The organism is Georgenia muralis, from assembly GCF_003814705.1.
GTDB classification, from domain to species: Bacteria; Actinomycetota; Actinomycetes; order Actinomycetales; family Actinomycetaceae; genus Georgenia; species Georgenia muralis.
This window is the reverse complement of sequence record NZ_RKRA01000001.1, coordinates 748,175-805,089: the sequence shown is the minus strand read 5'-3', so window position 1 is coordinate 805,089 and position 56,915 is coordinate 748,175. Positions and strand designations below refer to the sequence as shown.

Genomic DNA, 56,915 nt, shown 5'->3' with positions numbered 1-56,915 from the left:
ACGGGTGCTCCGACTCCGGGCATGCCCGCCTACCTCTACGTCACGGGCCGGATGACGCACACCTACGCCCTCGCACACCTGCTCGGCGTGCCCGGCGCGGCCGAGCTCGTCGACCACGGCGTGAACTCGCTGCGCACGGTGTTCCACGACGACGCCCACGGCGGGTGGTTCACCGCGGTCGAGGCCGGCGGGGCGGCGGACGGCCTCGACGGCGGCGCTGACAGCACCGGTCACGTCGTCGTCGACGACCGGAAGTGGTCCTACCCGCACGCCTTCGTGATCCTGGCCGCGGCGAGTGCGCACCTGGCCGGGCGACCCGGCGCCGCCGAGCTCCTGGACGAGGCGCTCGCCGTCGTCGAGGAGCGGTTCTGGGACGAGGGGCTCGGCGTCGTCGTCGAGGAGTGGGACGCCTCCTTCACGCGGCTGAGCGACTACCGCGGCGCCAACGCGAACATGCACACGGTCGAGGCGTTCCTCGCCGCGTTCGACGCGACCGGCCGGGCCGTCTGGCTCGACCGCGCCCGGCAGATCAGCGAGCGGGTCGTGGGCGTGGCCGAGGCCCACCAGTGGCGGCTGCCCGAGCACTACGACGCCGGCTTTCACCCACTGCTCGAGCACAACCGCGAGCACCTCACCGACCCGTTCAAGCCCTACGGCGCCACGGTCGGGCACGGCTTCGAGTGGAGCCGGCTGCTGCTGCAGGTGGATGCGGGCCTGCACGCCGCGTGGGACGGGGACCACGGCGCCGCGGACCCGATGGGGAGCGAGCCCGGAACGGCCTCGACGCCCAGCGGTCGTGTTGACCTCGTCGGCGCCGCCCGGGCGCTGTTCGATCGCGCGGTCGCCGACGGCTGGTCGGTGGACGGTGCGCCGGGCTTCGTCTACACGACCGACTGGTCCGGGACGCCCGTCATCCGTCAGCGCCTGCACTGGGTGGTGTGCGAGGCGCTCGGCGCGGCCGCGGCGCTGTGGCACGTGACGGGGGAGGAGGCGTACGCCGGGCACTACCGGACCTGGTGGGAGTACGCGCGCACGACGTTCGTGGACACCCTCGGCGGCTCGTGGCACCACGAGCTCGACCCGGTCAACCGCCCCGCTGCGACCATCCGCCCGGGCAAGGCGGACATCTACCACGCGACGCAGGCGATGCTGCTGCCGGGCCTGCCGCTGCGGCCGTCGATGGCCGGGGCGCTGGTCGCTGGATGATCCCTCTGGCGACGAGAGAGCGTGGCGCATTGAGGTTGCTCGAATGGTCGTGATTCACGACTGTTGAGCGTCAGGACATCGGTGACACTTTATGTGTCAGGACATCGGTGACAGTGGCGCCGCCGTAATGCTGCCTGGATGGGCAGAGATGACGACCGCGAGGTCGATCCGGAACTGGCGGCGGCGGTGCTCGCCTATGTGGCCGGCGAGCCGGTCAACGTCAGCGTGATGAGCCGGCGGCTCGGCGTCTCACGCAAGACGTTCTACAAGTACGCCGCCCGGTACGCCGAGCAGGGCCTGGCCGGGTTCACGCACGACTCGCGTCGCCCGCGGACGAGCCCGAGCAGGACCACCCAGGCGGACGCCGAGGCGATCGTCACGGCCCGTGTGGAGCTCAAGGCGTCAGGGTTCGACTACGGGGCCTGGGCGATCCGGACCCACCTGGCCGAGCATCGAGGACCGACCCGCGAGGGGGCAGGGCCGCCGGTGCCGTCGGAGGCCACGATCAACCGGGTCCTGGCCGTGCGCGGGCTGCGTGAGCTGGTCCCGGCCCGGCGCCCGCGCAGCTCGTGGACGCGCTTCGAGCGCGAGAAGGTCAACAGCCTGTGGCAGATGGACGGCTTCGACGTCACCCTCGCCGACGGCCAGCAAGTGGTCGTCATCCACGTCAGCGACGACTGCTCCCGCAAGGACCTCGCCCTGCACGTCGCCCCCTCCGAGAGCGCAGCGGCGGCCTGGGAGGCGTTCGTCAAGGCCAGCGCCGAGCACGGACTGCCGATGGAGCTGTTGACCGACAACTCCCGGGGTTCTCCGTCGGTAAACACCACGCCCTCAAACCCACCGTCGTGGTCCAGGTCGGCACCGAGTTCACCTTCTACGTCGGCAACATCCTCGCCGCCGAGTTCACCCTCAACCCCAACCGCAGCTACCAGCTCAAGAGGCCCAAACTGTCACCGATGTCCTGACACACCACTGTTACCGATGTCCTGACACATAACAGTCGTGATTCACGACCATTCGAGCAACCTCGTCGGGAGGGCAGCCTGTCAGGGACGGTGGTAGCCGAGCGTGTCGCGGCCGTCGCCGTCGAAGTCGCCGACGAGCGTGGTGTCGGTGGCCAGGCCCAGGAAGAAGGTGGCGTCGGCGACGCCGCCGGTGAAGTCGTTCTTGATGAAGTACTGGTTGCCCCGCTGGACGGTGAGGGTGTCCGGGCCGTCGCCGTCCCAGTCACCGGCGTGGACGAGGTCGGTGGTGCGGCCGTACCGGGTGACGATGTCGGCCGGGCCGCCGGAGAAGTCGTTCTTGAGGTAGTAGGTGTTGCCGCGGCGCACCGACGGGGTGTCCGTGCCGTCGCCGTCCCAGTCGCCCACCACCACCTCGTCGCCCACGCGGCCGTAGCGCGTGACGACGTCGGCGGGCCCGCCCGCGAAGGTGTTGGACAGGTAGAAGGCGTTGCCCCGGCGCACCGCGAAGGTGTCGCTGCCGTTACCGTCCCAGTCCCCGACGTACACGGCGTCGCCGACCCGGCCGTAGGCGACGCTGAGGTCAGGCTCGCCCGCGGTGTTGGAGTTGCGCAGGTGGAACGTGTTGCCGCGACGGTACGCAGGGGTGTCGACGCCGTCGCCGTCCCAGTCGCCCATGTAGACGTCGGTGTCCGTGGCCGTGCCGAACTCGAAGGTGGTGTGGACGGTGCCGTCGAGGGTGTCGGAGAGGAAGAACCCCCTCGGGGCCGGCTCGGCCGGTGGGCTCACCGCGAACGTGGTGAGCAGCCGGTTCGGGGTGACCTGGCTGATGAGCGAGTCGCTGACCCGGACCGCCCCCGCCGTCGCCGAGGCCGTGAGCTGCGAGGCGAGCTCGGCGGACGTGACGTCACCGAAGCGGCCCTTGTACTGCGCGGCGACGCCGGCGACGTGCGGGGCCGCCATCGAGGTCCCGCTGGCGATCACCGCGTTGCCGTCGAGCGTGGCCGACGCGATGCCGGTGCCCGGGGCGTAGAGGTCGACGGCGCTGCCGTAGTTGCTGTACGAGGCTCGGCCGTCGTAGCGGTCGGTGGCCGCGACGGTGATCGCCGCCGGGGCGGACGCCGGGCTGACGCCGGCCACGTCGATGCTCGTGTTCCCGGCGGCGACGACGACGGCGACGCCGGAGTCCGACAGGTCGGTGACCGCCTGGTTGAGGGCGAGGCTGTACGGGCCGACCAGGGAGAGGTTGGCGACCGCCGGGCCGGCGGAGGCCTGCGCGACGACGTCGAGCGCGGCGATGACACCCGAGTAGGCGCCGTCGCCGTTCGCGTCGAGCACCCGCACGCCGGCGAGCGTGACCTCCTTGGCCACCCCGAAGAGCTCGCCGCCGATGATGCCGGCCACCTGGGTGCCGTGGCCGTTCTCGTCCTGGCCGGTGCCGCCGAACACGTCGTAGACGTTGGTGGCCCGGCCGCCGAAGTCCCAGTGGGCGGTGTCGATGCCGGTGTCGATGACGTAGACGGTCACGCCGTCCCCGGTCTCGTCGTATCCGTAGGTGTTGTCCAGCGGCAGGGCGGCCTGGTCGATGCGGTCCAGGCCCCACAGCTCGCCCGTGGCGGGCAGGGGCTGCGCGGCGGCTGTGGTGACGGCGGTGGTGGCGGTGGCGAGTGGCTCGGCCGGTGCTGTGGGCACCGGCTCCACGGCCCGGGCGACGTGGTCGAGCTCGACGGCGGCGACGTGAGGGTTGGCCCGCAGTGCGTGCACCTGTCCGGCGGTGAGGTCGGCGGCGAAGCCGTCGAGCACCTCGGTGAAGACGTGCCGGGGGACCACCTGGAGGGCGCGGGCGATCCCGCGGGCGTCGGTGTCGGTCTCGAGGGTGACGATGTACGCCGCCTTCGCCGGGGCCGGTGCTGCGCCGGCGCTGCCGGCCAGCGCGACGGCGATCGTGGTGAGGAGCGCGGCCGTGGCGGCCGCAACTCGGGTCCCGCGGACGGCGCGCAGGCTCATGGGCATCTCCAAAGGGCTCGCGGACATCCTCGCGGATCACGGGCCGGTTCGGTAGGTGCGGGGAGCCGGGACGACAGTGTGTCGGCACGCGAGCGCCCGGTACGCCGCGTGGGCGGCGCACCGGGCGCTCTCGTAGGACGGGCGGGTGATCTCAGGTCACCCGGTCGGGGTCGCTATCACCCCTTGAGGCCGGTCTGGGCGAGGCCCTGGATGAAGTGGCGCTGCGCGACGACGAAGACGACCAGGACCGGGATGACCGTGAGGGTCGTCGCGGCGAGCTGGACGTTCCAGATGGGCCCGCCGTAGGCGTCGACGTACTGGGTCAGCGCCTGGGGGAGGGTGAAGTTCTCCCGGCTGGAGAGGTACACGATCGGCTCGAGGTACATGTTCCAGGACTTGAGGAAGGTGAAGATCGCGACCGCGGCGATGGCCGGGCGGGCCAGCGGGAAGGCGATGCGCCAGAAGATCCCCCACCGGCTCAGGCCGTCCATCCGGCCGGCCTCCTCCAGCTCGTGCGGCAGGCCGAGGAAGAACTGGCGCATGATGAACGTGGCCAGCACGCTCGGCGCCCCGAGGATGGGGATGACGACGAGCGGCCAGTGGGTGTCGATGAGCCCGAGCGAGTTCACCATCCGGAACAGCGGGACGATCGTCACCTCGGTGGGGATGAGCAGCCCGACGAGCACGAGGATGAACAGGAGGTTCGCCCCCGGGAACTGGATCCGCGCGAAGGCGTACCCGGCGAGCGAGGCCACGAGGATCGTCCCGATCGTGACGACCGCGGCGATGTAGAGCGAGTTCCAGTACTGCTGGGCGAACGGCTGTAGCGCGAAGACCTGGACGTACGGCTCGAGCGAGGGCGCGGCCGGCCAGACGGTCGGCGGCACGCGGAGGATCTCGCTCGCCGTCTTCATGGACGACGTGGCCATCCACCACGTGGGGAAGAGGAACGGCACCGAGAGCACGGCCATGACGGCCACGAGGACCCACCGGCCGGGCCGGCGCGGGCGGCGCCGGGGGGCCTGCGCGGAGCTGACGGGCTCGGGCGCCGGGCCGGGCGGCGGCGGGGTGGCCGCGGGCCGCTCGGGGGCGACGGTCTGGTCAGACTTCATGGAACACCCACCGCTTTCGGGTCTGCCACTGCAGCAGCGTCAGGGCGAGGACGATCGCGAAGAGCAGCACCGCGATCGCGCTGGCGTAGCCGAACTCGTTGAACTCGAACGCCTGCCGGTAGAGGTAGTACACGAGCACCGTCGTGGAGTTGCCCGGGCCGCCCTGGGTGAGGACGTCGATGAGGGCGAAGGTCTCCAGCGAGCCGACGATGGTGAGGATCGAGACGAGCAGGATGGTCGGGCTGATCATCGGCATCGTGATCGAGACGAACCGCCGCCACGGGCCGGCGCCGTCGAGCGTGGCCGCCTCCTGAATCTCCTCCGGCACCGACTGCAGGGCCGAGAGGAACAGGATCATGTTGAGGCCGACGTTCTTGAACACCTGGACGACGACGACGGCGACCATCGCCGTGACGTTGCCGCGCAGCCAGTTCGGGCCGTCGATCCCGACCGCGCCGAGGGCGGAGTTGATGCCGCCGTCGACCTGCAGGAGGAACCCCCACACGATCGTCCACGCCACGAGCGAGACGACCACGGGGGAGAAGAACGCGACCCGGAAGAACGTGGTGCCGGGCAGGCGCTGGTTGAGCAGGACGGCGAGCCCGAGCGCCAGGGAGATGTTGAGCACCACCAGGCCGAGGGAGAACCAGCCGCTCGCGGCGAGCGAGGCGTGCAGGGCCTTGTCGGCGAGCATGCGCTCGTAGTTGGCCGCACCTTCGAAGGTGAAGGTCGCGGCGAGGACGTTCCACTCGTGGAGGCTGTACCAGACCACCGCCACGAGGGGCGCGATGACGAAGGCGAGCGAGCCGAGGACCGCCGGGCTGACGAAGAGCAGCCCGGTAGCGGCGTCGCGGCGCCGCCAGGCGGACCGGCGCTGACGCCGGTCCGCCCGGAGGCTGGTGGCCAGGACCGCCATGGATCAGTCCTGCAGCAGCGGCTCGGCCGCGGCGCAGACGTCGCCCAGGACTGCCTCGACGTCGGCGCCCTCGTTCCACAGGGCGTCGAGCTCGCCGCGCACGGTGGTCTGGAGCTCGGCGAAGTTCGCGTGCGCGGGCTTGGTGGTGGCGTCGGTGATGCCGCCGATGACCACGGCCTCGAGCTGCTCCTCGCTCAGCAGCGGGTTGGCTGCGACGAGGGTCTCGGCGGTCAGCAGCGACTCGCGCGGCGGCGGGAAGTACGTGGCGAGCTTCTCGGCGTTCTCCGGGCTGGTGAAGTGGGCGAGGAAGTCCGCCGCGACCTCGGGGTTGTCGCCGTTCTCGAAGACGCCGATGCCCGCCTGGCCGATGACGTTCTGCCGGCCCGCGGGGCCCTCGGGCAGCGGGACGACGTCCCACTCGAAGCTGCCGTCGAGGGAGGAGGCGCGCGAGATCTGGGTGATGGTCATGGTGACGTCGCCGGCGAAGAAGTCGGCGTTGGTGCCGGGACCGGGGATCGCGCCGTCGGCGAACGTGGCCTCGTGCAGCCAGGTCATCGCCTCGACCATCTCCGGCTCGGTGAAGGTGCACTGGGTGCCGTCCTCGGACCAGGGCGACGCGCCCCAGCCGCCCCACACCGTGGCGAGGTTCTCCCACAGGCTGTAGTTGAAGTCGCGCACGATGAGGCCGGCGCCGCCGAGCTGCTCGGTGGTGGCGGTGGAGATCTCGCGGGCGGCGTCGAAGGTCCAGCCGCCCGACTCGACGAGCTCGGCGGGGCTGTCCTGGCCGGCCTCGGCGATGCGGTCGGTGTTGACGAACATGACGAACGGGGAGTTGGAGAACGGGTAGGCGTAGAGCCCCTCGTCCGCGGACCACAGGTCCAGGGCGGTGGGGAGGATGTCGTCGAACTCGTAGCCCTCGGCGCCCTCGAGGGTGGGCTTGATGTCGGCCAGGGCGCCGGACTGGACGAACTCCGGGGCGTTGGACTCGAAGATCCAGGCGAGGTCGGGGGTGTTGCCGCCCGCGAGCTGGGTGGTCAGGGTGGTCGTGTAGTCCTCGAACGGCACCGCCTCGAAGGTGACCGAGGAGAAGGCGTCGGGGTTCTCCTCGACGTACTCGGCGGCGATCTCGTCGAAGAGGGCGAGGTGGTCCTCGCTCGCGGTCCACACGGTCATGCGCAGGTCCACCGGGCCGGCGGCCTCCGTGGCGGAATCGCCGCCGGAGCCAGCGTCGTCGCCGCCCGACGAGCAGGCGGCGAGGGTGCCGGCGCCGAGCATGAGCAGGGCGAGGGCGGGGACTGTTCGACGCTGAACCATGAGAACTCCTCTTCTGGCGTGACCGGGCGCCGGGCGGCGGCGGTCGGGTGTGCGGGGTGGGAGGGGACTAGTAGCCACGGACGTGCTCCGGCCAGCGCAGCTCGACGCCGTCGGCGACGAGGCGGGACTGCAGGCGCTCGACGAGCGCGGGGTCGGCGTGGACCTGGTGGGGGGTGGTGCCGTCCTGCAGGCAGGTGGCCGCGAGGACGCCGGCGACCTCCCCGACGTTCCACTCCACCGGGTGGAGGCGGTAGCAGCCGTTGGTGATGTGGGTGGTGCCGATGTTCTTGCAGCCGGCGAGCAGGTTGGTGGTGGTGCGGGGGATGAGCGTGCCGAGCGGGATCTCGAAGGGCTCGGCGCCGACGTCGATGTAGGTGTCGCCGCCGGTGGAGGGGTGCAGGTCGATGCGGTACATCCCCACCCCGACGCTGTCGGGGTAGCGGCGCGCCCCGCCCTCGCCGCGGATGGCGAGGGAGACGTCCTGCTCGCGCACGGTCTCCAGCGCCCGGAGGCGCCGGCCCTCACGGTGGTAGGGCGCCATGGCCAGACCGTCCGCCGTGCCCATGACCTCGGGGAGCAGACGCAGCCCCGGCCAGCCGGCGCCACCGTCGGGGCGCGGGGCCTCGGTCTGCATCCAGTACAGCATCGACAGGCTCAGCTGCCGGGCGTCGTGGAGGCGGGCGGCGGCCACATCGGTCGGGACGTCGATGAGGGGGCCGTCGAAGTAGTCGATGCTCGGCCAGTTCACCAGGGTGATGTCGCTGGGGTAGGTGCCGGGCTCGAAGAGGTCCTTCGCGGCGATGCGGCGGAAGGTCCACAGGTTGCCGTCGCCGGGGTTGAGGCTCTGGTCGGCGAAGACCGCGAGGGCGTCGTCGCCGGGGTTGGGCTCGAAGTGGCGCTCGACCACCTCGAGGGTGCGCGGGTGCGGGGCGGCCCAGCCGAGGAGGTTCCCGCCCCAGAAGTCCGGCGCGTAGCTGCGCCAGTAGTCGTACTGCTCGGGCCGGTCGATGGTGTGGTCGCCGTCGAGGTGCTCGATGGCGAAGCAGACGCTGACCGCCTGGATGTTCTCGGGCTGGGCCCCCGCCGGGCCGCTGGGCTCCCCCGTCTCCGCCGCGGACTCGAAGCCGGTGACGTAGTCGGTCCCGGTGAGCGGCAGCAGGTCGCCCGTCTCGGTGGCGTCGACGACGTAGTCGGCGGTGATGGTGGTGCGCTCGCCGGTGCGCACATCCTCGACGGTGACGGCACGCACGGCGTCGCCGTCGACCTCGGCGGACACCGGGCGGACCGGCTGCAGCACGCGGATCCGCCCGCCGGAGCGGTGCGGGGCGAGCATCTCGTCCAGGACCGCCACGCCCACGCGCGGCTCGACGCAGATCTTGCTCACCCAGCCCGCGCCGGGGTTGAGGTCGCGCTTGGCGTAGGCGGCGGGGGTGAGGGGGTAGTTGCGGCGGTAGTAGTCCCGCATGCCGTCACGGAGCTGGCGGTAGGACGCGGTGCAGCCGAAGTCCTCGATCCACGGGTGCTCGTCGAGCGGGACGCCCTGGGAGGTGAGCTGGCCGCCGAGCCAGTCGAACTCCTCGGTGAGGATCACCGACGCGCCGTGCCGCGCCGCCGCGAGGGCGGCCGCGACGCCGCCGAGACCTCCGCCGACGACGAGGACCTGGGTGTGTGCTTCGTGCACGCTCATGCCTTTCCGCTGGGAGCCGGCCGGCCGGCCGGGGAGTGGTGCCGCGCGACGGTCGTCCCGGGGACGACCGCGCACGGGATGAGGACCTGGAGGTCCTCGTCCCCCTCGATGGGGGTGAGCTGGCGCAGGACGACGCGCAGCGCCTCGGCGCCCATCTCCTGGCGGGGGATGAGGAAGCCGGACCAGTCGACGTCCTCGGTGTCGGGGTGCTCCGGGTCGCCCAGGCGGGCGATGGAGAGGTCGCCGGGGACGTCGAGGCCGCGGGCCAGGGCGGCGCGGCGCAGGGGCGCGGCGAGGTCGGACGAGGCCAGGGCGGCCGTGACGCCGGCGTGGCGCAGGGCGTCGAGGAGCTCGCCGGAGCCGAGGTCCGGCTCGTCGAAGGTGACGGGCTGCAGGCCGGCGCGGGCCATCGCCCGGCGGTAGCCGCGGGCGCGGTCCTCGATGGACTCGTGGTCGGTGTACTCGCTGATGAGGACGATCCGGCGGTGGCCCAGGACCAGGAGGTTCTCCACCACCTGCTGGGTGGCGAGGTCGTAGGCGGCGCCGGCGTAGGGCACCTTGCCGCCCGGGGCCTCGCGGCGCCCGACGAAGGAGAAGGGGAAGTCCTGCTTGAGCAGCTCGGCGAGGTCCTCGGTGTGGCTGTGCCGGCCGAGGAGGACGCACCCGTCGGCCACGTGCAGGCGGCCCAGGCCGCCGGAGGCCTGGAGGCGGCGGCCTTCGGCGCCGGAGAGGGAGGTGAACATGAGCAGGTCGACGCCGGCGCGCTCGGCCTCGTTCTCCACGCCCTCGAGGAAGGGGTGGTAGAAGTCGCCGGCCGAGTGGGGGAAGACCGACTCGTAGGTGTAGACCCCGATGATGCTCGTGCGGCCGCCGGCCAGACGCTGGGCGAAGGGGTTGGCCGCGTAGCCGGTGACCTCGATGGCGCGCAGGACCCGCTCGCGCACCTCGTCGCTGACGCGGCGCTGCGCCGTCCCGGTGCCGGTGAGCACCATGGAGACGGTTGTCTGGCTCACGCCCGCGAGGCGGGCGACGTCGGCCTGAGTGGCCCGCCGGGTCCTCGGACTCATCCTTGGGTCCTTCCGTGGTCGATGTGCGTGAGCGAATCAGGTTTTGCGTAAAACGACAAGGGCTCGGCACGAGGAGATTCGTCCGGATGTCACCCACGGTCGCTGGGCGCAACCGAGGTGACTGCTGGGACGGCGGGATCGCCGTCGGGAAGGGTCTTGCTGTTTTACGTATGACTCAGTTGAGTGGCGCAGGCCGGCGGGACCGCGCCAGCACCACCGGCTCAGGGCCTCCCGCATGGCCCGCCGGAGGGCCGCACGAGTCCCGCGAGGAAGCGGGACGGAACGGAGGTCGACCGATGAGGACACGACAACGCCGCAGGGTCTGGGCGCCGCTGGCGACGCTGTGCGCGGCGCTGCTGGCGGTCACCGGCATGGCCGGTGCCGCGGGCGCGGAGGAGGAACCCGGGCAGGACGACCTGCCGGTGTTCGAGTTCCAGGGCATCATCACCGCACGACGGTGAGCGAGCCGCTGACCGTGACCGTGCGACGGTAGGACCGGACGGTCCGGGTGGCTGGACCGGGCGGCGGGTGCCGCTCGGGCCGGCCACCCGGTGGATCCGCAGCGGCCGGGGGCGTAGCGCGTGGCGCCGTGCCCCCGGCCCGGCGGTGGCGGAGAAGGAGGAGCAGACGTGGAGCGAACGGTGGTCGGGATCGACCTCGGCGGCACGAAGACCGCCGGGGCGCTCGTCGCGGCCGACGGGACGCTGGGTGAGGTGCTCGAGGTGCGCACCCCTGCCGCGGGCGGGCCGGTTGCCGTGCTCGACGCCGTCGCCGGGCTCGTCCTCGAGCTGACCCGGGCGGGCGTCGGGACCACGGACCGGCTGGGCCGTGCGGACGCAGTGCCGACCGGCGGCCGCCTCGCGGTGGGCATTGGGACGGCCGGCGTCGTCGATGTCGGCCGTGGCCGGATCGTCTCCGCCACCGATGTCCTGCCCGGCTGGACCGGCACCGCCGTCGCCGACGGCGTGCGTGCGCGGCTCGCGCCCGAGATGGGTGAGGTCGGCGTCCACGTGCAGAACGACGTCGACGCCCACGCGAGCGGGGAGGCCTGGGTCGGCGCGGCCGCCGGGCTCGGCAGCGTCCTGGTCGTTGCGGTCGGGACCGGCGTCGGCGGCTCGGTGGTGCTCGGTGGGTCACCGCTGCGCGGCGCCCATCACGTGGCCGGCGAGATCGGGCACCTGCCGGTTCCCGGTGCGGAGGGTCTGCGGTGCACCTGCGGACGGCTCGGGCACCTCGAGGCCATCGGCGCCGGCCCGGGTCTGTACCGCCGGTACCTGGCCCTCGGGGGCGACGTGGCGAGTCCGGACGCCCGCGACGTCGTGGCCCGGGCCGCCGCGGGTGACGAGGTCGCGGTCCGCGCGGTGCGCGACTCCGCCACCGCCGTCGGCCGGGGCACCGCGGGGATCGTCACGGTGCTCGACCCGGACGCCGTGCTGGTGACCGGCGGGCTGGCCGGCTCGGGCGAGCTGTGGTGGGACACGATGGAGGCCGCGCTGCGGGCCGAGCTCATCGACCCGCTCGCCGGCATCCCGCTCCTGCGGGCCGCGCTCGGCAACGAGGCGGCCATCGTCGGCGCCGCCCGCGGCGCCTGGGACCTCCTGGCGGAACGCGGACGAGAACACGAAGGGGTGACGGCATGAACCGACGCGGTGGTGACGGCACAGCCACCGGACGAGCTCGCGGTGATCAAGACGTCGTCGAGGCGACGCGCGGACGGCTGATCGTCTCCTGCCAGGCCTACCCCGGGGAGACGATGCGCGACCCGCGCACGATGGCCCAGGTGGCTGCCGCCGCGGTGGCGGGCGGCGCCGCAGCCATCCGCGCACAGGGCGCGGAGGACATCCGCCAGGTGGTCGCCGCCGTCGACGTCCCGGTGATCGGGCTCATCAAGGACGGCGCCGACGGCGTCTTCATCACCCCCACGCTGGAGCACGCGATCGCCGTCGCCGCTGCGGGCGCGCACGTCGTCGCCGTCGACGGCACCCGCCGTCCGCGACCGGATGGGCTCACCCTGGCGAAGACGATCTCGGGGCTGCGCGAGCGGACCGGTGGGCCGGGCGGGCGCCCCGGCGGCCCGGGCTTGTCCGCGGGTGTCCTCGTCATGGCCGACTGCGGCTCGCTCGACGACGCCCTCGCCGCCGCGGACGCGGGTGCGGACCTCGTGGGCACCACGCTGGCGGGGTACACCGGCGAGCGACCGAGGACCGACGGCCCCGACCTGGAGCTGCTCGAGCAGGTGGTCGCATCTGTCGGCGTCGCCGTGATCGCCGAGGGGCGCATCCACACACCCACCCAGGCCGCCGCCGCGCTCGCGGCCGGCGCTCACGCCGTCTGCGTCGGAACGGCGATCACCCACCCGACGACCATCACGTCGTGGTTCGTCGACGCGCTGTCGGGCGAGGCCTGACCGATCGGGCATGCCGGCCGCGGCTGATCACTCGGTTGCCGAGTGATCCCGGCACACCACTCTCACTCGGCGACGAAGGGATCGTTGGCCGACGGCTGCCCCTCACGTTCGGTCGGCGCGCCGTTGCCCACCGGGCACGCCCGGGCCGGGCCGCCGCAGTCGATGCACCACTCCTCGCCGGTGTTGGCGATGAGCTCGTGCCGGTGCGGGGTCCCGGGGATGACCTCCTGGACCGCGACGGGCTTGAGGTCGCGGTAGATCGCGATGGCCGCGTCCTGGGTGAGGTCGCCCGCGGCGACGGCGTCCATGAGCTGGTCGAAGACGTCGTAGTGCTCGCGCTCGGGCGCGGTGGCCGCGCCGTCGGCGCCGGCCTGCTCGGTCTTCGTGGGCTGCTCGCTCATCTCGACCTCCCGTGGGGGTGTGGTCCCAGCGTAGAGCGCCGCTCCGCCGTCGGGAGGTACTCAGCCCCTGGCGGAGCGTCGCCGTGCGCGGTACTCGTGCACGTACCCCCACGCCACTCCGACGACCCCCATGCCCAAACCCGCGAAGCAGATCCACAGCCACTCGTCCGGGACCGAGCCGCGGAGGTTGAGGAAGCCCACGACCGCCGTCGCCAGGATCCACACCACCGTGCCGGTCACGGTCAGCGTGATGGCGTTGACCTTCGCCGTCGGCGGGTCCGGGCGACGGTCGAAGAAGTGCGGGTCCGGCATGGCTCGATCGTAGGTGCGTCCGGGCGGACCTGCGGGTTTGGCGCTAGGTTCCGAGGTGGTGGCCCGCGCGGCGCTCGCGCGCACCGGTAGGAGGTCGCGGTGGATCTCGAGATCAGGCAGCACGAGTCCTTCCAGCGGCGGGAGTGGACCGCTCAACGCATCGGCTGGGTGGCGCTGGCCCTGTTCGTCCTCGCCGGTCTGGTCGGGCTGCTCGGCACCGGCCCGCTGAGCTGGACGGTGACCGAGAGCGACGGCGGGCTGGTCACGGTCGAGTACGACCGGATCGCCCACCACGAGGCCGATGAGAGCCTCACGCTGATCTTCGCCGCCGACGCGGTCCAGGACGGCGTCATCACCGCCGAGCTCACCGGGCCCTGGCTCTCCGGGGTGGACGTGCAGAGCATCTCGCCCGAGCCGTCCGAGCAGCTCGCCGTCCCCGGCGGCGTCATCCTCGAGCTGCCGGTGGAGCGCCCCGGCGAGATCGAGATGACCCTGACGTTCCGGGCCGCGAAGTACGGCCGGCTCGACGGCGAGATCACCGTCGGGGCGGACACCGTCGCCGTCTCCCAGCTCGTCCTGCCCTGAGGAGGTTCGTCCATGGACGCCGTGCTCCGCGCGCTGGCCGTGTACCTGGTGCTGCTGGTGATCTTCCGTCTCACCGGGAAGCGCTCGCTGTCCCAGGTGACGACGTTCGACTTCATCATCCTCCTCATCGTCGGCGAGGCCACGCAGCAGGCGCTCCTCGGCGAGGACTTCTCCCTCACCCACGCCGCCCTCGTCATCGCCACGCTCTTCCTCTTCGACCGTGGCTCGGACTACCTCGCGTGGCGGTTCCCGGCGTTCCAGCGGGCCACCGAGTCCGTCCCGGTGATCCTCGTCGAGGACGGCAGGATGCTGGACGCCGTCATGCGCAAGGAGCACATCTCCACCGACGACGTCCTCGCCGCCGCCCGCGAGACGCAGGGGCTCGAGCGGCTGGACCAGATCAAGTGGGCGGTGCTGGAGACCTCGGGCGGGATCTCCGTGGTGCCGAAGGCGAACGCCGCGCCGGAGACCTAGTGTCGTGCGCCAGAAATCCATACCATAAGTCGTAGACTGGGGTATGTCGCGATCTGGGCGCCCCAAGGCCGAGCTGGTCCTGTCCGAGCACGAGCGCGAGCAGCTCACGCGCTGGTCGCGAAGGGCGAAGTCGTCCCAGGCGCTTGCGTTGCGGTCGCGCATCGTGCTGGCGTGTGCGGAGGGGCTGGACAACAAGACGGTGGCGGCGCGCCTGGGGTGCGCCGCGGCGACGGTGGGCAAGTGGCGTACCCGGTTCGTCGAGCACCGTCTGGACGGACTGAGCGACGACCCGCGCCCGGGGCGGCCGGCCTCGATCAGTGTCGAGCAGGTCGAGGACGTCGTGGTCGCGACCCTGGAGTCGACACCGAAGAACGCCACGCACTGGTCGCGGGCGAAGATGGCCGAGCGCACCGGGTTGAGCAGGTCGACCATCGGGCGGATCTGGAAGGCGTTCGAGCTCAAGCCGCATCGCGAGGACGGGTTCAAGCTCTCCAACGACCCGCTCTTCGTGGAGAAGGTCTACGACGTCATCGGGCTCTACCTCCAACCGCCGGAGTCCGCGGTGGTGCTGTGCGTGGACGAGAAGTCCCAGGTCCAGGCCCTGGCCAGGTCCCAGCCGGCGTTCCCGATGATGCCCGGCATGCCCGAGAGACGCACCCACGACTACGTCCGGCACGGCACCACCAGCCTGTTCGCGGCGTTCAACACCGCCGACGGCACCGTGATCTCCTCACTGCACCGCAAGCACCGCGCCGTGGAGTTCAAGAAGTTCCTGACCAAGATCGATACCGAGGTCCCCGACCACCTCGACGTCCACCTGATCTGCGACAACTACGGCACCCACAAGCACCCCACGGTCAACCGCTGGCTCGCGGCACACCCGCGCTTCCACATGCACTTCACCCCGACGTACTCGTCCTGGCTGAACCAGGTCGAGCGGTTCTTCGCCTACGTCACCGCCGACCTGCTCCAACGATCCGACCACCGCAGCGTCCAGGCCCTCGAGGCCGACATCCGCAACTGGGTCAAAGCCTGGAACGAGGACCCCAAGCCCTTCATCTGGACCAAGACCGCCGAGCAGATCCTCGACTCACTCAAACGACTTCTTCAACGAACTACCGGCGCAGGACACTAGGAGAGCGCTGAACAAGGCGCTGTTTGCTGGTGGTGCGGGGTGAGGCTGAGCGGGCAGGTTGCCTCAAGGCCGTCTGGCGGCGGTCACAGCACCTGGCTGGACACGAGGTCGGGCCTGCCCGCGGGGCCCATTGTGTGCCCGGGGACCGCTGTGGGACCAGGCTGCGCGGCTGCTTCACGCGGTAGCCATCACCCAGGTCCCGCCGGTGCGCTGCAGACCGAGGGTGAGTAGGCGCTTGAGGTTGATGGCGGCGGCGCGATGGTGGAGCCAGTGGTCGTTCTTGGCGATCCCGCGGTAGCGGACCTTGCGGTTGCCGCGTGTGAGCCAGGCGATGGAGCGTTCGACCATCGGCCGCAGAGTGCGGTAGGTGTCCTGGAACCCGGGCTGCTGGGCTCGGGCGCGGTGGGCGCGCTGGAGCCCGTCGTGGGGGTGCAGGTCGAGCTTGCGGCCACGGGCCGAGGTCGTGCAGCGATCCCGCAGCGGGCAGCCGCGGCAGCCGGCCCCGAAGGTGACCTTCCGCTTGGGACTGATCGTGCGGGTCAGCCCGTTCGGGCAGGTCACGGTGCCGGCGGCCTCATCGACGGTGAAGTCCTCGAGGGTGAACCCGCCCGGGACGGCCGGGCGCAGGGGCCAGGGCTTGATGATCGCGGTGTGCCCAGCCGCCTCCAGGGCGGCCAGCGCCTCGCCGGTGCCGTAGGCGGAGTCGGCGAGGACCTCGACGGGGATCTGCCGGGCCGGTGCCTGCGGCCCTGCCATGGCCTGCGGGGCATCCTCGGCCTGTGCTGCGTCCTCGGCGGGCTCGGCGGACTCGGGAGACAGGGTGGTGTCCGCGGCCAGCAGGTCCGTCCCGACGCTCCCGTCGGCGGACTGCGGCCCGGCGGCCTTGGTCAGCTTCGTGGCGGTGAACAGCCCCGTCGTCGGCTCGACCACGACATGGGCCTTGAACCCGTTCCGGCGCTGGGCCACGGTCTTGTGCGCGTGGCGCGTCGCGGGATCGACGGTGGAGATCACCCGGTCGTAGGCCACCTTGCGCGCGATGCGCCAGCGCCCGTCCGTACCGTCGGAGCCCTCAGCCGGCTCGACGTCCTGCCCGGCGACCACCGCCAACAAGGCCACCACCTGGGCCTCGTCCTCCTCCAGGGACCCGACGTTCAGGTGAGCCAGCAACGCCAGCGCGTCGCTCACCAGGGCCGAGACGAGCTCGTCCCGCGCGCCGGGATCGTCCCAGGCGATCCGCGGCTTACCCGGCGAGGAGTAGTCGTGGCGGGTGCAGTGCGCGGCGACCAGCTCCTTGCCGCCGGTGACCTCCCGGGCGACCCGGCGGATCGCGGCGATCAGCTGGGTCACGGTGTCCTGGGTGGCGACCGCGTCCTCGAGCACCGTGGAGTCCAGCGCCCGCCGGTTCTTCCCGCGCAGCACCCCGGTCTCCATCACCACCGCGTTGACGGCCTCGAAGATCCGGTTCGGCCGCTCCGACGCCGCGAGGCGGCGGCGCCAGTACGTCAACGTCGTCGGGTGGAACGCCGGCGCCTGGACGCCCAGGCCGCAGGCCGCCTTCCACCGCAGATCAAACGCCACGGCCTCGGTGGCCTCCCGGTCGGACAGGCCATGCAAGGCCTGGAGCACCAAGACGGCGGCGACCACGTCCGCCGGCACCGACGGACGTCCCCGCGAGGAGCGGAACAAGTCCGCGAACATCTCCTCCGGGAACAACGTCAACCGCTGCTCGGCCAAGAACGCGAACACACTGCCCCGCTCGAGCAAGTTCCCGGCCATCGACTCCGCGTCGAACAGATCCCGCTGATCTCGCGATCGACCCTGCATAACCCCAAGCGTTCCCGAACCCGACCCACACACCGGGCAAGGACACGCATTGTTCAGCGCTCTCCTAGCAGCGGTCGGGCACCTCGACGTGGGGGCGCCCTAGCCGCCTCCCGACACGCCGGTATGGAGCGAGCTCGCACGGACGATGAGTTCGGTGGGTACGACCACATCGTGAGCCTCCTCGCCGTTGATGGCGGCGAGAAGCTGGTCGATGCAGTGTCTGCCGATGAGGTCGAAATTCTGTCGGATCGTGCTCAACGGGGGTTGGAAGAATGCCGTGCCGACAATGTCGTCGAATCCGATGATCGCAATGTCGTCCGGAACGCGCAGGCCCGCCTCGGAAAAGGCAAACAGTGCTCCGAGTGCCATGTGGTCGTTGGCTGCGAAGACTGCGTCGAAGCGACCGGAGGACGCGATGGTCCGTCCCGCCCGGTATCCCGCCTCGGGCATCCAGTCGCCCCTGTACACAGGGCCGTCCGCGAGCCCGTGTGCCGCCAGTTCGGTGCGCCATCCTGCTTCACGGGCGTGGGCGTCGAGCCAGCCCTCCGGGCCGGCGATGTGGGCGATGCGGCGGAAACCCTGCTCGACGAGGTGCCTTGTGGCGACGCGTCCGGCTTCGGCGGTGGCCGGAGCGACGCGGATGATCTGGGGAGCGTGAACCTCGCTCGACGACACCATCGCCAGGGGTATACGGGTAGCGACGTGAGCAGCCGCCTCGGCGAGAGCCACCGTGTTTCCCATCACGACGATGCCCTCGACGTGGAGCTCGACGAGGTGTTCAAAAGCCTCCCGGACACCTTCGTCGTCCTGGCTGCGCACCAGAGCGACGCTGGTGGCGTAACCGGCGTCCCGGGCGGCGCCCTCGACACTGACGAGCATGACTTCCTGGCCGAAGACTCGTGAGCCGGAGTCGATGACACCAATCGTTCCCGACCGGTTCACTGACAGGGCGCGGGCGGCCGAGTTGCGTTTGTAGCCGAGCTCCTCGATGGCTCTCACGACCCGGGCGCGCGTCGCGGGGCTGACTTGGTCGGGGTTGTTGATGACTCGCGAGACGGTCTGATGGGACACGCCCGCGCGCCGGGCGACGTCGCGCATCCGAGCGATCGGAGGTCGGTTCACGGCAACCCCCTTCACGCGCCGGCCGCCCAGGTGACCCTGGCCCGCCCCCATCGTGGCATCCGCAGCCAGGGACCGCGCCGACCTCGAAGCGCTGGTCACCTGCGTGTCCTCTCCGTCTTCTGCGTCCGATCTCGATCTGTGGAGTCCGTCAGGAGCGGCTCTGCGGGACGCAGATCGGCCTGTGACGCCCCGGCGTGTGACCGGTAACAGTACTCCGGGCCATGGTCCAATGTTACCGGTCACACGCGGCTTGACACTGTGGCTGGTGTTACCGGTAACATCGAGTCTCGGAAGCGGATCGACGACGAGAAGCGGGAAGTGGACGACGGTGTTCTTGACCGAGGGTGTGCGTGCTGCGGGCCGCAAGGCTGGCGTCGTGATCCGCCCCGACGACCTCGCCGAGGACGTGCGCGCGGCGGTGGCGGCGACCCGTGAGCGGGTGGCCGCGCTGCACGCGGAGCTGCCCCGCAACGAGCTCGTGGTGTGGACCGCGGGGAACGTCTCGGAGCGGGTCGCGGGCGCCGACCTGTTCGTCATCAAGCCCTCGGGGGTCTCCTACGACGAGCTCGCCCCGGAGGTCATGGTCGTGTGCGACCTGGACGGGACCAAGATCGACGACGGCACCGACGAGCGGCTCCAGCCCTCCTCGGACACCGCCGCCCACGCCTACGTCTACCGACACATGCCCGAGGTCGGCGGGGTGGTGCACACCCACTCCACCTACGCCACGGCGTGGGCGGCGCGGCGCGAGCCGGTCCCGTGCGTGCTGACGATGATGGCGGACGAGTTCGGCGGGGAGATCCCCGTGGGGCCGTTCGCGCTCATCGGGGACGACTCCATCGGCCGCGGCATCGTCGAGACCCTGTCGGGCTCGCGGTCCCCGGCGGTCCTCATGGCCAACCACGGCCCGTTCACCATCGGCAAGGACGCCCGCGCGGCGGTCAAGGCCGCAGTGATGGTCGAGGAGGTCGCCCGCACGGTCCACATCTCCCGCCAGCTGGGCGAGCCCACCCGCATCCCCCAGAGCGACATCGACTCCCTGTACGAGCGGTACCAGAACGTCTACGGCCAGCACTGACAGGTCACCGCACGACCGACCGATCGAAGGAGATCGACATGCTCACGGGCATCAACCCGCTCCTCACCGGAGCCATGCTCAAGCCGCTCGACGAGATGGGGCATTCGGACCTCGTCGCCGTCGTCGACGCCAACTTCCCGGCCCACCGCTTCGCCGCCGAGTGCGTCGAGGTACCCGGCGTGGACGTGGTCACCATGACCCGCGCCATCCGTGAGGTGTTCCCCATCGACGCGGACAACCCCCCCGTCCTGATGGACAGCGGGGCCGCCGCGCTCACGCCCGTGCAGGAGGAACTCCTCGACGCCGCCGGTTCGCAGGACCGGGTCCTCGTCGACCGGTGGTCCTACTACGACCTCGTCGAGCGTGCCCGACTCATCATCTCCACCGGTGAGCTGCGCCTGTGGGCGAACGTCGTCCTCGCCAAGGGTCTGCCTCACTCCCGCTAACCACTCTCCCTCTCAGCGGCCGGTACGGCCGACCACGTCCCGGAAGGACAATTCGGTGTCAGAGACTCCAGAAACCACGTTCGACCTGCCGGTGGACTCTTCGCAGGCAGCCATGGACCGAGTCGCGAACGCGTCCGACGGCGTCCTCCGGCTCGCCCCGAGCTGGGTGCCCCGCGCGTTCTGCACTCCCGGCCGGCGCCTCCGGCTCCACCCTGACGACTACTACCCGTTCGCCAAGGGCCGGGGCGGCATCGACGAGCGGTGGCTCGGCTCGGCCATCCGCGCGGACAACGGCCCCGGCACCGGGCCGTACGAGGGTCTGAGCCTCGTGGTCGACCCCAGTGGCGTCCTCGTCCCGCTGGACGAGCTCATCGACGCACACAAGGACGCGATCATCGGGGAGCGGCTGTGGCGTGAGCACGGCAAGTGGCCCGCGTACTCGAAGTTCTTCGACAACTGGCTGCCGCTTCCCTTCCACATGCACCCGATGGACCAGCACGCCAACCTCATCGGGAAGGTCGGCAAGCCCGAGGCCTACTACTACGCCCCCCAGATGAACAACTACCTGGGCGAGCAGTCGATCACCTACCTGGGTCTGCACCCGGAGACGACCCCGGAGCAGCTGATCGACCACCTCGTGCGTCACGAGCGCGGCGGCGACAACCGGATCACCGACCTCTCGATCGGGTACCGCACCCGTCTGGGCGAGGGCTGGGACGTCCCGGCCGGGATCCTCCATGCGCCGTCGAGCGTGTGCACCTACGAGCCGCAGGCCGCGAGCGACGTGCTGTCCATGTACGAGTCGTGGAGCAACAACATGGAGGTCGCTGCGGACCTGCTCTGGAAGGACGTACCGCCGGAGCACCACGGCGACTACGCCTACCTCGTCGAGATGCTCGACTGGGAGCGCAACGTCGACCCGACGTTCCACCAGAACCGCGCGCTCAGCCCGTACGAGACGGACTTCTCGCTCGCCCACGGAGGCGAGGACTTCACCGAGCGGTGGATCGTCTACCGCTCCACGGCATTCAGCGCCAAGGAGCTCACCGTCAACCCCGGCAGGGTTGCGGTCATCGACGAGCAGGACGCCTACGGCCTCATCGCGACCCAGGGACACGGCACGATCGACGGCCAGCCCCTCGCCACGATCACCATGGTGCGCATCAACGAGCTCACCCGGGACGAGTACTTCGTCACGGCTGCTGCCGCACGGCGCGGCATCCGCATCGAGAACACCAGCGACTCCGAGCCGCTCGTGGTGCTCAAGCACTTCGGCCCCGGCAACGTCGAGCTGGGGATCTGAGCCCCATGGCAACGACCGACACCCGGGGCGGCGTGGCCCTGGAGGTGAAGCAGATCGTCAAGACGTTCCCGGGCACCCGCGCGCTCGACGGCGTCGACCTCGAGGTCCGCTACGGGCGCACGGTGGCACTCATCGGTGAGAACGGGGCGGGGAAGTCCACCCTCATGAAGGTCCTGTCCGGTGTCCACGCGCCGGACGGCGGCTCGATGACTCTCGACGGGGAGCCCTTCACGCCGGCGGGACCCAAGGACGCCGCCGAGGCCGGCGTGGTCCTCATCCACCAGGAGCTGTCGCTCCTGCCCAACCTCACCCTCGCCGAGAACATCTTCATCGGCCGGCAGCCCACGAGGTACGGGATGGTCGACCGCCGCGCCATGAACGCGCACGCGGCCGAGCTCCTCGCGCAGGTCGGACTCCGTCTCGCACCGGACACCTCCACCGCCACCTGCTCCATCGCGGTCCAGCAGCTCGTCGAGATCGCCAAGGCGCTCTCCCAGGACCCGAAGGTCCTGGTCTTCGACGAGCCCACGGCCACCCTCGGGCAGGAGGAGGTGGAGATTCTCTACGGGATCGCCGACAGTCTCAGGTCCCGTGGAGTGGGGATCGTCTGGATCACGCACCGTCTCGAGGAGATCGCCCGGGTCGCCGACGAGATCGTCGTGCTGCGTGACGGCGCGAGGGTGGGCGGCTGGCCGACGGGGGACGTGCCCAAGAGCGCCATGGTCGAGGCGATGGTGGGGCGGGCGATCGAGAACATCTACCCCGACCCGGTCGACCCGACCGACGAGGTGGCGCTCGAGGTCGTCAACCTCACGCGCAGGGGCGCGTTCACCGACATCAGCTTCACGCTGCGGCGCGGAGAGGTCCTCGGCATCGCCGGGCTCGTCGGCTCCGGGCGCAGCGAGCTGGTCAACGCGATCAGCGGCGCCGAGCCCGCCACGTCGGGATCCATCCGCGTCGGCGGCCGCGAGGTCGACGTCCACTCGCCGATCGACGGCGTCCGGCACGGCATGGCGCTCATCCCCGAGGACCGACGTGAGGCCGGGCTCGCTCAGCGCATCACGATCGCCGACAACATCGGCCTGCCGAAGCGAGGACTCCTCAGGGGAGTCGTCGACAACCGCGGGCTCGCGCGCGAGGTCGAGAAGATCTCCCGCGACGTCGGCCTCAAGGGACACCTCCCCGAGCTCGCGCAGACCCTCTCCGGCGGCAACCAGCAGAAGGTCGTGATCGCGAAGTGGCTGATGCTCAACCCCCAGATCATCATCTTCGACGAGCCGACCCGCGGCATCGACGTCGGCGCAAAGGCGGCCATCTACTCGATCATCCACGAGCTGGCGAAGCTCGGTGCGGCCGTGATCGTCGTGAGCAGCGAGATGCCCGAGGTCCTCGGCCTGTCGAACCGGGTGCTGGTGCTCAGCCACGGCAAGCAGGCCGGGATCGTCGACCGGTCAGAGGCTGACGAGAAGTCGGTGATGGCTCTTGCCGTCGCTTAGGAGCTCCATCCGCAGCCTCCTGGTGGACGCCAGGAGGCACCGCCCAGCAGGTACCGAGAGGAAAGACCAGATGTCCCAACCGACGACGGCAACGTCGCCCAGCGGCGGAGCGGCCGGAGCGGCATCCCGTCCGGCCACGCCGCAGGCGAAGCTTCGACGCAAGCTGCCCTCGAGCACCGGACCGTTCGCCGCGCTCGTCGTGCTCTTCGCGTTCCTGGCTCTCATGTCCCCGTCCTTCATGACGTGGTCGAACATCTTCAACATCGGCCAGCAGGTGGCGATCCTCGCCGTCATCGCGATCGGCGGCACGGCCGTGATCATCCTCGGCGGCATCGACCTCTCGGTGGGTGCGGTTCTGGGCCTCGCCGGCGCGGTGGTGGGATACCTCCACGTCGTGGAGGGCGTCAACATCTGGGTCGCTGCCCTTGCTGCGCTGGCCACCGGTCTGGTCGCTGGCGTGCTCAACGGCCTCATGGTGGTCTACGGGCGCCTGCCCGCCTTCATCGCGACCCTGGCCATGATGTCCGTCGCCCGGGGTCTCGCCCTGGTGGTCCTCGACGGGAAGCCGCTGTCCGGCTACCCCGACGAGTTCCGCAACCTGGCCACCTACTACATCGGCGGCTGGCTGCCCTCCTCGCTGCTCATCGCGGTCATCTTGTTCCTGGTGGCCGCCGCCTACTTCCGCTGGAAGCCCAGCGGGCGCGGACTCTTCGCCCTCGGTGCCAACTACGAGGTGGCGCGTCTGTCCGGCCTGCCGGTCAAGCGGATGACGCTGGGCGTCTACGCGGTCGCCGGCCTGCTCGCCGGGCTGGGCGGCGTCCTGATGACGGCGAGGCTGAGCTCCGCCCAGCCCACCGCCGGCACGGGCATCGAGCTCGACGTCATCGCCGCCGTCGTCATCGGCGGGGCGAGCCTCGCCGGTGGCTACGGGTCGATCGCCGGTACAGCCATCGGGGTCCTCATCATCGGGGTACTCCGGAACGGCCTGAACCTCATGAACGTCTCGAGCTTCTGGCAGCAGGTCGTCATCGGCCTGGTCATCGCCGGAGCCGTGCTGATCGAGAACCTTCGGCAGCGACGGGAGGCGGCCCGCAGCTGAGAACGCACCACGTGTCATGCCCGACGACCGGGCCAACCACATCTGCAGCAATCGCACGACCAGGCATTCAGCCACCGACTCGACGATGAGGACTCACATGCGTATCAACAAGACACTGGCCGCCGCACTCGCGATGACGAGCGCCCTCGCGCTCTCCGCCTGCTCGGGTGGCGACCCGGCCCCCGGCACGGTGGACGACACGGCGGCCGGAGCCGACGGCCCCGTGATCGGCTTCTCCATCTCCACGTTGCAGAACCCGTTCTTCGTCTCCATGGAGGAGGGGGTCACCGAGGCCGCCGAGGCCGCCGGGATCGAGGTGACGGTCGCGGACGCGAGCGACGACGCCTCGCAGCAGGCGAACGACATCCTCAACTTCATCTCCCAGGGTGTCGACGTGGCGATTCTCAACCCGACCGATGGTGACGCCATCATCAGCTCGGTGGAGGCGCTCAACGAGGCGGGCATTCCGGTCATCACCGTGGACCGGCGCGCCAACGGCGGCGAGGTTCTGGGGCACCTCGGCACCGACAACGTGATTGCCGGCGAGATCGCCGCCGAGACGCTCTTCGAGGCGATGGGCGGCGAGGGCAAGGTTGCCATCCTCGAGGGGGTCCCCGGGGCCAGCCCGACGATCGACCGTGGCCAGGGCTTCGAGAACGTGCTCGCCGACTACCCCGACATCGAGGTGGTCGGCTCCCAGACAGCCAACTTCCAGCGCTCGGAGGGGCTGAGCGTCGCTCAGAACATGCTGCAGGCCAACCCTGACATCACCGGCTTCCTCGCGATGAACGACGAGATGGCGCTGGGCGCCATCGAGGCGATGCGCAGCGCCAACATGCTCGGTGAGGTCAAGGTCATCGGTATCGACGGCGGCGCCGACGCCGTTGCCGCGGTCGAGGCAGGAGAGCTGGTCGCGACCATCGCCCAGCAGTCCAAGCTCATGGGCTCCATGTCGGTCGAGGACGCCATCAAGGTCGCAGCCGGGGAGACCGTCCCCGAGGACCAGCCTGTCGACGTCATCGTCATCGACGAGTCGAACGTCGCCGAGTACCTCTGACACGCACGGGGCGGCCGGGCACCGCTCGGCCGCCCCAGCACGAGAGTACGTCGCGCCGCCCGACGGGACGGCACTACAGGAGAGCCGGACACATGCAGAATGTTGACAAGTGGCGTGAAGAGATCCGCCACGACTTCCTCGAGGCCAAGCAGTCGGACCCGAGCCGCTTCACCACCCCCCTCAACCTCTCGTGGTCGAACTGGGGATTCGGCATCGAGGAGCTCGACGTCTCGTGCGCCCGTCTGGAGACGGCGGGCCTGAGGTTCATCGAGCTTCATGGCAACCACTACGGACCCGACCTCGGGTACCGCGTGGACGAGACCATGGAGATCCTGCAACGCCACGGTCTGGCCGTCTCGGGCGTCTGCGGGATGTTCTCGGACGACAACGACCTGTCGAGCAACCGCCCCGTTCAGCAGCAGGAGGCGCTCGACTACATCCGGCGTGAGGTGGACTTCACCGCCGCGGTCGGCGGCCACTACCTCCTCGTCGTCCCCGGCGCCGTCGGACGCCCCGACGCCTACGACAGCTCCGAGCTCCACCGGAGCGTCAGGGCACTGCGGCTCGTCGCGGACACGTTCGTCACGAACGGGGTCAAGGCAGCCATCGAGCCGATCCGGTCGGCCGAGGTGTCGCTCGTTCACACGGTGGCCGATGCGCTCGCATACATCGATGCGGTGGGTCACCCGGGTGTCGCGCACATCAACGGCGACGTGTACCACATGCAGTCCGAGGAGACGAACATCCCGCGGGCGATCCTGCAGGCGGGCGACGCGCTCGTGAACCTCCACATGGCCGACAGCAACCGCACGGCGCTGGGTGACGGGTCGATGGATCTCGACACGATCATCATGGCGCTGTACCTCATCGGTCACAACGCGCCCGGTCGCTTTGTCACACCCGAGCCGCTCGGACCGGGGGGCGCGCCGTACCACGCGCGCAACGGCCGTCCCGACCCGGCGAAGCTGGACGTTCTCGTCCGCGATACGGTCACGTACTTCCGGGACCGTGAGCAGGCCGTCCTGGCCCTGTAGTCCTCTCGCCGACAGACCGCGGAAGCCAGGTCGTCCCGACCCCGCGGTCTGTCGGGATCCCAGCAGAGCCCAGTGAAGGAAGTGGACGTGTCTGAGTCCGACGTCGTCGTCATCGGCTCGGCCAACGCCGATCTGATCCTGGAGATCGACCACCGGCCCCGCGGTGGGGAGACCATCCTCGGCTCGGACCTGGTGGTGATGCCCGGAGGCAAGGGCGCGAACCAGGCCGTCGCGGCCGGCCGCCTCGGCGCCGGCGTCGCCTTCATCGGCTGCGTCGGCCCGGACGCCTACGGTCAGATGCTCCGCACCTCCCTCGCCGAGGCCGGCGTCGACACCGGCAGGCTCCACGTCGCGGACCTGCCGAGCGCCAACGCGATCATCCTGGTCACCCCTGACGGAGAGAACTCGATCATCGTCTCGCCCGGGGCGAACCGCCGCATGACACCGGAGCTGCTGGACGGCTGCCGCGCGACCTGGGCGGGTGCGGCGATCGTGGTGCTCCAGCTCGAGATCCCGCTGGACACGGTCGCTCACGTCGCGACGCACGCGCACCGCGCCGGATCACGGGTCCTGGTGAACGCGGCCCCTGCAGCCATGCTGGACGACGAGGTGCTCGCGCTCTGCGACCCCCTCGTCGTCAACGAGTCCGAGGCCGACTTCCTCGTGCCCGGCGGGACCACGGGGATGTCGCCGGCCGAGATGACGGACGCGCTCCTGGCCCTGGGACCCTTGTCGGTGGTCGTGACCCTCGGTGCCGGCGGTGCCGTCCATGCCGAACGCGGCGGTGATGTGGTCCGGACACCTGCGCACCGGGTGCAGGCCGTCGACACCACGGGCGCGGGCGACGCGTTCGTCGGCGCGCTGGCCGCCGAGCTCGCCGCCGGTGCGGACCTGGCCGGTGCGGTGACCCTGGCGAACGAGGTCGCCGCGGTCGCGGTCGGCCGGCGCGGCGCCCAGGCCTCCTACCCGTGGCGGGCAGAGCTCGGGCGGTAAGAACGGCCGGTGCGAGTTCCGCTACTTCTGCGCGAACACGAACGCGGTGAGGTAGGACAGCGAGTTGCCGTTGTCCACCTGCTCCGCGGGCAGCCGCTCCAGCATCGCCTCGGCCGCTGCGGGGTCGGTGAGGGCCTGGGCCATGACGACGTAGTCGACCAGCGGGCGACCGGTGGGGTCACCGCCGGGGACGGCGTGGTCCACGAGCGCCTGGAGAGCCTCCGGCTCGGCGCCGAGGTAGGCCGCCGACGTCGGGCTCATGGGGATGAGCTGGATGCCGATGACCGCGGCGGGGTCGGCGTTGAAGAACGTGGCGAAGTCGCGCTTGCCCTGCCAGTTGATCCCCACCGACGGGGCGCCGAAGCCCTCGGGCAGCTCGGGCGCGACCCAGTACTCCATGGCGGTGGCGGCCTCGTTGGCGAGCATCCAGCGAGCCTGCTCGGCCATCGCCTCGTCCCCGGCGGCCTGCGCCCACAGGGTCAGGCCCGTCCAGGCGTTGACCGACTCCGAGGAGGATTCCTGGTTGTTGCCGTCGCCGAAGGGCGCGGTGCCCGAGGCCCACGAGTGGCCGTACCAGTCGTCGAAGGCGCGGCGCTGCGGGAACGCCCCGCTCTCCTCGGGCGCGGCGATGTCCCACGCGACGAGGTCGGCCACGGGCGCGTAGCGCTCCACCAGGGAGGGGTCCTCGCCGGCGAGCACGCCGAGGGCGTAGAGCATGTGCCCGTAGTGGAAGTGGTGGTCGTTGAACTCGTCGGAGCCGTAGGACGGCTGCATGCCGACGAGGCCGCCGAGGACGTCGTCGTAGGCGAAGCACTTCTCGTCCGTGCCGGTGCACCCGGCCGGGTCGAACCACCGGTCGAGCTCGGCGAGCATCTGGTCCTTCAGTGCCGCGGCCTCGGCGTCCAGCCCGAGCCGGCCGGCGAGGAGGTAGAGCTGGGCGGCGCGCTGGAGCTGCTTGCCGGCGAAGTAGCTGTCGGCGGCGTCGAAGGTGACACCGGCGAGGTCCGCGCGGAGCAGGTCCGTCACCTGGGTGCGCTCGTCTTCGGTGAGTCCGCTGAGGTCCAGCTCGGGGACCGGGGTGAGCTCGGGGACGGAGAAGGACGCCTCGGTGCCCGAGGCGAGGGCGAGGTCGCCGTAGACCGTGGGGATCGTGGCGTCCAGCACCCGTCCGTCGGTGCTGAGCGTGGGCTGCTGGTGCGGGCGCGCGGCGACGACGGTGGGCGTGCCGCCGGTGTCGTAGCGGAACGTGGTGGTGGCGTTGCCGTCCGCGACGGCGTGCTCGACGGACGTGCCCGCCAGCGGGACGGCGCCGGCGAGGAGGGCCTCGCGGTCGGCGTCGGACGACCCGGCCGGCTCCGCGAACACGACGAGCGTGGCGCCCGCGGGCAGCTCGAGCGTGGTGCCGCTCAGGGGCGCGTCGGTGACGAAGCGGTAGGTGATGCCGCCGATCTCGGCCGAGGCTCCGCCGTCGGCCGGCTGGGTGGCGGCGGGCAGCTCGATCGACTGGGCGGTCACGGCCTCGTAGGCGGCGTAGGGCCAGCCCTCGGCGAGGGTGACCCGGCCGGTGAGCGTCTCGCCGTCGTAGTGGGCGAAGGTGCCGGAGAGGGCGTCGACGCGCTCGAGCTCGTACCGGTCGGCCGGCAGGGCGAGCTCGACGTGCTGAGGGTGGGCGCCCATGACGACCTTGGCCGACGTCTCCGGCTGGGGCAGGCCCAGGCCCAGGGTGTCACCGGTGAGGCGGGCGCTGAGGACCCCGGTGAAGATCGGCCGGTCCTCGGGGGCGAAGACGGCCGGGGTGAGCCAGGAGTTCGTCGGGGGCGCGACGCCGTCGGCGACGGCGATCTCCCCGGCGAACGGGCCGGTGGTGGTGGGGAGCTCGGCGGCGGCCGCGTCGATGGCGGCGGCCTCCGCGGAGAGGTCGGCGGGCGCGGCGGTGCCGGCGTCGGACGAGGCCTGGGCGGCGTCGTCGGTCCCGCCGTCGGCGGGGGCGGTGCACGCCGCGAGGGCCAGGGCCGAGGCGGCGAGCACGGTGAGGGTGCGGGCGGGGCGGGAGGTTCGGGGGAAGGTCATCGGGCTCCTCAGATGGTGGCGCCGTCGGGGGTGACGAGCTCGGTGAGCTGGCGGGCGGCCCAGGAGCCGAAGCCCTCGGCGTCGTCGAGGCGGATCTCGGCCTCGACGGGCGCGCCGTTGGTGAAGGTGCCGGCGGCGGCGAGGTCCTCGCTGCGGGCGCGGACGATGGCGACCGTGTCGCCGGTGGTCTCGTCGAACTGGACGTCGTACACCTCGGCGGTGACCTCGGTGCTGTCGGGCAGCACGACGGTCATGGGTGAGCCGAGGGGCAGGCGCGCGAAGTCCGCGGCGGTCATCGGCACCCGCGCGGTGATGCGGGAGGTGCCGGCGACCTCGACCGTGGCGATCTCGGTGTTGGCGGGCACGAAGGAGCCGACGGCGAGGTCGGCGCGCCCGACCGTGCCCTCGGCGGTCGCGGTGAAGACCAGGACGTCCTCACCCTCGATGTGGTACCCGACGCCCTCGGGGCTGAACCGGGCGGTGGACAGGGCCTGCTGGAGGGTGGCGCTCTGGACGCGGAGGATCTCCTGCCCGGCGACCACCGTGTCGCCCGCGCGGACCGCGACGGACTGGATGGAGCCGCCGAACGGCGTGCCGACGGTGGAGACGTCGGACTCCACGACGGCTTCGCGGGCCTGGAGGGTGTGGGCGCGGCCGTAGGTGTAGACCAACCCGATCCCGGCGGCGCCGAGGACGAGGACCGTACCGAGCAGGAGGGAGAGGAACTTGCGGATACTCATCGGGTGCTCCGGTTCTTCAGGGCGGCGCCCTCACGCACGGCGATGCCGAGGAAGACGGCCAGGGCGGCGGTGTTGACGGTGTTCCAGACCAGCGCCAGGGTGACGGCGCCGGTCCACTCGGCCTTCCAGACCCCCACGACCGTGGTGGCCAGCAGGGCGAGGAACATCAGCACCTGGGGGACGATGAAGTTGAACGGGGAGGCGGCGCGGCCGGCCCGGCCGGTGACGTGCCAGGCGCGGTCGCGGCGCAGCAGGGCGTTGCCCAGGGCGCGGATGTACATGGGGAACGAGACCGTGGACAGCAGGAGGGTCTCCCACCGGAACGAGCCGATGGTGTAGACCGCCACGACGATCTGCATGAGGTAGAACCCCGAGTAGTACATCGCCCACTGCCACAGCGGCAGGCCGGCGTCGATCGGGGTGAGGTCGAGGAAGATCTGCAGCGGCGGCAGGAGCAGCAGCGCGAAGGTGACGACGCCGCCGAGGTAGAACGTGGCGGTGCCGAAGTACTGCAGGCGCTGGTCCACGGTGAGGCGGCGGTTGAGCAGCGGGTTGGCCTGGAAGAGGATCTCGAACGCGCCGGTGGCCCAGCGGGTCTGCTGCTTGGTGTAGGCCTCGATGTTCTCGGGGGTGTCACCCACCGCGAGGACCGTGGGGATGTAGACCGAGTGCCAGCCGCGCTCGTGCAGCTTCATCGAGGTCCACACGTCCTCGGACTTCGAGCCGGCGTAGATCCCGCCGATCTCGGCGACGGCGTCGCGGCGGAAGACGACGTTCGTGCCCACGCAGAAGGCCGAGTTGAAGCGGTTCTTGCCCGGCTGGATGAGGGAGTAGAAGACGGTCTGGAGGTAGCCGGCGCCGCGGGTGATGAAGTTGTGGATGTTGCCGTAGACCTGCGGGGTCTGGACGAACGCGACCTTCTCCTGGGCGAAGAACGGCAGGGTCTCGACGAGGAAGTCGGGGGAGGGGACGAAGTCGGCGTCGAGGACGACGAAGTAGTCGCCGCTGCTCTTGGTGAGGGCGTGGTTGATGTTGCCCGCCTTGGCGCCGGCGTTGTCCGGCCGGGTCAGGTAGTGCACGCCGAGCTCGGCGGCGAGGGCCTTGACCTCGGGGGAGCGGCCGTCGTCGAGGATCCACGTCTCGTGGCGCCCGCGCATGGCGCGGGCCGCGGCGACGGTGGTGCGGATCGTCTCGACCGGCTCGCCGTAGGTGGTGACGAAGACGTCGACGGCGATGCCGGTGCCGCCGAGCTGCATGGCGTCGGTGCCGAGCGGGGCGTCGAGGTCCCACCCGGTGGGGAGGAACAGGTGGCGGCGGGCCTCGTTGTAGGAGAAGTCGCGCGGGTCGTGGGCGCTGGAGAGCTGGGTCCAGAGGGAGATGAGGACCTGGCCCATCATGATCGACTCCGCGACGACGACGAGCGACCAGGGCAGCAGGTCGCCGGCGTTCTCCGGGCGCAGGAGGAACGAGGCGTAGAGCAGGACGCCGATGGTGGCGAGCAGGACGAGCATCGTCAGCGACGGCGACTGCAGGTCGCGCTCGACGTGGCCGACGCGGGCGGCGCGGCGCTCGAAGTCGGCGCGCTCGGGGGAGGGGCGGGTGAGGTCGGTGGCGGCGTCGCGGGCGGCGGCCGGGCGGGGCGCGGCGTCGCGGTCCGTGCCCGTGCCCCGGCGCGGCAGGGTGCGCTCGAGGGTGGGCGCGGTGACCGGGGCGCTCGCGGACCGCTCGCGCTCACGCACCTCTCGCTCACGGAGGGCGCGGCGGGTGAGCTGGCGGTCGGAGGTGAGCGGGCGGGAGGCGTGGGAGTGGCCGTGCGGCCGGGTGAGGTTCTCAGGCACGTCGTTTCCTGGGGCTGGGCTCCGGTGGACGGGCTGCCGACGGAGGGCCGTCGGCCCTTCGTCGGACTTGCCCGCCGCCGGTCTGCTCCGGGGCGGTCGCGTGTGCTCTCGCAGGCGGCGGAGGGGTCCGGTGATGCGTGGACGGCGGTCCGGTCGCGGGGTCCGTGGAGGTGGGCGCCGCGTGCCTGCTCCTTTCTGATGCTGGGGGACGGGTGTCGACCTGTCCACCCCAAGAAATGGCCCCCGGACCGACGGTGCCGCTTCTTCTGGGGGAATTGCGCCTGTTCTGCGTGGATTGCTGTGGGCAACGGAGAGGCAGCCCGGGGGGTGCTGTTCCGGGCCTTGTCGGGCGATCGAACGTTGCGTTCGGTAGGGGGTGCAGAGCGTTCGAAAACCCTGTACTGGCAACGAAATCGAACTCCGGTGCCAGCTGCACCGGCACGTCAGTGCGAGAGCCAGAGCCGGCGTCCCCGGGCCTGACGACCTTCCGTTGTCGTGGCCGCGGCCGTTTCCTTTTCGTGACCTTGGGCACCGAGCCCCGTTGTTGGGGGCGAAATGCGTGCCGATATTCCCCTGGAATGGGGGCGCCCTGAGTCGCACGCAGATTCCGGGGGCGGGGCGCGAAGCGAGCAGCGAGGCACTGGCGGCGCGCGGGGGGTGGCACCGAGCCCCGGGAGTGGGGGCGCGGGTGCGGCATCGACGCGCCCACACTGAGGGCTCACCCCGGAGATTGGTCCGGTGTGCCCGACCTGAGGCAGGCGACGACGATGCCGCTCATCCCACCCGCGCTGCGCGGACCGATCACCACCCTCTCCAGCACGGTCACGGTCGACCACGTGCTGCCCTCGGCCGCCGTCGAGCTCCTCGTGGGCGGGGCGCCGTCGGCGCTGGTCGGCGTGGCCGGCTCCAACTCGGTCCGGATCCACGTGCCGGCCGGGGCCCTGCCGGCGGGCGCCGTCGTCACCGCGACGTGGAGCCTCGGCGGGGAGACGAGCCCGCCGAGCACCCCGCAAGTGGTCCTCGGCATACCCGATCGGCTCGACCCGCCCGTCGTCCTCAGCCCGGTGCACACCGCGGCGGACTGGATCGCCGTCGGCGGGCTGTTCCCGGGCGCGGAGGTGACGATCGTCGACGGCGGCCGGGAGGTCGGCTCCGGCGTCAGTGACGGTCCCACCCTCGAGGTGCGGGTGAGCGACCGGATCGATGCCGGTTCCGAGGTCCAGGTCACCCAGTCGGCGCAACGGCCGGACGGGTCGGTGGTGGAGAGCCCGCCCGGGCGGGGCCTGCCCGCCGAGGAGCGGTTCAGCCGCGAGGAGCAGCCCGGCGCGCCGTCGATCGTCGGTCCGGTGCACGAGTGCGCCGGTGCGGTGCTCGTCGTCGGCGCTGTGCCCGGCTGCCACGTGCACCTGCACACCGGCGGGACCACGCACGAGTACGCGGCTGTCGCGGAGAGTTTCTGGGCGAACCTGCCCGGCGCCGCCCACGCGCCGGCGACGTTCACCGTCACGAACGAGCTGCTGCGGCTCGGGCTCTCGAGCGCGGCCTCACCCGCCGTCGGAGTCGACCCCGCGGCCCCTCTGGAGGCGCCGCGCCTGCACCCCGACACCCAGCTCTGCCCGAGCCTGGTGAGCGTGAAGGCGGAGATGCTCGCGCCGGGCGCCGCGCTGACCTTCGAGATGCGCGGGGCGGGCGGCACCTCGGTGGTCGGGCGTGCCGGGGCGCCCGACACCGGCCGCTCCGACACCTACGTCCTCGGCGACCTCTCCGCCCTGGTCCCGGCGGCACCGCCCTACCCGGCGGTGGTGCTCACCGAGCAGCTGTGCACGTTGACGGCGGAGTCGAACCGGGCGTGGGTGCACCGTCCGACCGGTCAGCAGGAGGTGCCGCCCGCGTTCTTCGACGCACCCGTCGAGTGCTCGTCGTGGCTGCACGTGCTCAACGCCTGGGGGTCGCTGGTCACGGTGCGCTCGGACCAGGGCGACTGGCCCCTGGTCGCCTCGTGGGTGCTCGTCCCGGCGAGCGGCTGGGTGCCGCTGAACCGGCAGCTACGGGCGGGGGAGGAGGTCCAGGTGACGGTCGAGCTCGGCTGCGTGCCCGAGCACCTGCGGGTCTCGGACCCGGTCACCGTCCAGGGGCACGGCGACCCCGACGCGCTACGGATCGACGAGGGGCTGCGCCCGGGACGCAACCGCACCGTGTGGGTGCGCCACGCCGTCGTCGGGGCGCGGCTGCACGTGTTCGTCAACGGGGAGCGACGGGCGAGCGTGTGGGTGACGGGGGACGTGCCGAGCATGAGCACGGTCGCCGTCGTCGTCGGCGAGCTCACCGAGGAGGACGCCGTCACGGCACGGCAGACCGTGTGCGGGCAGACCGTCGGCGAGAGCCCGGCCGTGCACGTCACGCGCGGACGGATGGACCTCGAGGCGGAGCCGAGCACGCTCAAGAAGGGGGTCCGGACGGCTGTGACGATCCGGGCGCGCGACGCCGACCTCGGCCACACACTGTTCGGCGCCGTTCGCTCGGGTGGGGCGGTGGTGGGGTACCTCGGGCAGGCCTTCGAGGTCACCGCCCCCTCGGCTGCGCCGGTCCGGTTCACGGTGACGATCGAGGGGTACGCCGACGGCGCGATCGACCTGCCCGTGGCCGCGCCCCCGCCCCCGCCGCCGGCCACGGTGACGATCACCTCGCACGCGAGCCTCGGCGTCGCCATCCAGGTGATCAAGGAGATCTCGTGGACGCTCACCGGGCCGGGGCAGAGCATCACGCAGAGCGCGACGCCGAACGCGGGGTCGGCCGTGGTGACGCTGCCGGTGCCGCCGACGGGGGGCACGACCGTGCACTACGCGCTGTCGGGCAAGGCGACGATCGAGTTCTACCAGCCGGCGATCGCGGCGACGCTGACCAAGCAGGTGAGTGTGTTCTACGTGATCGGGCCGGCGCTGCAGGGGGCGATCACGGTGGCGTGGAGCGGGTCGTCGCGCACGGCGGAGATCAACATCTCGTGGGCGCCGATCCACGACCCGCAGACCGGTGCGGTCATCGACGAGGTGTACGTGTTCGTGCTGAACACGATGTCTGGGTGAGCCGAGCGCGTCTGTGATGGACGTGCAGACTCGGCGGGTCGTTCCGGCGCTCGGCCCGCCTGTCGATCGCTCGGTTCGACCAGGGAGCCTGACGGTCGCTCAACGCCGCAGCGGCGGAGCATGGGGTGGGGGAAAGCGCAGGGGGGATTTGGCCGTCCCCCACCCGACGGCACCGAGCCTATCGGTGCCGATCGCGGCCCAGTCACCACATCTTCTGGGGAGGTGACGAGCTGCCCTCGCATCTTCGGGGGAGGTGACAAGCTGCCCTCGCATCTTCTGGGGGGCGGGCCCGGTTCACGTCCGGCGCCGGCGTGCGTAGCGCTACCTTCACGGCCAACCGGGTGCGGCCGACGAGGTGCGCCTGACGCTGGTGCTGCCCCTCGCCGTCGCCGCGCTCGTGGGCGCCTGCCTGGCGCCCACCGACCCCGTCCTCGCCGGCTCGATCGTGTCCGGCAAGCCCACCGAGCGTGACCTGCCCGAGCGGCTGCGCCACACCCTCAGCGCCGAGAGCGGCATCAACGACAGGCTGGCGCCGCCGCTCGTCGGGGTGGCCCTCGCCGTCGTGCTGGGCGGCAGCTCTACGCCCGGTCGAGCGCGCCGGCGGAGGACGAGTCCGCGGGCGCAGGCCGCCGGTAGCCACCGGTAGAACGAGCCCTTGTCGCCGCGCTGCACAGCCCGGCAACAGCAACCCACGGTCACGTCCACAGCGGAAGAGCTGAGGCAGTTTGTCAGGGTTCGCCGACTAGCCTGGTCATGGCATCGCCAAGACGTGCGGCCGGGAGGTGGCGACGATGGTGCACAGCGCAGGCGCCGATCCTGCGGCCCAGGCTTTGGAGGGCATGTGGCCCTTCGTGTCGTCCATGGTCGCCCTCGCGCCGCTGCTGACGCCCGTCGTCGCAGTGGTTGCCGCCTGGGTCGCGCTACGGACGTTGGGACATCGGCGGACCTCGGACGACCGGGCGCACTGGTGGGCCCGCACCCAGTGGGCGATCGAGCGGGTGGAGCTAGCGCGGCGGGAGGACCTCCGCAGGATCCGTGCGGTGGAACGGCTTGACGCGGACCGTCCCTGGTGGCGGAGGCGGTCCACGGCTGAGATCGCCGACACCGAGCCGGGGATGGACGGCACCCTGGCGCTCGGGATCCTCCAGGCCCAGGTGGTCAGCCCCTTGGCGCGACGGGATGACAAGGAGGTCGTCGCCAGGGTGTCGGAGTGGCTCCTCGGCCCGGACGAGCTGGGTGATGAGCCGAGCGCCGGACGGGAACCAGAACGCTCGGTGACGACGCAGTCGCCGAGTCCGGAGAGTCCGGCGACCACTGGCCGCAGGGTCTCGACCGCTGCGGGGACGATGGACGACGGCATCGGCGAATGGGACACTCGTACTACGACGACGATGACAGCAGAGGAGGGCGTGCGGCGATGAGGTGGAGCGCTCGTGAGACCGCCCGACAGGCACCCCTGCCATCCACGACGGTGTCGTTCTTCAAGCACGGTCGACCGGTGAGCGTCGAGCTGCGTCGTGTCGACGGTCGGTCGGTGCGCAAGACGCTGTCCGAGAGGATTTCGGAGGCCACCAGCGGAAGCGTCGTCTACGTCTCTCCCGTCGAGGTCGAGGGCGCGAAGCTTCGAGTCAAGGCCGACCACGAGCTCGGCCGGCCAACCCCGGACTGGATCCAGACGGTCGCACAGATCGACTGATGCCCGCCCCGACGGCGTTCGGCGGCTCTCACGGCGCCGCGCGCCCAGCAGTCCCGCTTCCGCGACGAGACCCGTCCCGTACGCCGGCGGTGAGAAGGAGAGCCTGCTCGCCGCGCTCGACCGCCACCGTGACGTCGTGCTGTGGAAGCTCGAGGGCCTGACCGACGAGTAGCTCCGCCGCCCGATGGTGCCCTCCGGCATGAGCCTGATCGGCCTGGTCGAGCACCTGGGCAGCGCGGAGCACGGCTGGCTCTGCGACACCTTCGGCCGGGACAGCGAGGCCGTGGCCTTCACCGACAATGGCCCGGACGCCGACGGGCGCATCGTGCCCGGGAAGTCGGCCGCCGACGTCGTCGCGTACTACTGCCGGGCGCGCACCGAGGCCGACGAGGTGATCTACGAGCTCGACCTCGACGACGTCGGGACCGCCTGGCACGGCGCGACAGTCACCCTGCCGTGGGTGCTCACCAGATGGTGGAGGAGTGGCGTGTCATGCCGGTGACCAGGACATCCTGCGCGAGCTGGTCGACGGGGCGACCGGCGACCATCGGCCCGACGGGGGCTGAGATCGGGCCCGAGACCGAGCAACCTGAATCGCGGTCGGCGCGAGCGTCGGGCACGAGGTTGATCGAAACGTCGTGGCTGACGACGATCTTGGCAACCTCGTCGGCCCCCGCGCCGTGCGCGCCCGCTGCGCACGGACTACCAGAACGGCGACGTCGCCCGGGCGAGCACCAGCACGGCCGGGTAGGTCCCGACGAAGGCCCACACGAACGTGTTCAGGCCCATGGTCGCCGCGGTGCCGAGGTGGAACCCCAGCCCCGCGGCGAGGAAGGCCAGCGTCACCGGCAGCGGTGCGAGCAGGACCAGCGGGAAGGCGCACTCGAACGCGACGGTCGCGCGCGCGAGGAGCACGCCCAGGGCGGGTCGTCGGTCGAGCAGGGCGGCCACCCCCGGTCGTCCGTACGCCGTGGAGCCCATGATGATCGCGATCGCGGCGCCGGAGCGCCACGTGCGCGAGACCGCCTTGGCGAGCCCGGCGGTGACGTAGCTCAGCACGCTCACCGCACCGATGAACAGGGCGACCACGTCGAGCGCGGGGTCTCCCGCGACGGGCGCCAGAGCCAGGCTCACCGCGAGCAGGACGAGGACCGAGATCTGCTCCGCGCCGTCGCCGGCCGTGACCCGCCGGGCCTTGATCGCCAGGGCCGCCAGCACGCAGAGCAGGCCGGCGGCCCAGCCGACGACGCTCAGGGGGCCCACCACCAGCCCGACCGCCCCGGTGACCGCACCGACCACGAGGACCCCCCGCGCGACGCCGTCGCGGGCGAGGACCCGGTGCCCGGGCCGGGCGAAGACGCCCGCGACCGCGGCGGAGAACGGCCCGTCCGGACCGTAGGCGCGGCGGAAGACGGTGAGCTGCTCGAGGAAGCCGATCGTCAGGGCGAGGCAGGCCGCGCGGGCGGCGACCGAGACCGCCCAGGCCTCCTCAGGCACGGCGCAGCGGCCGGGAGAGGATCGCCGGGCGCAGGTCGCGGTCGCCGCCGTGCCCGACGGTCTGCAGGACGGCGAACTGGCGCTCGGTGGCGCCGGGCACGGCAGGGGGCTGCGCATCCGCCCACGCCGCCAGACCCAGGTAGCAGGAGGTCAGGGTCAGGGCGTGCGGGTCGTCGATCTCCTGGGCGTCGCGCGCGATCCCGCTCAGGAGGTCCTGCACCGCCTTGCGCTCGTACCGCGCGGGGTTCCACACGAACCGCCACCGGGTGCGCGGGGAGAGCGGCACCTCGTGCCACCCGGTCCACCCGTTCTCGCCCCGGTCGCGCAGGACGAGGTGCGTGCCGGCGTGGCCCGGCTCAGGGGCGAAGAACGCGAAGTGGGGCAGCACCGCCCACCGGTCCCAGCGCCCGGTGAGCCTCTCCCACCGGCGCAGCTTGAGCTGGTTGAGCGCACTGGCGACGAGCAGCGCCGACAGCACGACGATCGTCAGGGTGCGCGACACCGGCGGCCCCTCAGCCTCGATCCACCGGTGGGGTGGGCGGGTCGTGACGCACGAGTGCCCTTCTGACCTGGGACGATGGGACTTGTCTAAGGTTCCGCGTCGCAGATAGAAGGGCACTTCGCAGGTGCGAGTCTCTCACAAGGTTTCCACGGATTTTGATGACCCGAATCTGGTGTCGGTGGCGGGTCTGGTCCCGACGATGGCGTTGGCGCGGCGGGCCGGGCTGCATGACCTGGCGGGGCAGCGGGTGAAGGTGCCTGGCGATGCGGGCGCCAATGCCGCGATGAAGGTCCCGGCCCTGGTGGCGGGGATGGTCGCGGGCGCGGACAGCATCGATGACATGGACCTGTTGCGCCACGGCGGCATGGGGAAGGTCTTCGCCGGGCTGCGGGCACCGTCGACGTTGGGCACGCATCTGCGCGCGTATACCCATGGGCATGTGCGCCAGCTCGACTCGGTCGCCGCGGCCGTTCTGGTTGGCCTGGCCGGGGAGGTCCCGGACCTGCTCAAGGGTTCCGAGGAGGTGGCCTACCTCGACGTTGACGACACCATGCGGCAGACCCACGGGTACCAGAAGCAGGGCGTGGCCTACGGGTACAACAAGACCAAGGGCCTCAACGCCCAGCTCGCGGCGGTCTCGACCCCGCTGGCGGCGCCGGTGATCGCCGCCACCCGGCTGCGCCGGGGCAACGTCTCCTCGCCCCACGGGGCGAAGTCGTTGATCACCGAGGCGCTGGGCACCGCACGCCGGGCCGGGGTGAGCGGGCAGATCACCGTGCGGGCCGACAGCGCGTACTACACCCACGCCGTCGTCGCCGCCGCCTCCAGGGGCGGGGCCCGGTTCTCCGTCACCGCCCGGATGGACCCCGCGGTGGTCGCGGCAATCTCCCGGATCCCCGAGACCGACTGGGTGGGGATCAAGTACCCCGCGGCGATCTGGGACCCCGACGAGCAACGGTGGATCTCCGACGCCGAGGTCGCCGAGGTCCCCTTCGTCGCGTTCACCTCCCGCCGGAAGGCCGAGCACGTCACCGCCCGGTTGATCGTGCGCCGGGTCAAGCGCCTGAATCCCAGGTCGGTCCCGGCCGGGCAGGGCGAGATGTTCGCCGCCTACCGCCACCACGCCGTCTTCACCGACACCGAGCTGGCCATGCTCGAGGCCGAGGCCTCCCACCGCGACCACGCGATCATCGAGCAGGTCATCGCCGACCTCAAGGACGGCCCGCTCGCTCACCTCCCCTCCGGGGTCTTCACCGCGAATTCGGCCTGGACCGTGCTCGCGGCCATCGCGTTCAACCTCACCCGCGCCGCCGGCACCCTCGCCTCGACCCGGCACGCCCGAGCCCGGACCGCCACCATCCGCAAGCATCTGATCACCGTCCCGGCCCGTCTCGCGACCTCCGCCCGCCGGCTGCGCCTCCACCTGCCCAAGGACTGGCCCTGGGAGCACCCCTGGCGCGCCCTCAACGACGCCGCCTTCGCTCCACCGCTCGCCCCCGCGGCCTGAGCCGCAGTTCCTGACCGCACGAGGAAACACACCGAAGTGGAAAAGGCCGGGCACACCGGCGACTACCCCACGCCCACCCAGGGGTGAACGGCCCCGACCCGAAATCAATCACCAAAGAATCCGCGTCGGTGGATCGAGGCTCAGCCCCGCGCCTGCGCCGGCCCTCAGCCCTGCGGCCGGAGCGCTCTTCCGCGCAGCTCGATGAGCTCGCCCAGCGTGGGGGCCGACTCGAGCTGGGACTCCAGCTCGCGGATCCGGGCGAGGATCTCGCGGTCGTGGACCGAGGAGGCGAACCGGTCGTTCTCGTGGGCGGTCGCGGCGATCGCGCCGCAGCAGCCGTCCTCCCCGGTGATGATCACGTCGTCGACCGCGAGGCCCTGCTCCTCGAGGATGGTGATCAGCCCGTCGAGGTGCCGGAGCTCTCCGAGCGAGAGCCGGTCGTCCTTGGGGTCCACAGCGTTCTCCTTCGGCGAGCGAGAAACGCACCGGCTTGTCGCCGTCGGGAGGTGCGCCGACGACGTCGGGAGGTGCCTGGTCCGAGGATTTTCGCGCCGTTGTCCGGTTCGCGTCAATGGTTCTGTTCCGGGGGGAACGGGGCGGTTTTCCGCCGGTCGCGGGCAGCCTCCAGGAGCAGGAGCAGAAGCAGGAGCAGGAGCAGAAGCGGGAGCAGAAGCGGGAGCAGAAGCGGGAGCAGAAGTGGGAGCAGGAGCGGGCCGAGCCTGCGCGGCGCGCCGGGTCGCCAGGAAGGTCCGAGGTGTCCGAACGGTGACAATCGTCCCGCGTGGTCGCGCTGCGGCCGAGGAGGATGGACGGGACGAGGCCTGGCACGGGCCTGACCGTCCAGTGAACCGAAGGCGTCCGAGTGATCTTCAACCCGCCACCGAGCTGGCCCGCCCCGCCACCCGGCTGGACACCCGGGCCGGGCTGGCAGCCGGACCCGCGGTGGGGCCCGCCACCGGCCGGCTGGCAGCTGTGGCTGCCGGCGCCGGGACCGGGGCGGTCGGCGCCTGCACCCGCTGCGCCGGGCGGTCCGACCGGGCGGGTGCGGCACCGGTGGCTGGTGCCTTCGGTCGCGGTCGGTCTGGTCGCGCTGCTCGGCGGCGTCACCGGGGGGATCAGCGGGGCACTGATCATGACGTCGCTGCTCGCCGTCGTCGTCGGGCTCCTGCTGCTCCTCGGGCGACGGCCATTCCGCCTCGTCGGGCGCAAGGCGGGCGCCGGTGCGCTCGCCGCGGCGCTGGTGCTCATGACCATCGGTGGTGCGACGGCAGCCCCGACGGCGGACGGTCCGTCGCTCGCCGTCGTCACCGAGCAGCCCAGCACGGGGCCGGGCGCCGTGCCCGAGACCAGCGCGTCGCCCGAGACCAGCGCGTCACCTGAGCCCAGAACGTCATCCGAGCCGACGCCCGAGGCGAGTGCGCCGCCGACGGAGAGTGCCGAGCCCACCGCTGCGCCCGAGCCACCGCAGACCGCTGCCGCACCGGCCGGGGCGCTGACGGCACTCGCCGCCGTCCCGCTCCTCGAGGTGAAGGGGCGCGCGCCGAAGACCGGTTACGACCGCGACCTCTTCCAGTGGCGCGCCGTCGACGTCGACCGCAACGGCTGCGACACCCGCAACGACGTCCTGCGCCGCGACCTGACGGACATCGTCCTGCGAGACGGGACGAACGGCTGCGTGGTCGAGACCGGGACCCTCGCCGATCCGTACGGGGGCGCGCTCATCGCCTTCACGCGCGGGTCGGACACGTCCGGCGAGGTCCAGATCGACCACGTCGTCGCCCTCTCCGACGCGTGGCAGAAGGGCGCCCAGCAGTGGGACGCCACCACGCGCGGCCGGTTCGGGAACGACCCGCTCAACCTCCTCGCCGTCGACGGGCCGCTCAACGGCCAGAAGGGCGACGGCGACGCCGCCACCTGGCTGCCGCCCAACAAGGCGTTCCGGTGCGAGTACGTGGCACGGCAGGTCGGCGTGAAGCTCACGTACGGGCTGTGGGTCACCGCGGCCGAGCGCGACGCCATGGTGCGGGTGCTGTCCACCTGCCCCGAGGAGCCGCTGCCCGATGGGACGGCAGCGCCGCCGACAGCGCACGACGCCGCCCCACCTGCGCGCGCTCCGGCACCGGCACCGGCACCGGCTCCTGCGCCCGCTCCGGCACCGGCTCCTGCGCCCGGCCCGGCACCGGCTCCTGCGCCGCCCGCTGCCCCCCCGCCGGCAGGAGGTGTCGCTCCGGCGAGCCCGGACCTCGACTGCGGCGACTTCTCCTCCCGCGCGCAGGCGCAGGCGACGTACGACCACTGGTGGAGCCAGGGGCTCGGTGACGTCCACCGCCTCGACGGCAGCGACAACGACGGCCTCGCTTGCGAGTCGCTGCCCTGACCCGGGCTGTCAGGGGGTCGGGTCAGGTGGGGACCGCCGTCGAGGCGGGTGCGCGTCAGACGTACGACCCGTACGCCGGCAGGTCGAGCACCCCGTTGCCGGACAGCCCGATGACGATCACCTCGCCCTCGGGCGCCGTCCGGGCGTGGTCCATCGCCGCGGCGACGGCGTGTGTGGACTCCGGCGCCGGAATGATGCCCTCGGCGCGGGCGAACTGCACCCCGGCGCGGAAGGCGTCGTCCTGCTCGACCGCCACCGCGGAGAGCAGCCCGAGGTTGAGGGCGTGCGAGACCATCGGCGCCATGCCGTGGTAGCGCAGCCCGCCGGCGTGGATGGCGGGCGGGACGAAGTCCTTGCCCAGGGTGTGCATCTTCAGCAGCGGGGTAAGGCCGGCGACGTCACCGTGGTCGTAGCGGTACTCGCCCTGGGTCAGGGACGGGCAGGCGGCCGGCTCGCACGCGACCACGCGCGTCGTCGTGCCCTCGCGCAGGTTCTGCCCGATGAGGGGGAAGGTCAGCCCGGCGAGGTTCGACCCGCCGCCGGCGCAGCCGAAGACGACGTCGGCCTGCCGCTCGCCCGCCTCCTCGAGCTGGACGAGCACCTCCTGGCCGATGACGCTCTGGTGGAGCATGACGTGGTTGAGGACGCTGCCGAGGGAGTAGTGGGCGCCGGGGTCCTTCGCCGCGACCTCCACCGCCTCGGAGATCGCCATGCCGAGCGAGCCGGTGGTGTCGGGGTCGGCCGCGAGCATCGCCCGGCCGGCCTCGGTCAGCTCGGACGGGGAGGAGTGGCACACGCTGCCGTAGGTCTCCATCTGGAAGCGGCGGTAGGGCTTGGCGTCGTAGGAGCTGCGCACCTGCCACACCTCGCACGTCATCCCCAGCAGCGCGCACGCGAGCGACAGCGAGGCGCCCCACTGGCCCGCGCCGGTCTCCGTGGTCAGCCGCGTGACGCCCTCGACGGCGTTGTAGTACGCCTGCGCGACGGCGGTGTTGGGCTTGTGCGACCCGGCGGGCGAGACGCCCTCGTACTTGTAGTAGATCCGCGCCCGCGACCCCAGCGCCCGCTCGAGGCGGTGCGCGCGGATGAGCGGCGAGGGCCGCCACAGGGCGTAGATCTCCCGCACCGTCTGCGGGATCTCCACGTAGCGCTCGGTGGTGACCTCCTGCTCGATGAGCGCCATGGGGAACAGCGGCGCGAGGTCCGCCGGGCCGAGCGGCTCCTTCGTGCCGGGGTGCAGGTGCGGCGGGGTGGGCTCGGGCAGGTCGGCGGCGAGGTTGTACCAGTGCGTCGGCACGGTCGAGGGCACCTCGATGCCCAGGGGGTCGGTGCTGCGCGCCGCGACCGGCGCCGTCGTCATGTCCGGGGTGCTCACTGGGCCGTCCTTCGTCGTCGAGAGGGTGCGGCGCCAGCGTAGCCATGCGCGGGGGAAGGGATGTCGCCGTCCCGGGCCGGCCCATAGGATCGGGACCATGGCCAGAACGATCGCGACGACGCAGCAGGTCGACCTCGCCGGGCTCCTGGACTTCGTCCGTCCGCGACACCACATGCTCCTGGTCACCCTGCGCAAGGACGGCCGGCCCCAGGTCTCCCCGGTCGCGGGCGGTGTGGACGGCGAGGGCCGCATCGTCATCTCGACCTACCCCGCCCGGGCCAAGGCCGTGAACCTCCAGCGCGACCCGCGGGCCTCGGTCTGCGTGCTCTCCGACACGTGGGACGGCCCCTACGTCCAGGTCGACGGCGACGCCGAGGTGCTCCACACGCCCGACGCCGTCGACGGGCTCGTCGACTACTACCGCTGCATCGCCGGCGAGCACCCGGACTGGGCGGAGTACCGCGCGGCGATGGTGCTCCAGGGCAAGTCCCTCATCCGGATCACCCCGACCCGGTGGGGTCCGGTCGCGACGGGCGGGTTCCCGGCGGACGTCGCCGCGCGCCTCGACGCCTGACCACACCGTCCGCGGCGATCGCCGAGCACGGCGTACTGATGTCGAGCGGCTGACGGCGGATCGAACAGCTGGTTCGCCCTGCCCGCCACGACGCTCGATCCCTGCACACCGCCGAAACACATCACCCCTCCCGCGGCCAGGAGAGTCAGCCGGACCGTCGTCTCTCCGACCCCGCGCCCACGGTGCGGACAGCCGCCGAAAAGCCGCCGTGAGCGCGCCCCGCGACGACTATCTTCAGCCTCGATGGAGCGGATCGAGCGTCGTGTCGTCAGCGTGGTGTTCGCAGACCTCGTTGGATTCACCGGGCTGTCCGAGAACCTCGACCCCGAGGACGTCGCCCGCGTCCAGGAGGACTACTTCGCACGCGCCGCCGAGGTCATCGAGGCCCACGGCGGGCGCACCGAGAAGTTCATCGGCGACGCCGTCATGGCCACCTTCGGCGTCCAGTCCGCCACCGACGACGACGCCGTGGCGGCCGTCCGCGCCGCCACCGGACTGGTCGAGGCAGTCCGGTCGCTCGCGACCGACGCCCTCGGCCCGCTCGACCTGCGGGTAGGGGTCAACACCGGCGAGGTCGCGGTCTCCCGCGCAGGGTCGCAGTGGCGGGTGACGGGCGACGTCGTCAACACCGCCGCCCGGCTCCAGGTCGCGGCGGAACCGGGTGAGGTGCTCCTCGGGGCGGAGACGGCGTTCGGGGTGGCGCACGCCTACGCGGTCGAGCCGGCGGGGGAACGGGTCCTGCGCGGCCGGACCGCGCCGGTGCGGGTCTTCCGGCCGGGGCCGCCCCGTCCGGTGCCGCGCGGCCTGGCGCCGCACGGTCTCCGGGCCCCCACGGTCGGCCGGGAGGAGCAGCTCGCCGGGCTGATGGAGCGGCTGGCCGCTGCCGGTGACGCGAGCACGGGCATCGTCGTCTCCGCGCCGCCCGGCGTCGGCAAGAGCCGGCTGGTCGAGGAGCTCGCGGTCCGCGTCCGGGCCGCCGGCCACACGGTGCTGGAGGCCCGGCTGCGACGCGACGGCGACGGGTACGGGGCGGTCGCCGCGCTGCTCCGCGCGGCTCTGGCCGCAACCGCCACGCCGGTGGACGACCCGGGCGCCGTCGTCGCCCGACGTCTCGAGGAGGCCGGCTTCGGGCCGGCCCACGCCCGCACCGTGGCCACCCACGTCGCCGACCTGCTGGCCGGGCGGGCGCTCGCGGCCGAGCAGACGGACCTGTTCGCCTCGTGGTCCGCGGCGCTCGCCGCCCTGGCCTCGACCGACGCACCCGGGCCGCAGGCCGGGCCGGCCCCGCTGTGGGTGGTCGAGGACGCCCACCTGGCCGGGCCGGACCTGCGCGCGTTCCTCGCCCACCTCCTCGGCCACGTCCGTGGGATGGTCGTGCTGACCTCGCGGCCGTACCCGGTGATCATCGGTGACCCGGTGCTCGGCCTGCTGCCCGTGCTGCACCTGCCGCCGCTGGCCGTCGCGGCGACGTCGGCGATGGTCGAGGCGCTCGTCGGGCGGGGCACGGTCCCCGCGCGGTACCGCGAGGGGATCCTCGCGGCGTCCGGCGGCAACCCGCTCTTCGTCGAGGAGCTGCTGCGCTCGTGGATGCTCGCCGGCGTCCTCCGGCCCGACGAGCCCGGGTGGCGCTTCACCGCCGGCCCGCAGGAGCCGGTGCTGCCCACCACCGTCCAGGCGATCTACCAGGCGCAGCTGGACCGGCTCCCCGAGGGACCGCGTGCCGTCGTCGAGGGCGGGTCGGTGCCCGGCACGACCTTCCCGGCGGGTGCGCTGGGGGTGCTCGGGATCGACGACGACGCGACCCCCGCCCTGCACCGCCTCACCGTCGTCGGGCTGCTGCACGGCCCGCACGACGGCCCGGCTGGCGGCGCCTCGTACACCTACCGCCACGCCCTGCTGCGCGACACGGCCTACGCCTCGCTCTCACGCCGGCGCCGGGCCGGGCTCCACGCGCGCTTCGCCCGCTGGGTGGGCGAGCACGGCTCCCGCGAGCTCGTCGGCGTCCACCTGGCCCTGGCCCTGGCGGCCCTGCCCGCCACCGCGACCGACCTCGACGGGCGGCCGGTGGCCGAGGTGGCCGTGGAGGCGGCTGACCTCCTCGAGCGCGCGGCGGCCGAGCACCTCGTCAGCTCACCGCAGCGAGCGGCGGAGCTGCTGGGCCGGGCCCTGGCCGTCGACGCCGCCGCTATGCCCGCGGACCGGCTGCGCCGCACCCTCGCCCACGCCGAGGCGCTGCGCCGCTCGGGCCGGCTCGAGGAGGCGCTGCGGGGGTTCCGCGACGCCGGTGTGCTGGCGCGTGCCGACGGCGCTCGTGCGCCGGCGCGTGCCGACGGCGCCGGTGCGGACGCCGCCGCGCTCGTCGAGGCCGCGCTGGGCTACGAGAACGCCCTCTTCGCCAGCCGGCTCCCCCGACCGGTGTGGGGCGAGGAGTCGCTCACGCTCCTGCGGGCGGCGCTCGACGCGCTCGCGGTCGACCCGCCGGCCGCCTCCGACGGCGGGCCCGCGGAGCACGCCGACGCCGCCGTCGACCCCCGCGTCCGCGTCCTCGCCGCCCTCGGGCGGGCGCTGGTGTACTCGGGGCGCCGGGAGGAGGGCGTCGCGGCCGGAACCCAGGCCGTCCGCCTCGCCGAGGCGGGGGACGAGCCGCGCGCCGTCGCCGAGGCCCACCTCGCCCTGCGCGCGGGTCAGGACACCCCGGCGGACCTGACCGCCCGGCTGGCGGGCATCCGCCGCGCCGTCGAGGCCGCGGAGCGCACGGGTGACGGCGAGCTGCGTCTGGAGGCGGCCCGGCTCGAGCTCGTCGACCAGCTCGAGGCCGGCGAACTGCCGGCCGCCGACCGCGCCCAGGTCCGGGCCACCGACCTCGCGACCGAGCTGGGGCGACCGCTCTACCTGTGGTACCCCGCGATGTGGCGGTCGATGCGTGCCCTCCTCGCGGGCGACCACACCGGTGCACCCGCGCTCGTGGAGGCCTTCGCCGACCAGGGAGCGCGCTCGCACTACCGCGACACCGCGCTCGTGCGCAGCATCCAGCTCCTCGAGCTCGGCCGGATGACCGGTGACGTCGCGGCGGGACTGGCGGCCGAGATCGGCGGGTATGCCGACGCCGACCCCGACCGGTGGGTCTTCGCCCGCGCGCTGGTCCAGCTCCTCGGCGGCGACCGCGACGGCGCTCGCGAGGGGTTCGAGCACTACGCCCGGCGGGACTTCGCGAACGTCTCCACCGACCTCAGCCGCAGCACGACGCTGTCCTACCTCGCCGAGGTCGGTGCCGCCGTCGGCGCCCCCGGGCAGTGCGCGGCGCTCGCCCGCGAGCTCGCGCCGTGGGCGGGCCACGTGGTCGTCCTCGGCTCCGGGGCGCTGTGCCTCGGCGCCGCGGACCACTTCCTCGGCCTCGCCCTGCGCGGTGCCGGGGACGCGGTCGGCGCCCAGGCGCACCTCCGCGCCGCCGCCGAGCTCAACGACGCGCTCGGTGCGTGGGCCCTCGCCGCACGCTCGACGGCGCAGCTCACGGGAAAGGAGCCACGGACATGAGCACCACCGGGCACGTCGGGCGGGACTGGGCGGCCTTCATCGATCTCCTCCACGCCGCCGGCCCCGACGTCTGGTCGGTCCCCACCCGCCTCGAGGGCTGGGACGTTGCCGACCTGGCCCGGCACGCCCACTGGGGGATGACCCTCGAGGCCGAGGCGCTCGAGCTCGCGGCCGCCAACACCGACGTCGCCGACGCCGACGCCCCCGCCGGCGCGCACGACGCGGACCGGCGCGCCCGCGGTGTCACCCACGACGGCCCCGTCGAGACCCTCGTGCCCGCTCTCCGCGCGGCTCGGAAGCGGCTCCTCGCCGCGCTCGCCGCCGCCCCGACCGACCCCGGCGCGGTCGCGCCGATGCCCTACGGCGACCTGCCGATGGCGCTCGCGCTGCACATCTTCGTCATGGAGGCCGCGCTGCACCGCAGCGACCTCGCGCACGCCCTCGGCGACGACGACCGGCTCCACCCGGGCACCCACGCCGCCGCCGCCGGCGTGCTGCAGACCCTGTGGGGCACGCTTGCCGCGGCCGCGATGACCGCGCCGCCCGCCGGGACCGGCTTCGAGCTGCGCGGCGAGGCCGTCGTCGTCGCGGCCGAGTACACCCCCGCCGGCTGGGCCGAGCCGACCCGGGCGCCCGCCGTCGTCATCGGCGGCGACGACGACGCCGTGCTCCTGGCCGCCTACGGACGCCTGCCGCTGACCTCCCCACGCCTGCGCCTGCAGGGCGACCGCGAGCTGGCGCTGCGGCTCAAGGAGTTCCTCCCCGGCCCCTGAGCGGGGCCCGGCTCGCCCGTGCCCGGGGCGTCGGTGATGATGGAGGTCATGACTGTCCTCCTCGCCGGCCGCTACCGGCTCGAGCGGTCCATCGGCCGGGGCGGTATGGCGGAGGTCCACCAGGCCCATGACGCCGTCCTCGGGCGCACGGTCGCGGTCAAGACGGTCGACCTCGCCGCCGCCCACGACCCCACCCTCGGCGAGCGCCTGCGGCGCGAGGCCCGTGCCACCGCCGCCCTGGCCCACCCGGGCATCGTCACGGTCTACGACACCGGCGTCGACGGCGACACCGCCTACATCGTCATGGAGCTTCTCCCGGGCCGCGACCTCGCCGCGGTGCTGCGCGAGGGCCCGCTGCCGGTCCCCGAGGCCCTGCGGGTGGGGGAGAAGGTGGCCGGCGCGCTCGCGGCCGCCCACGCCGCCGGGATCGTCCACCGCGACGTCAAGCCCGGCAACGTCATCGTCGACGGCGAGAGCGTGACGGTCGTCGACTTCGGCATCGCCGCCGTGGAGCAGGAGGCCGGCGCCGGGCTCACCGCCACGGGCACGACGATCGGCACCGCGGAGTACATGGCACCCGAGCAATCGAACGGCGGCGCCGTCTCCGCCGCCACCGACATGTACGCGTTCGGGTGCCTCCTCGTCGCGATGGTCACCGGCCGGCCGCCGTTCACCGGCGGGCACCCCGTCGAGGTCCTCCGCCGTCACCTCGAGGAGGTGCCGCCGCGCCTGGGTGAGCTGCGCCCGGAGGTGCCCGCCGACGCAGATGCTCTCGTCGAGGCGCTGCTCGCGAAGGACCCGGCGTCCCGGCCGGCGGCGGCCGACGCCGCCCGCGTGCTCGCCGGGGCCCGCTCCGGCGGCTCCGCCGGCGCCGCGGCGGCGCCGGCGGGAGCTCCGACCGCACCCACCACGGTGCTCGCGGCGGGAACGACGCGCGCCATGCCCACCGCCGCAGCTGCCGCCGCCGGTGCAGCCGCGGCCGGTGCAGCCGCGGCCGGTGCCGGGCGGTCCGGATCAGCCGGCGCGACGACCGTGCGCCGTCCCGCCGAGCGTCGCTGGGTCGGCCCGGCCGTCGTCGTCGCCGCGGTGCTGCTGCTCCTCGCCGTCGTCGCCTGGTCGTTGCGGCCGCCGACCGGGCCCGGCCCGGAGGCGGACGCCCGGCCGACCGTCCAGGAGCAGACGACCGAGGGCGCCGGTGCCGAGCCCACGGACGCACCCGCCACGGACGCACCCGCCACCGAGGCACCCGCCACCGAGGCACCCGCCACCGAGGCGCCCGCCACCGAGCCCACGGTGTCGGCCACCCCACCGGCCGACACCGACCCGGTCACCGCACTCATCGTCGCCCTGCCGGCGGACGTGGACGTCCGCGAGACCCTGCTCGAGGACTGGGACGAGGTGCTCGCGGCGCGGGAGAAGGACCAGGAGCAGAAGGTTGCCGACAAGGCCCAGGACCTCCTCACCCGGGCCGACGAGCTCGCCGACGAGGGCCGCCTCGACCCCGCGGACCGCGACGCGCTCGCCGTGGAGGTCGAGGCCTTCCTCGGTGCGGGGGTGCTGGAGCAGGACAGCTCGGGCCGGGGCAACGACCGCGGCAACGGCGGCGGCGACGACGAGAACGACGGCGATGACTGAGCGTGTGGCCGATCTCTCACCCCCGCTGACCTGCCACGAAGGACCAGCCCCGCCGTACCGGATGCCGACCGGACGGTGGCGGGCGACAATCGTCGGCGTGGAGAACGTCGTGCTCGCCGGCCGGTACGAGCTCAGGCGACCCCTCGGCCGCGGCGGCATGGCCGAGGTCTGGGCGGCGCGCGACCTCGTCCTCGGCCGTTCGGTCGCGGTCAAGACCGTCGACCTCGACGCCGCCGGTGACCCCACGCTCGGTGACCGGCTGCGCCGCGAGGCCGTGGCCACCGCGGCCCTGGACCACCCCGACGTCGTCACCGTCTACGACGCGGGCGTCGACGGCGACACCGCCTACCTCGTCATGGAGCTCCTCGGCGGGCACAACCTCGCCGCGGTCCTGCAGGAGGGTCCGCTCACCGAGCCCGACGCCCTCCGGGTGGGCTCACGGGTCGCCGGCGCGCTCGCCGTCGCCCACGCCGCCGGGATCGTCCACCGTGACATCAAGCCCGCCAACATCCTCCTCGACGGGGACAAGGTCACGGTCGTCGACTTCGGGATCGCCGCCGTCGAGCACGCCGCCGCCGCTGCCTTGACCGGCCCCGGCACCACGCTGGGCACGGCCGAGTACATGGCCCCCGAGCAGGCGCGCGCCGAACCGGTCACCGCCGCCGCGGACATGTACTCGCTCGGCTGCCTCCTCACCACCCTCCTCGCCGGCCGTCCGCCGTTCACCGGTGACTCCCCGATCGCGGTGCTGCACCAGCACGTGGCCGAGCCCGCCCCGCGCCTGAAGGACCTCGTGCCCGGCGTCGCGCCCGAGGTCGACGACCTCGTCACCGCCCTGCTCGAGAAGGACCCCGCCGGGCGCCCGACGGCGGTCCAGGCCCACGAGCTGCTCGCCGGGCTGGCCGAGCGCTCCGGCGCGGTCCCCGCCGTGGGCGCCGCCGGCGCCGCGGGGTCCGTCGACGTCACCGACCTGCCGACCGGGGCGATGGCGCTGGTGGACTGGCCCGAGACGGGCGCGCCCGCGCCGTCGGCGACCCCCGTCGGGCTCACTTCTGGACGGCCCGCCCGGCCCGCCCCGGCGTCCCCAGCCGCAGCCCTCCCGCTCGGTGCGGTCCCGGTCGGCGCGGCGCCCGTTCGGTCGGTCGGCGCGACGCCGGACGAGCCGGACACCGAGACCACGGCCACCGGTCTGCCGGCCTACGCGCCGGCCCGGGCGGGACAGGGCAGGTGGCTGCGGTTCGGCATCGCGGCCGCCGTGGCCGCAGGCCTGGTCACCGGGGCCGCGCTGGCCACCCGGCCCCCCGCCGACGCCGCGAAGACCTCCACCGACCTGTCCGCGATCGAGGCACCGCTGGGCTCCGAGGCCCCGTCGGAGGAGCCGACCGCGGCGCCGACCGAGGAGAGTGCGACGGCCGAGCCGGAGCTGCCCGCCCAGCCGGTGGCCCAGACGGAGGCGCCCGTCGCCCCGGCACCCGTCGCTCCCGCCGCGCCGCCGGCTGCCCCGGCGGAGGAGGTACCGGCGGAGGTGGCCCCGGCGGAGGAGCCCCCCGCGCAGGTCCCCGCCGCGACCGAGAAGTCTCCCGGCGAGAACACCAACCCCAACGCCAACGAGAACGCGAACGGCAACAACGGCAACGGCAAGGGCTGACGCCCCCGCCGAGGTGCCCCGCCGACGTTCCTACGCGGGACCCCGACGTTCCTACCTGTGACGCGCCGGGTGGCGCCTCCTCAGGCCCCGCCCTGCCAGTCGACGAGCTGGACGACGATCCCGTTGGGGTCACGCACCTGGAACGCCCGCTCGCCCCACTCCTCATCGGTCAGCGGCATCGTGATCGCCACGCCCTCGGCCGTCAGCCGGGCGAGCTCGCCCTCGAGGTCCTCGACGACGAACGCGAGGATCTGCCCCCGTGCGTGGACGTCGCGCTGGTCGGGAGGCATCGTGGGCATCCCCACCCGGACGAAGACGACGTTCATGCCGACGTCGGGCCGGGTGAGGGAGGAGAACCCGTCGGCGGCCATCTCCTCGGTGAAGCCGAAGTGGTCCACGAGGAACGTGGCGGCGGCGGCAGGGTCCTCGACGGTGAGGCTGACGGCGGACGCGGTGACCTTCACGGGTGGTCTCCTTCCACGGGACGTCCGGCCAGTGTGCCCCCCGGCAGGGGCGCGGGACCAGTACCGTCGGTGGCGTGACCCACACCGCCCACCACCTCGCCTGGCTCGACGCCGAGCGGCGCCGCCTCCTCGACTTCGGGCTCGCCCAGGCCCCCGACGACGCCGGCGCCCGCTGGTTGGACGACGACGGCGTGCCGGAGCCCGGGAGGGCCGTCCACACATGGATCACCGCCCGCACCGTGCACGTGCAGTCCCTCGGCCACCTGCTGGGCCACCCCGGTTCGCGTCCCGTGGCCGAGCGGGCGCTAGCGGGCCTGCGCGGCACGTTGCACGACGACGAGAACGGCGGCTGGTTCGCCTCGGTCGCCGCGGACGGCACGCCGGACGGGACGAAGAGCGCGTACGCGCACGCGTTCGTCGTCCTGGCCTCGTCCTCCGCCACGATCGCCGGGCTCGACGGCGCCCCCGAGCTGCTCGGTGAGGCGCTGGAGACGCTGGTGCGCTTCTGGGAGCCCGAGGCGGGGATGCACCTCGACGAGTGGGACCGCGGCTTCACCACCGCCGACCCCTACCGCGGGATCAACGCCAACATGCACGCCGTCGAGGCCCTCCTTGCCGCCCACGACGCCACCGGCGACCGGCGCTGGCTCGACCGGGCCGGGATCATCGGCCGCAACCTCGTCCGCCTGGCGCAGGGGAACGACTGGCGCATCCCCGAGCACTTCGACGAGGCGTGGACGCCGCAGCTCGAGCTCAACCGGGACCGCCCGGCCGACCCCTTCAAGCCCTACGGGGCCACGACCGGCCACGGTCTGGAGTGGGCCCGCCTGCTGCTGCACGTCGGCGCCGCGTCCGGCACCACCGCCGAGCTGGTCCCCGCCGCGCGGTCGCTGTACTCGCGCGCCGTCGCCGACGGCTGGCACGCCGACGGCGCCCCCGGCTTCGTCTACACCACCGACTGGACCGGTGCGCCGGTCGTGCGCGAGCGCATGCACTGGGTGGTGGCCGAGGCGGTCGGCGCCGCGGCGGCCCTGTTCCACGCCACCGGCGACGACGCCTACCTCAGCGACTACCACCGGTGGTGGGACTTCGCCGCCGGCTTCCACATCGACCGCGCCCGCGGCTCGTGGCACCACGAGCTCGACCCGGCCAACGTCCCGGCGGGGACGGTGTGGCCCGGCAAGCCCGACCTCTACCACGCGGTCCAGGCCACCCTGGTCCCGGTGCTGCCGCTCGCCCCCGGCCTGGCCGCGGCGCTGCACCTGCAGGCGCGCGGGGCGCTGTGAGCTCTACGCGGCGCCGCGGGTGATCGCCTCCCACAGTCCGCCCAGGTAGGAGATGCCGAGGGCGCGGTCGTACAGGCCGTACCCGGGACGGCCGCGCTCGCCGAAGATGTCCCGGCCGTGGTCGGGGCGCGCGTAGCCGGTGAACCCCACCTCGGCGAGGGAGCGGACGATCTCGTACATGTCGAGCGAGCCCTCGCCCGAGGGGTGGGCGACCTCGTGGAAGCTGCCGTCCGCCGTGCGCCTGATGTTGCGGAGGTGCACGAACGGGACCTTGTCCCGCCCTGCGAACTCGCGGATGATCGCCGGCAGGTCGTTCTCCGGGTTCGCGCCGAGCGAGCCGGTGCACACGGTGAAGCCGTTGTACGGGGAGTCGTGCATCGCCTCGATCCGGCGCATGTCCGCTGTGTCCTTGACGATGCGGGGCAGCCCGAAGACCGGCCAGGGCGGGTCGTCCGGGTGGATCGCCATCCGCACGTCGTACTCCTCACAGGTCGGCATGATCGCCTTGAGGAAGTACTCCAGGTTCGCGGCCAGACGGGGCTCGTCGACCCCGGCGTAGGCGTCGAACAGGGCCCGGAGGTCGGCCAGGCGCTCGGCCTCGTACCCGGGCAGCACGACGCCGCCCGCGGCCCGCCACATGCTCGCGAGGTAGTCCTCGGGGAGGTCGCTCAGGAGCGCGCCGTCGTAGGCCATCGCCACCGAGGTGTCGGGCAGCTCGAAGCGCAGGTCCGTGCGGACCCAGTCCAGGACGGGCATGAAGTTGTAGCAGATGACCCGGACCCCGGCCGCGGAGAGCCGCCTGATCGTTTCGCGATAGTGCTCGATGTACCGGTCACGGGTGGGTAGCCCGATCTTGATGTCGTCGTGGATGTTGACGCTTTCGACCACCTCCAGCTCCAGGCCCACGGCGTTCACGTTCGCGCGGAGCGCCTCGATCGACTCGGTGGGCCACACCTCCCCGACCGGCACGTCGAACAGCGCGCCGACGACGTGGCTGACCCCAGGGATCTGGCGCACGTAGGACAGCGGGATGCCGTCGTCGTCCGCGCCGAACCAGCGGAAACCCATCTTCATGCTGTTCTCCCGGAACCCTCGCGGGCGGGCACGGTCGTCGCGCCCGCCTCCCGTGGACAAGTAGTGGAGCGGCCTCGAGCGGATCGGCCGCTGACCAGCAGATCCCCACTGGTGGGACCCCCTCGTGGTGGTGGAGGACCGTCCGGACGACGGGTGTCCCCGGAGGTCGCGACCCGGGGACACCCGGCCCGTCAATCGTCCCGTGTGTCGCGCACCCGGGCGACGAGCTGCGTCGGGTTGATGTACCGCAGCGCGATGATGAGCAGGGTGAGCATGGTCGCGGTGTAGATGAACGCCATGGCGGAGATGAGCTGGCGGGCCTCGGCCCCGCCGGCCTGCGTCATGGCACGGTAGATCGCCACGACGAGCGTGTCCGTGCGCGGGCCCGACACGAGGAAGGTCAGCTCGAACATCCCGACGGTGCGAACGAGCACGAGGATGCCCGCCGCGAGGATGCCCGGGACGAGAAGCGGCGCCAGGATGCGCAAGAAGACGTTGCGCAGCGACGCCCCGCACATCCGGGCGGCGTTCTCGATCGACGGGTTGATCTGCTCGATGAACGGCGTCATCGTCAGGATCACGAACGGGACCGACGGCACGAGGTTGACCAGGACCACCGCGGTGAGCGTGCGCCCGAGACCGAGGTTGTACATGACCGTGGCCAGCGGGATGCCGTAGGTGACCGGCGGGATGATGATCGGCAGCAGGAACAGCAGCGAGACGAGCCGCTTTCCCGGGAAGTCCCTCCTCGCCAGCAGGTACGCCGCCGGCAGCCCGATGAGGATTGAGATGACGACCACCGTCAGGGCCACGCCGAGGGTGACGCCGAGGACGTGCGTCAGGTCGAACCGCCGCCACGCGGCGGAGTACCACTCGGTGGTCCACTCCGGGGGCAACCAGGTGCTGAACCAGCCCCTGGCGAAGGAGTCGACGATCACCGAGATCAGGATGCCGATGAGGAAGACGAAGAAGGCGGCCGCCAGGAACCACACGAGCCACGTGCTCGGCGTCGCGACGATGCGGCGGACCCCCCGGGACGGCACTGGTTCCGTGGCGTTGCTCGTGCTCTCGGGAGCCTCGGTGGTCGCCATCAGCCCTTCCCTCCGGTTGAGCCCTTGTACAGCGTGGAGCGCCACAGCAGCACGAGAGCGATGACGACGATCTCGACGACGCCCATGAGCACCGCGATGGTCGAGGCCATCGGGTAGTCGATCTGCTCACCGAACGAGCGGTACGCCATGAGCGCCATGACGCGTGTCTCCCCGCCCGCGTCACCGACGAGCCGGGCGGACGGGAAGACGCTGAAGGCCAGGACGAACGTGAGGATGAACGTCGTGGCCAGGCCGGGTGCCAGCAGCGGCAGCACGATCCGCCGGAACCGCTCGAACCAGCCGGCGCCCAGGGTGGTCGCGGCCGCCTCGAGCGACGGGTCGATGCCCGAGAGGTAGGAGGAGATGAGCAGGAACGAGAACGGGAACCCGGAGATCACCAGCGAGAGGAAGACGCCGGTGTAGTTCATGACGAACGCCACGGGCTCGTCGACGATCCCTGTGGACGTGAGGAACTGGTTCAGCCAGCCCTGACGGCCCGCGAAGATCAGCAGGCCCTGGGCCGTCAGGACCGTGCCCAGGGTGATGGGCAGAACCAGGAGGGTCTGCAGGAACCGCTTGCCCCGGAACCTCGGCCGCAGCTTGAACGCCACCGGGATAGCGGCCAGGACGTTGAAGAGCGCCGCCGGCAGCGCCAGGCGCATGGTGATCCAGACGCTGTCCCGGAAGAAGGAGTCGCTGAAGAAGGCGACGTAGTTCGCCAGCGCCCCCCCGCCGTAGCGCTCCACCGTGGACTCGGTGGGTTGAAGCGTGAGCCCGACGCCGTAGGCGAACGGGTAGATGAACAGCAGGACGGCGAAGAGGATCGCGGGCAGGAGCAGCAGCAGGCTCTTGTCGACCCCACGCTCGGCGAGCCGGTGGCTCAGGCTCGCCGTGCTGCGGTCCCCGCCGCGGGCCCGCGCGCTCACCGGCGCGCCTCCTCGAGCTGGCGCTCCTCGCCGTCGACGTCGCTGAGGTCGCGGCGGAAGACCAGGGCGCGCGCCGGGTCGACGGTGAGGGTGACCGCGTCGCCGGCCAGTGGCGCATGCTCGCTGCGCACGTGCCAGGTGGCACCGCTGCGGGTGACGGTCCCCACCGAGAACTCGCGGCCGTGGTA

52 protein-coding genes (2 of these 52 running past the window's edge) are annotated in these 56,915 nt (G+C 72.4%); 30 read left to right on the top strand and 22 right to left on the bottom strand.

From position 1 onward, the window contains the following. Positions 1-1,206: the 3' portion of an AGE family epimerase/isomerase gene (locus EDD32_RS03460; protein ID WP_425459496.1), read on the top strand. 195 nt of this gene lie to the left of the window's left edge; 1,206 of the gene's 1,401 nt are visible here — the last part of the coding sequence; its start codon lies beyond the left edge, outside the window; its stop codon occupies positions 1,204-1,206. 138 nt (positions 1,207-1,344) lie between these two features. Then, positions 1,345-2,196: a helix-turn-helix domain-containing protein gene (locus EDD32_RS03455; RefSeq protein ID WP_123914635.1), complete on the top strand. Its 852-nt coding sequence runs from the start codon at positions 1,345-1,347 to the stop codon at positions 2,194-2,196. Positions 2,197-2,252: 56 nt separating this feature from the next. Here EDD32_RS03455 and EDD32_RS19030 read toward each other — a convergent pair whose 3' ends face one another. From EDD32_RS19030 to EDD32_RS03425, 6 genes are all read right to left on the bottom strand, one after another. Further along, positions 2,253-4,175, bottom strand: a complete 1,923-nt coding sequence (locus EDD32_RS19030) for a S8 family peptidase (protein ID WP_211338707.1) — start codon at positions 4,173-4,175, stop codon at positions 2,253-2,255. A gap of 176 nt (positions 4,176-4,351) precedes the next feature. Further along, positions 4,352-5,146, bottom strand: a complete 795-nt coding sequence (locus EDD32_RS03445; protein ID WP_484103612.1) for a carbohydrate ABC transporter permease — start codon at positions 5,144-5,146, stop codon at positions 4,352-4,354. A 130-nt stretch (positions 5,147-5,276) separates the two neighbouring features. Beyond that, a complete protein-coding gene (locus tag EDD32_RS03440; protein WP_123914631.1) occupies positions 5,277-6,203 on the bottom strand; it encodes a carbohydrate ABC transporter permease in 927 nt (308 codons plus the stop codon). A gap of 3 nt (positions 6,204-6,206) precedes the next feature. Continuing rightward, entirely contained in the window at positions 6,207-7,517 is a 1,311-nt protein-coding gene (locus EDD32_RS03435) for an ABC transporter substrate-binding protein (protein WP_123914629.1), read from the bottom strand. Positions 7,518-7,584: 67 nt separating this feature from the next. Then, positions 7,585-9,204: an FAD-dependent oxidoreductase gene (locus EDD32_RS03430; protein ID WP_123914627.1), complete on the bottom strand. Its 1,620-nt coding sequence runs from the start codon at positions 9,202-9,204 to the stop codon at positions 7,585-7,587. Beyond that, complete coding sequence (locus EDD32_RS03425) at positions 9,201-10,271, bottom strand: LacI family DNA-binding transcriptional regulator (protein WP_123914625.1); 1,071 nt, start codon at positions 10,269-10,271, stop codon at positions 9,201-9,203. Before EDD32_RS03425 ends, EDD32_RS03430 begins: the two co-directional genes overlap by 4 nt. 296 nt (positions 10,272-10,567) lie before the next feature. On the opposite strand from EDD32_RS03425, the gene EDD32_RS18700 reads away from it, so the two are divergent. From EDD32_RS18700 to EDD32_RS03415, 3 genes are all read left to right on the top strand, one after another. After that, positions 10,568-10,732 (top strand): hypothetical protein, encoded by a 165-nt coding sequence (locus EDD32_RS18700; RefSeq protein ID WP_170175188.1) that lies wholly within the window; start codon positions 10,568-10,570, stop codon positions 10,730-10,732. Positions 10,733-10,900: 168 nt separating this feature from the next. Next, positions 10,901-11,911 (top strand): ROK family protein, encoded by a 1,011-nt coding sequence (locus EDD32_RS03420; protein WP_123914623.1) that lies wholly within the window; start codon positions 10,901-10,903, stop codon positions 11,909-11,911. Beyond that, on the top strand, positions 11,908-12,678 hold the full coding sequence (locus EDD32_RS03415; protein ID WP_123914621.1) for an N-acetylmannosamine-6-phosphate 2-epimerase: 771 nt from the start codon (positions 11,908-11,910) through the stop codon (positions 12,676-12,678). The genes EDD32_RS03420 and EDD32_RS03415 overlap by 4 nt, the downstream gene beginning before the upstream one ends. A gap of 62 nt (positions 12,679-12,740) precedes the next feature. Here EDD32_RS03415 and EDD32_RS03410 read toward each other — a convergent pair whose 3' ends face one another. Then, positions 12,741-13,079: a hypothetical protein gene (locus tag EDD32_RS03410; RefSeq protein WP_123914619.1), complete on the bottom strand. Its 339-nt coding sequence runs from the start codon at positions 13,077-13,079 to the stop codon at positions 12,741-12,743. A 60-nt stretch (positions 13,080-13,139) separates the two neighbouring features. After that, complete coding sequence (locus EDD32_RS03405; protein ID WP_123914617.1) at positions 13,140-13,391, bottom strand: DUF2530 domain-containing protein; 252 nt, start codon at positions 13,389-13,391, stop codon at positions 13,140-13,142. A gap of 99 nt (positions 13,392-13,490) precedes the next feature. Between EDD32_RS03405 and EDD32_RS03400 the strand changes: the two genes are divergently transcribed. Genes EDD32_RS03400 through EDD32_RS03390 form a run of 3 tightly spaced genes read left to right on the top strand, consistent with a single transcriptional unit; the run spans position 13,491 to position 15,585 of the window. Next, positions 13,491-13,976, top strand: a complete 486-nt coding sequence (locus EDD32_RS03400) for a hypothetical protein (protein ID WP_123914615.1) — start codon at positions 13,491-13,493, stop codon at positions 13,974-13,976. Positions 13,977-13,988: 12 nt separating this feature from the next. Further along, the gene (locus EDD32_RS03395) at positions 13,989-14,450 is read left to right on the top strand and encodes a DUF421 domain-containing protein (RefSeq protein ID WP_123914613.1); all 462 of its coding nucleotides are present in this window, start codon (positions 13,989-13,991) and stop codon (positions 14,448-14,450) included. Positions 14,451-14,493: 43 nt separating this feature from the next. Next, the gene (locus EDD32_RS03390; protein ID WP_123914611.1) at positions 14,494-15,585 is read left to right on the top strand and encodes an IS630 family transposase; all 1,092 of its coding nucleotides are present in this window, start codon (positions 14,494-14,496) and stop codon (positions 15,583-15,585) included. A 174-nt stretch (positions 15,586-15,759) separates the two neighbouring features. Here EDD32_RS03390 and EDD32_RS03385 read toward each other — a convergent pair whose 3' ends face one another. Further along, a complete protein-coding gene (locus tag EDD32_RS03385) occupies positions 15,760-17,409 on the bottom strand; it encodes a transposase (protein WP_123914609.1) in 1,650 nt (549 codons plus the stop codon). A gap of 99 nt (positions 17,410-17,508) precedes the next feature. After that, positions 17,509-18,507: a LacI family DNA-binding transcriptional regulator gene (locus EDD32_RS03380; protein ID WP_170175187.1), complete on the bottom strand. Its 999-nt coding sequence runs from the start codon at positions 18,505-18,507 to the stop codon at positions 17,509-17,511. 400 nt (positions 18,508-18,907) lie between these two features. Between EDD32_RS03380 and EDD32_RS03375 the strand changes: the two genes are divergently transcribed. From EDD32_RS03375 to EDD32_RS03340, 8 genes are all read left to right on the top strand, one after another. After that, positions 18,908-19,609, top strand: a complete 702-nt coding sequence (locus EDD32_RS03375) for an L-ribulose-5-phosphate 4-epimerase (protein WP_246005959.1) — start codon at positions 18,908-18,910, stop codon at positions 19,607-19,609. A gap of 38 nt (positions 19,610-19,647) precedes the next feature. Continuing rightward, positions 19,648-20,055: an RbsD/FucU family protein gene (locus EDD32_RS03370; protein WP_123914603.1), complete on the top strand. Its 408-nt coding sequence runs from the start codon at positions 19,648-19,650 to the stop codon at positions 20,053-20,055. Positions 20,056-20,167: 112 nt separating this feature from the next. Beyond that, a complete protein-coding gene (locus EDD32_RS03365) occupies positions 20,168-21,358 on the top strand; it encodes a cupin domain-containing protein (protein WP_123914601.1) in 1,191 nt (396 codons plus the stop codon). A 5-nt stretch (positions 21,359-21,363) separates the two neighbouring features. After that, a complete protein-coding gene (locus EDD32_RS03360) occupies positions 21,364-22,854 on the top strand; it encodes a sugar ABC transporter ATP-binding protein (protein WP_123914599.1) in 1,491 nt (496 codons plus the stop codon). Positions 22,855-22,924: 70 nt separating this feature from the next. Further along, positions 22,925-23,953 (top strand): ABC transporter permease, encoded by a 1,029-nt coding sequence (locus EDD32_RS03355; RefSeq protein ID WP_123914597.1) that lies wholly within the window; start codon positions 22,925-22,927, stop codon positions 23,951-23,953. 97 nt (positions 23,954-24,050) lie between these two features. Further along, positions 24,051-25,010, top strand: a complete 960-nt coding sequence (locus tag EDD32_RS03350; RefSeq protein WP_123914595.1) for a substrate-binding domain-containing protein — start codon at positions 24,051-24,053, stop codon at positions 25,008-25,010. A 92-nt stretch (positions 25,011-25,102) separates the two neighbouring features. Further along, the gene (locus EDD32_RS03345) at positions 25,103-26,044 is read left to right on the top strand and encodes a sugar phosphate isomerase/epimerase family protein (protein ID WP_123914593.1); all 942 of its coding nucleotides are present in this window, start codon (positions 25,103-25,105) and stop codon (positions 26,042-26,044) included. 87 nt (positions 26,045-26,131) lie between these two features. Further along, positions 26,132-27,037 carry a ribokinase gene (locus EDD32_RS03340; RefSeq protein WP_123914591.1) on the top strand — a complete coding sequence of 302 codons (906 nt, stop codon included), beginning with the start codon at positions 26,132-26,134 and terminating at the stop codon, positions 27,035-27,037. A 21-nt stretch (positions 27,038-27,058) separates the two neighbouring features. On the opposite strand, the gene EDD32_RS03335 is transcribed toward EDD32_RS03340, so the two are convergent. The 3 genes from EDD32_RS03335 to EDD32_RS03325 are packed head-to-tail and all read right to left on the bottom strand — an operon-like array spanning position 27,059 to position 31,685. Next, positions 27,059-29,107, bottom strand: a complete 2,049-nt coding sequence (locus EDD32_RS03335) for a glycosyl hydrolase (RefSeq protein ID WP_123914589.1) — start codon at positions 29,105-29,107, stop codon at positions 27,059-27,061. An 8-nt stretch (positions 29,108-29,115) separates the two neighbouring features. Continuing rightward, positions 29,116-29,847, bottom strand: coding sequence for an efflux RND transporter periplasmic adaptor subunit (locus EDD32_RS03330; protein WP_123914587.1), 732 nt, complete (start codon positions 29,845-29,847; stop codon positions 29,116-29,118). Next, positions 29,844-31,685, bottom strand: coding sequence for a glycosyltransferase family 2 protein (locus EDD32_RS03325; RefSeq protein WP_246005958.1), 1,842 nt, complete (start codon positions 31,683-31,685; stop codon positions 29,844-29,846). Before EDD32_RS03325 ends, EDD32_RS03330 begins: the two co-directional genes overlap by 4 nt. 740 nt (positions 31,686-32,425) lie before the next feature. Here EDD32_RS03325 and EDD32_RS03320 point away from each other — a divergent pair. The 5 genes from EDD32_RS03320 to EDD32_RS03305 all read left to right on the top strand — a co-directional run bounded on the left by EDD32_RS03320 (position 32,426) and on the right by EDD32_RS03305 (position 36,966). Then, positions 32,426-34,768: a hypothetical protein gene (locus tag EDD32_RS03320; protein WP_123914585.1), complete on the top strand. Its 2,343-nt coding sequence runs from the start codon at positions 32,426-32,428 to the stop codon at positions 34,766-34,768. Between the two features lie 355 nt (positions 34,769-35,123). Next, entirely contained in the window at positions 35,124-35,414 is a 291-nt protein-coding gene (locus EDD32_RS03315) for a cation:proton antiporter domain-containing protein (protein WP_123914583.1), read from the top strand. Positions 35,415-35,550: 136 nt separating this feature from the next. Continuing rightward, positions 35,551-36,189: a hypothetical protein gene (locus tag EDD32_RS03310; RefSeq protein WP_123914581.1), complete on the top strand. Its 639-nt coding sequence runs from the start codon at positions 35,551-35,553 to the stop codon at positions 36,187-36,189. Positions 36,190-36,266: 77 nt separating this feature from the next. Beyond that, positions 36,267-36,464: a hypothetical protein gene (locus EDD32_RS18695; protein WP_170175142.1), complete on the top strand. Its 198-nt coding sequence runs from the start codon at positions 36,267-36,269 to the stop codon at positions 36,462-36,464. Between the two features lie 199 nt (positions 36,465-36,663). Further along, entirely contained in the window at positions 36,664-36,966 is a 303-nt protein-coding gene (locus EDD32_RS03305) for a mycothiol transferase (protein WP_211338706.1), read from the top strand. A 200-nt stretch (positions 36,967-37,166) separates the two neighbouring features. Here the strand turns inward: EDD32_RS03305 and EDD32_RS03300 are convergent, their stop codons facing one another. Continuing rightward, the gene (locus tag EDD32_RS03300; RefSeq protein WP_123914579.1) at positions 37,167-37,961 is read right to left on the bottom strand and encodes a hypothetical protein; all 795 of its coding nucleotides are present in this window, start codon (positions 37,959-37,961) and stop codon (positions 37,167-37,169) included. Then, positions 37,954-38,463: a hypothetical protein gene (locus EDD32_RS03295; protein ID WP_123914578.1), complete on the bottom strand. Its 510-nt coding sequence runs from the start codon at positions 38,461-38,463 to the stop codon at positions 37,954-37,956. Before EDD32_RS03295 ends, EDD32_RS03300 begins: the two co-directional genes overlap by 8 nt. 124 nt (positions 38,464-38,587) lie before the next feature. On the opposite strand from EDD32_RS03295, the gene EDD32_RS03290 reads away from it, so the two are divergent. After that, on the top strand, positions 38,588-39,970 hold the full coding sequence (locus EDD32_RS03290) for an IS1380 family transposase (protein ID WP_123914576.1): 1,383 nt from the start codon (positions 38,588-38,590) through the stop codon (positions 39,968-39,970). Between the two features lie 164 nt (positions 39,971-40,134). Here the strand turns inward: EDD32_RS03290 and EDD32_RS03285 are convergent, their stop codons facing one another. Beyond that, positions 40,135-40,425 (bottom strand): hypothetical protein, encoded by a 291-nt coding sequence (locus tag EDD32_RS03285; RefSeq protein ID WP_123914574.1) that lies wholly within the window; start codon positions 40,423-40,425, stop codon positions 40,135-40,137. Between the two features lie 116 nt (positions 40,426-40,541). Here EDD32_RS03285 and EDD32_RS03280 point away from each other — a divergent pair, with 116 nt between their 5' ends. Further along, a complete protein-coding gene (locus tag EDD32_RS03280; RefSeq protein ID WP_123914572.1) occupies positions 40,542-40,739 on the top strand; it encodes a hypothetical protein in 198 nt (65 codons plus the stop codon). Between the two features lie 291 nt (positions 40,740-41,030). Further along, a complete protein-coding gene (locus tag EDD32_RS03275; protein ID WP_246005957.1) occupies positions 41,031-42,347 on the top strand; it encodes a GmrSD restriction endonuclease domain-containing protein in 1,317 nt (438 codons plus the stop codon). 55 nt (positions 42,348-42,402) lie between these two features. Here the strand turns inward: EDD32_RS03275 and EDD32_RS03270 are convergent, their stop codons facing one another. Beyond that, the gene (locus EDD32_RS03270; protein WP_123920124.1) at positions 42,403-43,707 is read right to left on the bottom strand and encodes a TrpB-like pyridoxal phosphate-dependent enzyme; all 1,305 of its coding nucleotides are present in this window, start codon (positions 43,705-43,707) and stop codon (positions 42,403-42,405) included. Between the two features lie 112 nt (positions 43,708-43,819). On the opposite strand from EDD32_RS03270, the gene EDD32_RS03265 reads away from it, so the two are divergent. From EDD32_RS03265 to EDD32_RS03245, 5 genes are all read left to right on the top strand, one after another. Then, on the top strand, positions 43,820-44,296 hold the full coding sequence (locus tag EDD32_RS03265; protein ID WP_123914570.1) for a PPOX class F420-dependent oxidoreductase: 477 nt from the start codon (positions 43,820-43,822) through the stop codon (positions 44,294-44,296). 243 nt (positions 44,297-44,539) lie between these two features. Beyond that, positions 44,540-47,830 (top strand): adenylate/guanylate cyclase domain-containing protein, encoded by a 3,291-nt coding sequence (locus EDD32_RS03260; protein ID WP_123914568.1) that lies wholly within the window; start codon positions 44,540-44,542, stop codon positions 47,828-47,830. Further along, a complete protein-coding gene (locus EDD32_RS03255; protein ID WP_123914566.1) occupies positions 47,827-48,603 on the top strand; it encodes a maleylpyruvate isomerase family mycothiol-dependent enzyme in 777 nt (258 codons plus the stop codon). Before EDD32_RS03260 ends, EDD32_RS03255 begins: the two co-directional genes overlap by 4 nt. A 48-nt stretch (positions 48,604-48,651) precedes the next feature. Continuing rightward, on the top strand, positions 48,652-50,238 hold the full coding sequence (locus EDD32_RS03250; RefSeq protein WP_170175186.1) for a serine/threonine-protein kinase: 1,587 nt from the start codon (positions 48,652-48,654) through the stop codon (positions 50,236-50,238). Between the two features lie 97 nt (positions 50,239-50,335). Next, positions 50,336-51,886 carry a serine/threonine-protein kinase gene (locus tag EDD32_RS03245; RefSeq protein ID WP_170175185.1) on the top strand — a complete coding sequence of 517 codons (1,551 nt, stop codon included), beginning with the start codon at positions 50,336-50,338 and terminating at the stop codon, positions 51,884-51,886. An 80-nt stretch (positions 51,887-51,966) separates the two neighbouring features. Here the strand turns inward: EDD32_RS03245 and EDD32_RS03240 are convergent, their stop codons facing one another. Next, on the bottom strand, positions 51,967-52,350 hold the full coding sequence (locus EDD32_RS03240; RefSeq protein WP_123914560.1) for a VOC family protein: 384 nt from the start codon (positions 52,348-52,350) through the stop codon (positions 51,967-51,969). A gap of 74 nt (positions 52,351-52,424) precedes the next feature. Here EDD32_RS03240 and EDD32_RS03235 point away from each other — a divergent pair, with 74 nt between their 5' ends. After that, the gene (locus EDD32_RS03235; protein WP_123914558.1) at positions 52,425-53,636 is read left to right on the top strand and encodes an AGE family epimerase/isomerase; all 1,212 of its coding nucleotides are present in this window, start codon (positions 52,425-52,427) and stop codon (positions 53,634-53,636) included. Between the two features lie 3 nt (positions 53,637-53,639). On the opposite strand, the gene uxuA is transcribed toward EDD32_RS03235, so the two are convergent. From uxuA to EDD32_RS03215, 4 genes are all read right to left on the bottom strand, one after another. After that, positions 53,640-54,710: a mannonate dehydratase gene (gene uxuA, locus EDD32_RS03230; protein WP_123914556.1), complete on the bottom strand. Its 1,071-nt coding sequence runs from the start codon at positions 54,708-54,710 to the stop codon at positions 53,640-53,642. Positions 54,711-54,901: 191 nt separating this feature from the next. Next, positions 54,902-55,801 (bottom strand): ABC transporter permease, encoded by a 900-nt coding sequence (locus EDD32_RS03225; protein ID WP_123914554.1) that lies wholly within the window; start codon positions 55,799-55,801, stop codon positions 54,902-54,904. Continuing rightward, positions 55,801-56,727, bottom strand: coding sequence for an ABC transporter permease (locus tag EDD32_RS03220; RefSeq protein WP_123914552.1), 927 nt, complete (start codon positions 56,725-56,727; stop codon positions 55,801-55,803). Before EDD32_RS03220 ends, EDD32_RS03225 begins: the two co-directional genes overlap by 1 nt. Further along, on the bottom strand, positions 56,724-56,915 hold the 3' end of the coding sequence (locus EDD32_RS03215; RefSeq protein WP_123914550.1) for an ABC transporter ATP-binding protein. The gene runs 942 nt beyond the window's last position; 192 of the gene's 1,134 nt are visible here — the last part of the coding sequence; its start codon lies off the right edge, out of view — the gene reads right to left on this strand; its stop codon occupies positions 56,724-56,726. The genes EDD32_RS03220 and EDD32_RS03215 overlap by 4 nt, the downstream gene beginning before the upstream one ends.

Excerpts from the sequence above, each read along its gene's own strand:
- EDD32_RS03455 (WP_123914635.1), top strand. The coding sequence starts at position 1,345 with ATGGGCAGAGATGACGACCGCGAGGTCGATCCGGAACTGGCGGCGGCG.
- EDD32_RS19030 (WP_211338707.1), bottom strand. The coding sequence starts at position 4,175 with ATGAGCCTGCGCGCCGTCCGCGGGACCCGAGTTGCGGCCGCCACGGCC.
- EDD32_RS03445 (WP_484103612.1), bottom strand. The coding sequence starts at position 5,146 with ATGGCCGTGCTCTCGGTGCCGTTCCTCTTCCCCACGTGGTGGATGGCC.
- EDD32_RS03440 (WP_123914631.1), bottom strand. The coding sequence starts at position 6,203 with ATGGCGGTCCTGGCCACCAGCCTCCGGGCGGACCGGCGTCAGCGCCGG.
- EDD32_RS03435 (WP_123914629.1), bottom strand. The coding sequence starts at position 7,517 with ATGGTTCAGCGTCGAACAGTCCCCGCCCTCGCCCTGCTCATGCTCGGC.
- EDD32_RS03430 (WP_123914627.1), bottom strand. The coding sequence starts at position 9,204 with ATGAGCGTGCACGAAGCACACACCCAGGTCCTCGTCGTCGGCGGAGGT.
- EDD32_RS03425 (WP_123914625.1), bottom strand. The coding sequence starts at position 10,271 with ATGAGTCCGAGGACCCGGCGGGCCACTCAGGCCGACGTCGCCCGCCTC.
- EDD32_RS18700 (WP_170175188.1), top strand. The coding sequence starts at position 10,568 with ATGAGGACACGACAACGCCGCAGGGTCTGGGCGCCGCTGGCGACGCTG.
- EDD32_RS03415 (WP_123914621.1), top strand. The coding sequence starts at position 11,908 with ATGAACCGACGCGGTGGTGACGGCACAGCCACCGGACGAGCTCGCGGT.
- EDD32_RS03410 (WP_123914619.1), bottom strand. The coding sequence starts at position 13,079 with ATGAGCGAGCAGCCCACGAAGACCGAGCAGGCCGGCGCCGACGGCGCG.
- EDD32_RS03405 (WP_123914617.1), bottom strand. The coding sequence starts at position 13,391 with ATGCCGGACCCGCACTTCTTCGACCGTCGCCCGGACCCGCCGACGGCG.
- EDD32_RS03395 (WP_123914613.1), top strand. The coding sequence starts at position 13,989 with ATGGACGCCGTGCTCCGCGCGCTGGCCGTGTACCTGGTGCTGCTGGTG.
- EDD32_RS03390 (WP_123914611.1), top strand. The coding sequence starts at position 14,494 with ATGTCGCGATCTGGGCGCCCCAAGGCCGAGCTGGTCCTGTCCGAGCAC.
- EDD32_RS03385 (WP_123914609.1), bottom strand. The coding sequence starts at position 17,409 with ATGCAGGGTCGATCGCGAGATCAGCGGGATCTGTTCGACGCGGAGTCG.
- EDD32_RS03380 (WP_170175187.1), bottom strand. The coding sequence starts at position 18,507 with ATGCGCGACGTCGCCCGGCGCGCGGGCGTGTCCCATCAGACCGTCTCG.
- EDD32_RS03370 (WP_123914603.1), top strand. The coding sequence starts at position 19,648 with ATGCTCACGGGCATCAACCCGCTCCTCACCGGAGCCATGCTCAAGCCG.
- EDD32_RS03365 (WP_123914601.1), top strand. The coding sequence starts at position 20,168 with ATGGACCGAGTCGCGAACGCGTCCGACGGCGTCCTCCGGCTCGCCCCG.
- EDD32_RS03360 (WP_123914599.1), top strand. The coding sequence starts at position 21,364 with ATGGCAACGACCGACACCCGGGGCGGCGTGGCCCTGGAGGTGAAGCAG.
- EDD32_RS03355 (WP_123914597.1), top strand. The coding sequence starts at position 22,925 with ATGTCCCAACCGACGACGGCAACGTCGCCCAGCGGCGGAGCGGCCGGA.
- EDD32_RS03350 (WP_123914595.1), top strand. The coding sequence starts at position 24,051 with ATGCGTATCAACAAGACACTGGCCGCCGCACTCGCGATGACGAGCGCC.
- EDD32_RS03345 (WP_123914593.1), top strand. The coding sequence starts at position 25,103 with ATGCAGAATGTTGACAAGTGGCGTGAAGAGATCCGCCACGACTTCCTC.
- EDD32_RS03335 (WP_123914589.1), bottom strand. The coding sequence starts at position 29,107 with ATGACCTTCCCCCGAACCTCCCGCCCCGCCCGCACCCTCACCGTGCTC.
- EDD32_RS03330 (WP_123914587.1), bottom strand. The coding sequence starts at position 29,847 with ATGAGTATCCGCAAGTTCCTCTCCCTCCTGCTCGGTACGGTCCTCGTC.
- EDD32_RS03305 (WP_211338706.1), top strand. The coding sequence starts at position 36,664 with ATGAGCCTGATCGGCCTGGTCGAGCACCTGGGCAGCGCGGAGCACGGC.
- EDD32_RS03280 (WP_123914572.1), top strand. The coding sequence starts at position 40,542 with ATGGTTCTGTTCCGGGGGGAACGGGGCGGTTTTCCGCCGGTCGCGGGC.
- EDD32_RS03270 (WP_123920124.1), bottom strand. The coding sequence starts at position 43,707 with ATGACGACGGCGCCGGTCGCGGCGCGCAGCACCGACCCCCTGGGCATC.
- EDD32_RS03265 (WP_123914570.1), top strand. The coding sequence starts at position 43,820 with ATGGCCAGAACGATCGCGACGACGCAGCAGGTCGACCTCGCCGGGCTC.
- EDD32_RS03260 (WP_123914568.1), top strand. The coding sequence starts at position 44,540 with ATGGAGCGGATCGAGCGTCGTGTCGTCAGCGTGGTGTTCGCAGACCTC.
- EDD32_RS03255 (WP_123914566.1), top strand. The coding sequence starts at position 47,827 with ATGAGCACCACCGGGCACGTCGGGCGGGACTGGGCGGCCTTCATCGAT.
- EDD32_RS03250 (WP_170175186.1), top strand. The coding sequence starts at position 48,652 with ATGACTGTCCTCCTCGCCGGCCGCTACCGGCTCGAGCGGTCCATCGGC.
- uxuA (WP_123914556.1), bottom strand. The coding sequence starts at position 54,710 with ATGAAGATGGGTTTCCGCTGGTTCGGCGCGGACGACGACGGCATCCCG.
- EDD32_RS03225 (WP_123914554.1), bottom strand. The coding sequence starts at position 55,801 with ATGGCGACCACCGAGGCTCCCGAGAGCACGAGCAACGCCACGGAACCA.